Annotated in this window: 40 protein-coding genes (1 of these 40 running past the window's edge); 1 reads left to right on the top strand and 39 read right to left on the bottom strand. The window is 35.3% G+C overall.

Translation table 11 applies throughout. The features are described 5' to 3' along the window. From ACESMA_RS07145 to ACESMA_RS06955, 39 genes are all read right to left on the bottom strand, one after another. Positions 1-4,706: the 5' portion of an amino acid adenylation domain-containing protein gene (locus ACESMA_RS07145; protein ID WP_372948097.1), read on the bottom strand. It extends 2,686 nt beyond the left edge of the window; 4,706 of the gene's 7,392 nt are visible here — the first part of the coding sequence; the start codon lies at positions 4,704-4,706; the stop codon falls past the left edge of the window. 228 nt (positions 4,707-4,934) lie between these two features. Continuing rightward, positions 4,935-5,807, bottom strand: coding sequence for a class I SAM-dependent methyltransferase (locus tag ACESMA_RS07140; RefSeq protein WP_372948096.1), 873 nt, complete (start codon positions 5,805-5,807; stop codon positions 4,935-4,937). A gap of 80 nt (positions 5,808-5,887) precedes the next feature. Continuing rightward, a complete protein-coding gene (locus tag ACESMA_RS07135; protein ID WP_372948095.1) occupies positions 5,888-6,745 on the bottom strand; it encodes a class I SAM-dependent methyltransferase in 858 nt (285 codons plus the stop codon). A gap of 190 nt (positions 6,746-6,935) precedes the next feature. Beyond that, positions 6,936-7,919 (bottom strand): NAD(+) synthase, encoded by a 984-nt coding sequence (nadE, locus tag ACESMA_RS07130; RefSeq protein ID WP_372948094.1) that lies wholly within the window; start codon positions 7,917-7,919, stop codon positions 6,936-6,938. 7 nt (positions 7,920-7,926) lie between these two features. Beyond that, positions 7,927-9,903: an asparagine synthase (glutamine-hydrolyzing) gene (gene asnB, locus ACESMA_RS07125; RefSeq protein ID WP_372948093.1), complete on the bottom strand. Its 1,977-nt coding sequence runs from the start codon at positions 9,901-9,903 to the stop codon at positions 7,927-7,929. Between the two features lie 11 nt (positions 9,904-9,914). Then, entirely contained in the window at positions 9,915-10,172 is a 258-nt protein-coding gene (locus ACESMA_RS07120) for an acyl carrier protein (protein WP_372948092.1), read from the bottom strand. Between the two features lie 75 nt (positions 10,173-10,247). Beyond that, positions 10,248-11,294, bottom strand: coding sequence for a 3-oxoacyl-ACP synthase III family protein (locus ACESMA_RS07115; protein ID WP_372948091.1), 1,047 nt, complete (start codon positions 11,292-11,294; stop codon positions 10,248-10,250). A 6-nt stretch (positions 11,295-11,300) separates the two neighbouring features. After that, complete coding sequence (locus ACESMA_RS07110) at positions 11,301-12,044, bottom strand: SDR family NAD(P)-dependent oxidoreductase (RefSeq protein WP_372948090.1); 744 nt, start codon at positions 12,042-12,044, stop codon at positions 11,301-11,303. Continuing rightward, complete coding sequence (locus ACESMA_RS07105; RefSeq protein WP_372948089.1) at positions 12,041-12,277, bottom strand: acyl carrier protein; 237 nt, start codon at positions 12,275-12,277, stop codon at positions 12,041-12,043. Before ACESMA_RS07105 ends, ACESMA_RS07110 begins: the two co-directional genes overlap by 4 nt. Before the next feature lie 2 nt (positions 12,278-12,279). Continuing rightward, the gene (gene fabD / locus ACESMA_RS07100; RefSeq protein ID WP_372948088.1) at positions 12,280-13,218 is read right to left on the bottom strand and encodes an ACP S-malonyltransferase; all 939 of its coding nucleotides are present in this window, start codon (positions 13,216-13,218) and stop codon (positions 12,280-12,282) included. A gap of 6 nt (positions 13,219-13,224) precedes the next feature. Beyond that, positions 13,225-13,854, bottom strand: a complete 630-nt coding sequence (locus ACESMA_RS07095; RefSeq protein WP_372948087.1) for a NeuD/PglB/VioB family sugar acetyltransferase — start codon at positions 13,852-13,854, stop codon at positions 13,225-13,227. A gap of 231 nt (positions 13,855-14,085) precedes the next feature. Beyond that, positions 14,086-15,114, bottom strand: coding sequence for a sugar-transfer associated ATP-grasp domain-containing protein (locus tag ACESMA_RS07090; protein WP_372948086.1), 1,029 nt, complete (start codon positions 15,112-15,114; stop codon positions 14,086-14,088). Between the two features lie 24 nt (positions 15,115-15,138). Next, on the bottom strand, positions 15,139-16,167 hold the full coding sequence (locus ACESMA_RS07085) for a GNAT family N-acetyltransferase (RefSeq protein WP_372948085.1): 1,029 nt from the start codon (positions 16,165-16,167) through the stop codon (positions 15,139-15,141). Between the two features lie 326 nt (positions 16,168-16,493). Further along, positions 16,494-17,141, bottom strand: a complete 648-nt coding sequence (locus ACESMA_RS07080) for an acetyltransferase (protein ID WP_372948084.1) — start codon at positions 17,139-17,141, stop codon at positions 16,494-16,496. After that, positions 17,128-17,766, bottom strand: a complete 639-nt coding sequence (locus tag ACESMA_RS07075; RefSeq protein WP_372948083.1) for a sugar transferase — start codon at positions 17,764-17,766, stop codon at positions 17,128-17,130. Before ACESMA_RS07075 ends, ACESMA_RS07080 begins: the two co-directional genes overlap by 14 nt. Before the next feature lie 17 nt (positions 17,767-17,783). Next, positions 17,784-19,796 (bottom strand): NAD-dependent epimerase/dehydratase family protein, encoded by a 2,013-nt coding sequence (locus tag ACESMA_RS07070; protein ID WP_372948082.1) that lies wholly within the window; start codon positions 19,794-19,796, stop codon positions 17,784-17,786. A 365-nt stretch (positions 19,797-20,161) separates the two neighbouring features. Further along, positions 20,162-21,388, bottom strand: a complete 1,227-nt coding sequence (locus tag ACESMA_RS07065; protein WP_372948081.1) for a glycosyltransferase family 4 protein — start codon at positions 21,386-21,388, stop codon at positions 20,162-20,164. A gap of 19 nt (positions 21,389-21,407) precedes the next feature. Next, positions 21,408-23,270, bottom strand: coding sequence for a heparinase II/III family protein (locus ACESMA_RS07060; protein ID WP_372948080.1), 1,863 nt, complete (start codon positions 23,268-23,270; stop codon positions 21,408-21,410). Positions 23,271-23,343: 73 nt separating this feature from the next. Then, on the bottom strand, positions 23,344-24,435 hold the full coding sequence (gene wecB / locus ACESMA_RS07055; protein ID WP_372948078.1) for a non-hydrolyzing UDP-N-acetylglucosamine 2-epimerase: 1,092 nt from the start codon (positions 24,433-24,435) through the stop codon (positions 23,344-23,346). A 138-nt stretch (positions 24,436-24,573) separates the two neighbouring features. Further along, positions 24,574-26,694 carry a bi-domain-containing oxidoreductase gene (locus tag ACESMA_RS07050; protein ID WP_372948077.1) on the bottom strand — a complete coding sequence of 707 codons (2,121 nt, stop codon included), beginning with the start codon at positions 26,692-26,694 and terminating at the stop codon, positions 24,574-24,576. Beyond that, positions 26,691-27,806 (bottom strand): glycosyltransferase, encoded by a 1,116-nt coding sequence (locus tag ACESMA_RS07045; RefSeq protein ID WP_372948076.1) that lies wholly within the window; start codon positions 27,804-27,806, stop codon positions 26,691-26,693. Before ACESMA_RS07045 ends, ACESMA_RS07050 begins: the two co-directional genes overlap by 4 nt. 6 nt (positions 27,807-27,812) lie before the next feature. Further along, positions 27,813-28,889 (bottom strand): glycosyltransferase, encoded by a 1,077-nt coding sequence (locus ACESMA_RS07040; RefSeq protein ID WP_372948075.1) that lies wholly within the window; start codon positions 28,887-28,889, stop codon positions 27,813-27,815. 801 nt (positions 28,890-29,690) lie between these two features. After that, the gene (locus ACESMA_RS07035; protein WP_372948074.1) at positions 29,691-30,590 is read right to left on the bottom strand and encodes a glycosyltransferase family 2 protein; all 900 of its coding nucleotides are present in this window, start codon (positions 30,588-30,590) and stop codon (positions 29,691-29,693) included. Continuing rightward, the gene (locus ACESMA_RS07030; protein ID WP_372948073.1) at positions 30,590-31,216 is read right to left on the bottom strand and encodes an acyltransferase; all 627 of its coding nucleotides are present in this window, start codon (positions 31,214-31,216) and stop codon (positions 30,590-30,592) included. The genes ACESMA_RS07035 and ACESMA_RS07030 overlap by 1 nt, the downstream gene beginning before the upstream one ends. 136 nt (positions 31,217-31,352) lie before the next feature. Next, positions 31,353-32,447, bottom strand: a complete 1,095-nt coding sequence (locus ACESMA_RS07025) for a hypothetical protein (protein ID WP_372948072.1) — start codon at positions 32,445-32,447, stop codon at positions 31,353-31,355. Then, complete coding sequence (locus ACESMA_RS07020; RefSeq protein ID WP_372948071.1) at positions 32,444-33,715, bottom strand: O-antigen ligase family protein; 1,272 nt, start codon at positions 33,713-33,715, stop codon at positions 32,444-32,446. The genes ACESMA_RS07025 and ACESMA_RS07020 overlap by 4 nt, the downstream gene beginning before the upstream one ends. Positions 33,716-33,770: 55 nt before the next feature. After that, the gene (locus ACESMA_RS07015; protein WP_372948070.1) at positions 33,771-34,979 is read right to left on the bottom strand and encodes an IS701 family transposase; all 1,209 of its coding nucleotides are present in this window, start codon (positions 34,977-34,979) and stop codon (positions 33,771-33,773) included. A 299-nt stretch (positions 34,980-35,278) separates the two neighbouring features. After that, a complete protein-coding gene (locus ACESMA_RS07010; protein WP_372948069.1) occupies positions 35,279-35,707 on the bottom strand; it encodes an acyltransferase in 429 nt (142 codons plus the stop codon). A 152-nt stretch (positions 35,708-35,859) separates the two neighbouring features. Beyond that, on the bottom strand, positions 35,860-37,413 hold the full coding sequence (locus ACESMA_RS07005) for an oligosaccharide flippase family protein (protein WP_372948068.1): 1,554 nt from the start codon (positions 37,411-37,413) through the stop codon (positions 35,860-35,862). A 362-nt stretch (positions 37,414-37,775) separates the two neighbouring features. Continuing rightward, on the bottom strand, positions 37,776-41,294 hold the full coding sequence (locus tag ACESMA_RS07000) for a right-handed parallel beta-helix repeat-containing protein (RefSeq protein ID WP_372948067.1): 3,519 nt from the start codon (positions 41,292-41,294) through the stop codon (positions 37,776-37,778). 319 nt (positions 41,295-41,613) lie between these two features. After that, the gene (locus ACESMA_RS06995) at positions 41,614-46,248 is read right to left on the bottom strand and encodes a right-handed parallel beta-helix repeat-containing protein (protein WP_372948066.1); all 4,635 of its coding nucleotides are present in this window, start codon (positions 46,246-46,248) and stop codon (positions 41,614-41,616) included. Positions 46,249-46,655: 407 nt separating this feature from the next. Further along, positions 46,656-49,004 (bottom strand): GumC family protein, encoded by a 2,349-nt coding sequence (locus ACESMA_RS06990; protein WP_372948065.1) that lies wholly within the window; start codon positions 49,002-49,004, stop codon positions 46,656-46,658. A gap of 34 nt (positions 49,005-49,038) precedes the next feature. Then, a complete protein-coding gene (locus ACESMA_RS06985; RefSeq protein WP_372948064.1) occupies positions 49,039-49,887 on the bottom strand; it encodes a polysaccharide biosynthesis/export family protein in 849 nt (282 codons plus the stop codon). Between the two features lie 125 nt (positions 49,888-50,012). After that, a complete protein-coding gene (locus ACESMA_RS06980) occupies positions 50,013-50,375 on the bottom strand; it encodes a BT0820 family HAD-type phosphatase (protein ID WP_372948063.1) in 363 nt (120 codons plus the stop codon). 98 nt (positions 50,376-50,473) lie between these two features. Continuing rightward, complete coding sequence (locus tag ACESMA_RS06975; RefSeq protein ID WP_372948062.1) at positions 50,474-52,492, bottom strand: polysaccharide biosynthesis protein; 2,019 nt, start codon at positions 52,490-52,492, stop codon at positions 50,474-50,476. An 89-nt stretch (positions 52,493-52,581) separates the two neighbouring features. Further along, positions 52,582-54,048, bottom strand: coding sequence for a class I adenylate-forming enzyme family protein (locus ACESMA_RS06970; protein WP_372948061.1), 1,467 nt, complete (start codon positions 54,046-54,048; stop codon positions 52,582-52,584). A 97-nt stretch (positions 54,049-54,145) separates the two neighbouring features. After that, positions 54,146-54,679: a UpxY family transcription antiterminator gene (locus ACESMA_RS06965; protein WP_372948060.1), complete on the bottom strand. Its 534-nt coding sequence runs from the start codon at positions 54,677-54,679 to the stop codon at positions 54,146-54,148. Positions 54,680-54,743: 64 nt separating this feature from the next. After that, complete coding sequence (locus tag ACESMA_RS06960) at positions 54,744-55,016, bottom strand: transposase (RefSeq protein WP_372948059.1); 273 nt, start codon at positions 55,014-55,016, stop codon at positions 54,744-54,746. A 932-nt stretch (positions 55,017-55,948) separates the two neighbouring features. Further along, positions 55,949-56,830, bottom strand: coding sequence for an ATP-binding protein (locus tag ACESMA_RS06955; RefSeq protein WP_372948058.1), 882 nt, complete (start codon positions 56,828-56,830; stop codon positions 55,949-55,951). Positions 56,831-56,909: 79 nt separating this feature from the next. Between ACESMA_RS06955 and ACESMA_RS06950 the strand changes: the two genes are divergently transcribed. Beyond that, positions 56,910-57,614, top strand: a complete 705-nt coding sequence (locus tag ACESMA_RS06950; RefSeq protein ID WP_372948057.1) for a Crp/Fnr family transcriptional regulator — start codon at positions 56,910-56,912, stop codon at positions 57,612-57,614. Positions 57,615-57,671 lie beyond the last annotated feature (57 nt).

Raw genomic sequence — 57,671 nt, 5'->3', positions numbered from 1 at the left:
AATCTATTTGGAATTTCCTTCTCCTCTAAAATTTTAGCAAAGGTTTCAATTGGCTTATCTTCTCCAGAAACAACACATAACTGGTCAGAATTTACAGCAGCTACTGAAAGTGTTTCAGGAAGAATTTTTGATAGAATGTCATAAGATGTTCTAACTGATAACATACTGCCACCAGGAAGATTACTCACCAATTTACCTCGAACAGCAACCAGTAGTAGTGCATCTTTTAAAGTGAATACGCCAGCCAAAAGAGCAGCTACAAATTCACCAATACTATGTCCACAAAGATGAGTTGGTTTAATTCCCCAACTCATCCAAAGTTCAGACAAGGCATATTCTACAACAAACAAAGCTGGTTGTGTATATTGGGTATCTTTTAAACGGATTTCTGCTTCGGGAGAATTATTTTCAGGATAAATAATATTACGGATATCAAAATTAAAAGCTTCCGATAATATTTCAGCACATTGATTTACTGCTTCACGAAACACGTCTTCATGTTCATAAAGTGCTTTACCCATTTGTAAATATTGTGCACCCTGTCCGGGGAAAAGAAATGCCAAATTGTTAGGTACAACTTTCAAATCAGATGTTTTTACAGTTGTTGTATCATCTAACAATAGTTGATTAATGGCGTTTTCTGAATTATTCGCTAAGGTAAAACTACGTTTACTGAATGTATCTCTGGTAACACTAAGTGAATATGCTACATCTGCTAATTTTATCTCAGTTGAAGATTTAATATAATTGCCCAAAGCTATTTTATAACCTTCAAGGCTCTTGTCTGTTTTTGCTGACCAGGTTAGTAATTGTAATGGCTTATTTTCTCCTGAAGCTGGTTGATTGGCTTCAAACTCCTCTACTATAACATGTACATTGGTACCTCCAACACCAAAGGAGCTGACACCTGCACGTCTTTTTCCTTTCCATTTCCAATCGCTAAATGTGTTATTTACAAAGAAAGGACTGTTTTCAAAATCAATAGCTGGATTCGCTTTTTCGTAACCTAAAGATGCTGGTATTTTTTGATATTTTAAGGCTAACATGGTTTTTATGACTCCTGCAACTCCTGCAGCAGCTGTTAAGTGTCCCATATTACTTTTTATAGAACCTATAGCGCAATAACCATTTAAGGATTGTTTGCCAAAGGCCATTTGCAGTCCTTCTATCTCAATGGGATCTCCAATTGGGGTTGCTGTGCCATGGGTTTCAACATAGCTAATATCAGAAGGGGATATTTGCGCATCTCTGAGCGCTCTGGATATTACATCAGCCTGGCCTTCTGCACTTGGCGCTGTAAAACTTCCCTTACCACCACCATCATTATTTATTCCGACTCCTTTTATTACCCCATAAATGAAATCTCCATCTACTTTTGCGTTTTCCAACCTTTTTAAGAGAATAACTCCAGCACCATCGCTAAAAACTGTTCCTTTTCCATTGGCATCAAAAGAACGACAATGTCCATCTGAACTCAACATTGCTCCCTCTTGATACAGATGTCCGCTGTAGATAGGAGCAGTTACACTAGCCCCACCTGCTATTGCGATGTCGCATTGGTTATTTCTTATAGCTTCAACTGCTTCAGCAACGGCTAACAAAGATGTTGAACATGCCGAATGAACACTTACTGCTGGTCCTTTAAGATTCAAATGGTAAGCCGTACGGGAAGATATATAATCCTTTTCGTTAACTGAGTCCACCTGAAGGATTCCTACTTGATTTAACAGTTCTTTATTAGGCAATATATTGTTTTCAAAGTAAGAATTTCTGCCTTTTCCTGCATATACTCCTATACTTCCTTTATAATGTGAGGGAAGATGTCCGGATTGCTCGAGAACTTCCCAGGCGATTTCTAAAAATAATCGTTGTTGTGGATCCATTGATTCTGCCAATTTTGGATTGATGCCAAAAAAACGAGCATCAAATTCTTTAGCAGAAGGTACAATTCCTCTAGCGGCAACATATAAGGGATCATTTCGTAATTTTTCCGAAATACTTTTATCTAGTTCTTCTTGAGAAAAAAAAGAAATAGTTTCCTTACCTTCTTTAAGAATCTCCCATAATTCTTCAATGGATAATGCTCCTGGAAATCTTCCTGCCATTCCAATAATGGCTATATCTCTAGGTGATTTGTATCCTTCTGGTTTTGGATTATCTAAAGTTGCGTCAGTTGGTTTTTCTATCTTAAAATAATTGGATATTTCTGAAATAGTTGGATATTGATAAATTTTTGTTACTGGTACCTTCATGTTCAAGCTTTGACTCATGAAAGCGGCTACTTTTTGAGTTAAGAGTGAGGTTCCTCCCATTTCAAAAAAATTGTCATCAATTCCAATACTTGGTACATTGAGCTGTTCACTCCAAATGGATGCAATATTTTTTTCAAGTTTAGTTCGAGGTTTTTTCAACAAAGGAGCAGAATCTGGTCTTACATACTCAGGTCGAGGAAGAGCTTTCTTGTCAATTTTCCCATTTGATGTGATAGGAAAATCTTCAACCCACATAAAAATGGAGGGTATCATAAAATATGGAAGTAATTCTTCCAGTTGTTGTCGAATAAAATTGGCATCACCCTTGGTTTCTTTGGGTTGCAGATAGGCTACCAACTGAGTTTCTCCTTTCAGGTGATTACTTGCCAGCACTATAGCTCGTTTGATATCCGGGAGCAAATTTAATTTCGATTCAATTTCACCTAATTCTATTCTATGTCCTCTTATTTTAACCTGATCATCTTTCCTTCCAATATATTCAATGCTTCCATCTGGTAACCTTCTGGCAAGATCACCCGAACTGTACATCCGTTCTCCTTTAATAAAAGGATTGGAAACGAACTTCTGGCCAGTCAATTCTGGCCGATTGAGATAGCCTCTGGCTAACCCCTTACCAGAAATATATAATTCGCCCACTACACCTACCGGTTGAAGTTTTTTAAATTCATTTAGTATGTAAACAGATAGTGTAGGAATAGAATTCCCTATGTTACTTATATTATTATCTATATCATATTCATCAATTTCTTTATAAGTAACATGCACTGTGGTTTCTGTAATTCCATACATATTAATGAATTTGACATCAGGATATTGAATATACCACTTTTCTAAGTGTTTTGGGAAAAGCGCTTCTCCACCAAAAATAATATAACGTAAATTCAAACTTACTTCAGAATTATTTGTACTCTCCATTAGGTTATAAAATGCGGAAGGTGTTTGGTTTAAAACGGTAATGCCCTCTTTATCAACCATAGAAATGAATTCAAGGGGATCTTTAGCAATCAATTCTGAAACAATTATTAATTTGCCACCAAATAATAACGCACCATACATTTCCCAAACCGAAAAATCAAAACAAAAGGAATGAAACATACACCAGACATCATTTTCATTGAAGTCAAAAAGTGGAGCGCTGTTGAAAAATAAACGAACAACATTTCGATGCTCAATCATTACTCCTTTGGGGTTACCAGTAGTACCAGATGTATAAATTATATAACATAAACTATCTGGACTTATATTAATTTTTTCTGGTTTATTTAAAGAATAAGTTTTTATATTATTAATAAAGTCATTTAGTAAAGAACTATTAATTATTGTTTTGCATTGGCTATCATTTTGTATATATTCTTTTCTTTGTTCAGGATAATTAGGATCAATTGGAATATAAGCAGCCCCTGACTTTAGAACACCTAATAAACATATTATTATCCATTCACTTCGATCAAGCATTACAGCAACCAAATCAGTTGCATTTACTCCATGTACGTTTATTATATAGTTTGCGAATTGATTTGACAACTTATCTAACTCATTGTAAGTAATTTCTTTATTTTCAAAAACTACGGCTATATTATCAGGATTTTTATTTGCTTGCTCAAGGAATAAATCTACTAATGTTTTCTCTTTTGGATAATCTACTATCTCACTACTAAGAGTATTTAGCAAAAATTCCCGTTCTTCATCCTTTATATAGTCAATTTCCCCAATTCTTACATTTGGATTATTTATAAGTTCAGATAAAAGCTGCTTGTAATGAGAGATCAATTTCTCAATCATATCAAAACCATAAATATTAGTGTTGTAAGTTATTTCAAAAACGAGCTGTTTATCTACCTCTTCAAATGTAATTTTTATATCAACTTCTGAAAACAATTTGTCTTCATTATCCATCTTGTCGGATAAAACTTTGGGAGACAACATTATGTTGAACAAATCATTAGGGTTTTTGTTAGAACCCCTTGTGAGGTCATCTTTCAAATAAGTAAATGGGTAGTTACCGTGCTTGAAGTCAAGCAAAATGGACTCTTTAACTCTTTTATATAGTTTGCTAAAATTTTCAAAGGGGTCTATCTCTGAACGAAAAAAAAGAGTGTTTTCCCATAACTCCACCTGGCTATTCAAATCTGAATTGCTAACATGTGCTCCCAATAAAATATCTTTCTGAGAGGTATATCTATAAAATAGTACATTCCAGGATGTCAAAAGACAAATAAACAAATTACCCTCATGTTTAATAATGAAAGATTGCAGATCTTTTGTTTGCTTCTCTGATAGAGAGAAACGAATACTTTTGGCACTATAGGTTTTAACTATGTGAGGTGACTTTTTGTTTGGCAGATTTACTATCGATTGTAATCCTGACAACCTGTTAAGCCAATAATCTCTTTGGAGATTACTAATTGTATTATTTTTGTTTGACGCTATCATTCAAATAAATATTAACTGTTAATTTGTTATTATACCAGTAATTCGACTCAACTGCGATTCTTAGCTGTCAAAATAATTAGGCATATCTAAAAACACATCATGTTGTTGATAATTTTAGGCCTTTGAAATTTATTGAATCCAATTTAACAACGAAAAACCTTTATATCGCTATTGATAGACAAAACAACTAATTTTTTAACAGAAAACAATAATTGTAAAAGGTTTATTTTAGTTTTTAGCTCCAATAAATGTTTGAATATTAGTGCCTTCAGCCCAATGTTTTTGTGAAAAATGCCATACACTAAAGCCTGTATCTTTAAAAAGCTTCGGGTAATTATGTGAAAATGCCCATTCACGTCCATAAACTTGAGAATTGGGATTTGTTTCAAAATTGTGTTTAGTACTATTAGGCTCTATTGCAACAAAGATGGTTTTACCCAAGGCGTTAATTTGCCTCAAGAAATCTTGTAAGCGCAGCTCGGTAAAATATTCTAAAACACCTCCAGAAGTGACAAAAATAGTATTATCGTGCCCGTGTTCTTTTACCCATTCAAAACCATCTGAGGTCACAAACTCAAGTCGATTATTGTTACTAAATTTTTTATTATTTATTTCTATCTGAACAGGACTAAGATCTAAACCAACAAAATGATTAATTTTAGGAAATTCTGAACTGAGATAATTTAGTACAGCGCCATTTCCAGTTCCAATTTCTACCAGTGTGTTAAATTCTTCAGATTGGTTTGATAATTCTTTTTTAAGTAAATCGAATATAAAAGTACAATTTGGCAGAAAATCAGTTTTAAATAAATCTTCTGATTGTGATAACCACTCCGTGCCTTTATTGGCCCAATAAGATTGATGTAATTTCGCTATTGTATTGTAATCTTGTCTCTTTTCAAGCTTTTTAAAAATCGCCGCACGCATAAAACGTTCCGGTATACTCATATTATTATTAACGACTACAGTTAATCCATTTTTTGATAATTGGCGCGCCTTTTTTGGGAGAAGAAACACAAGCACATTTCCGAATGGTACTGAAAGTAAATCAAATATTCCTCTTAGAAGTTGATATAGAATAGCTTTTATTTTTCTTTTCATCGGTTGCTGTATATAGATATTCAAAAAAATATAGATTTAACTACGATAAATGTAATTTTCAAGTATTGTACAGGTGTTTTTTAGTTTTTCGCACCAATAAACGTTTTAATTTCATTCCTCCCCCAGGGTTGTTGTGAAAAATGCCATAAACTAAAGCCTGCATTTTTGAAAAGCTTTGGATAGTTATGAGAAAATGAGGGTTCATTCCCATAAAGTTCAGAATTAGGGTTTGTATCAAAATTGTGTCTACCACCATTAGGTTCTATAGCTATAAAGAAAATTTTACCTAATCGGTTTATTTCGTTCAAAAATTCTTGCAAACGTGTCTCCAGAAAATATTCTAAAACACCTCTAGATGTTACAAAAATAGTATTACTTTGGCCGTATTCTTTAACCCAATCAAAAGCATCTGAGGCCACAAAATCAAGCCTTTTGTTATGAATGAACTTTTTTTTATTTATTTCAATTTGGTCTAGACTAAGATCAATACCAATAAAACGATTAATGCCAGGGAATTCTGAACTGAGATAATTTAGTACATCGCCATTTCCAATTCCAATTTCTACCAGTGTGTTAAATTCTTCTGATTGATTTGATAATTCTTTTTTAAGTAAATCGAAAATAAAAGTATCGTTTGACAGAAAATCATTTTCAAAAGCAACTTCAGTTTCTAAAAATAATTCCGTAGCATTTTTACTGGTCCAAAATTTTTGATGCATTTCCGCTATTGTATTGTAATCTTGTATTTTTTCAAGTTTTCTTACAAGTGCAGCACGCATTAACCTTTCCGGTATATTCATATTATTTTTATTCTTATGTACTAGCGTAATTCTATTTCCTGATAGTTGGTGCGCCTTTTTGGGTTGAAAAAAGACAAGAATATTACCCAGTGTAATGACAAGTAGTTTAACAAAAACTGTTCTTATTTTATCTATCATAACAAAAATATTAAAAAATAATTAGGGTATCTTCTATAATAGCTTTGGATTATTATAGTAGATACGGCAAGTATAATTCACTCCATCAGTTAATTTTTTACATTGAAACTGTTATCGAAAGCTTAATGTTTTTAATTAAAATTCATTAAATTTTTTCAAGAAAGATCGTTAATGTCGATTTCAATTTTGGTTACACGTAACCGATAGGTTGCATTCTGAGGTACTCGGTCGTTTTTGATTTCCTTTTAAAATTCGCAAATATATCGGCAACAACATTTGGCGAATACCCCATAACTGAAGCAACTTCTTGTATCGGGTATTTGTTTTCCCATGCGTACCACATGAGATCAAGAGTTTCAAATGGCAATTGAAAAAAGAAATCTTCCTGAGTTTGCTCTGCCGGATACGTATCCGTTGTTGGTGTACGTTTAATAATTTCTTCTGGAACACCCAAATATCTTGCAAGTTCGTAAACCTGAGTTTTATACAAATGGCCAATGGGCATTACATCGGCTCCACCATCACCATATTTGACAAAGAATCCCTGTTGAACCTCATGCTTGTTTGGTGTTCCGATAACAGCATAATGATTTGCCTCGGCATAGTAATAAAGCATTGACATTCTGCTTCTTTGCTTAAAATTGGATGCTGCCACAATTTGTAAATATGCTCTGATGGGCAGCATCTTGCTTTCAACTGCTCCGTTTGCAAAATATACTGTTACATAAAAAATGGGGGGCAGTTTCATATTTGAAATATTTTGTTTGATTTCAATCTTGAATTTATCCTTTCCAGGATTAAAATCAGAAACCACGCTTTTTACGGCCTCGTCGCGTCTGCTATAACATCTAAAACCTGCCAATGCATCTGTCAGGTTCTCTTCAATTGTTTTAACATTGAATCTGCTGGCAAGTTCCAATGCAAGCATTTTACTATCCGGACTCGAATCGTTCTCGGGCATCATTATCCCAATAACTTTATCAGAACCTAAGGCCTGAACGGCTAATGCAAGTGTTACAGAAGAATCAATCCCTCCGCTTATTCCAACGACAGCTCCTCTTCTTTTTAAAACATGAATTACATCGTTCCTGAGTTTTTCAGCAATTTCTATTGTAGTTTGTTCTACACTATTTAATTTTATAATGTCTTTCGAAAATGCAAGTTTTGTTGTCATGGTAATTTTAATTGTAATTTGATTCAGATCTTACATTGCAATTAATTAAATCATTATTGTTCAGATGTTTAAAATCATTGATAAACTGTTTATACAGAAGTTGAGTTGAAATAACTGCGGTAAGTGCCATATTATCTATTTCAGAATATGACTTCCCCGAATTCATCTTAACCAGTAATTTAGAAACAGAATTGACACTAAAAATTCCTGCATTTAATAATGATTCCACAGAAAGAACTTCCTTAATATAATCAGGAGCATCAACTCCAAGAAAACTACTTAAAATAGGCGCCCTGTAAGCCTGTTTGGGTCTGTTTAATATTTCTTCAGGTAATCTTCCTATCATCATTTTCTTTAGCAATACCTTTTCATTCAGCCCCTTAAGTTTGTAATCAGGAGGTAAAGAAGCACAGAACTCAATAATTCTGTAATCCAGAAATGGATATCTGCCTTCCACCGAATTTGCCATTCCCATTCTGTCGCCTTGTGATGACAATAAATATCCCGATAAAAAAACAGAAATTTCAATAAATTGTGACTTTGCAAGTGGGTCTAACTTATCCAGCTTACCGTCAAAGTTTGAAAACAACTTAAGGTATGGATCGAAAGATTTAAGCTTTTCCTGTATTTCCTTGCTAAAATGCTTTGTAATATTCGATGAATTTTTCCACCTTAACAGATGAGAATAAACCGGGGAATCAGTTTCATCAAGTTTATAACCGAAAAACATTTTTAACGCATTATAATTTGCATTCTGTAATGAACTAATGTATGGATAAAGTTTTTTCAACAACAAAGGCCGAATCCTTGAGTTTTTATCTTTCGACCAAAAATGTCTGATTTTGTTTTCCTTAAAAATATCGTATCCGGCAAGTAATTCATCAGCACCTTCACCCGTAATTACTACTTTAATATTATTTTCCATTACTTTTTTGGAAAGACTGTACATTGGCGATGGAGACGTTCTTAAAAGCGGTATTTCGCTATGCCAAACTACCTGTGGAAAATTGTCTGCAATTTCTTTTGAGCTACATTCAAATCCTAAATGATTTGTATTGAAATATTTTGATGCTAAATTTTGGAAGTTCGATTCATCAAATTCATCTTCTTTAAATCCAACGGAAAATGTTTTCAAAACATTTGGTTCTATGTCTTTAATAAATGCTGTTGTAACACTTGAATCCAAACCTCCGCTTAAATACGCTGCAACAGGGACATCAGCGCGAAGTCGGATTCTAACTGAATCTTTAAACAGTTCACTAAAATCGGAAATAGCATCCTCAAAACTGCCTTTGTAATAATTATTTGGAGTCGCAAAATTAAGTTCCCAAAATTTTTGAACTTTTAATTCGCCATCCTTTATTTTCATAAAATGACCGGGCGGACATTCTCTAATTCCCTTAAAAACAGTGTTGGGTGTAATTGTTGTCCAAAAAGTAAAAGTTTCTGCCAGTCCTTCAAATGAAATTTCCCGGCCTACTTTTGGATGTTCAAAAATGGCTTTAATTTCAGAACCATAAACAAATAAATCTGGTGTATTATAATAGAAAAGAGGTCGAATTCCAACTCTGTCGCGCGCCAGAAACATTTCCTGCTTATTTTTATCCCAAATTGAAAACGCAAACTGACCGTTTAATTTTGGAAGACAACTCTCACCATATTCTTCATATAAATGTACTAAAACTTCAGTGTCACTATAAGTTCTGAAATGATGACCTTTTTCCTCCAGCTCCTTTCTTAATTCAATGTAGTTGAAGATTTCTCCATTAAACGCTATCCACAAAGTTAAATCTTCGTTTGGTAAAGGTTGCTGCCCTCCATGAATATCAATAATACTGAGTCGAACACTACCAAAACCAATATTTTCACCAATATATATTCCGCATTCATCCGGACCTCTGTGCCGAATGCGTGTAAGCATCCTGTTAATTAGTGATGCATCAGGACTTTCATTTTTATCAAAATATCCGGCAATACCACACATATCATGGTAAGTTATTGAGCATTTGTTTTTCTGGTTACAAATGCTGCAATGGCATTTATCGATTCAAAATTTTCCTCTAACAGCTCGTCATCTGCCACCTCGACTCCTAATTCTTCTTCTATATAACTAATTAGAGATAGAAAACCTAATGAATCAAAAATACTTTCTTTAAAAACCAGAGTATCTTCTTTTATTTTTTCTTTATCTGTAAAAGTGGTTTCTGAGATAAAATTTCTCAATTGCTCAGTTAATTTAGCGGAATTTTCCATATTTTGATGTTATTAAAAATTTACTTGAAAGAAAAGGTGATTGAATTCAATTCTTTATTTACTTTTCAAAGTCTTCTAATATTCACTAATTTGCGATACCCGAATATCATTAGTGCTAATATAAGCCGAACCAAAAGACCATCCTGCACCAACAGTGCTCAACAGCATCCTTTTTTCACCTTCAAGTTTATGTGCAAGTTCAGAAACAATGGTTAAAGGAACAGAAGCTGAACTTGTATTCCCATACTTTTCGATAGAGAACGGAACTTTATTCGGGTCAAATTTTAATCGTTTCATAATAAATTCCATCATCATTCTGTTTCCCTGATGGAAAATTAGGTAATCAACATCGATGGGAGTTATTTCTGCCTCTTTCATTAGCAGGGTTAATTGTTGTGGAAGATTCCTGACTGCAAAACTAAAGGTGTCCATTCCATCCATGACAATGTCCACGTCTCTGCGAACATTCCCATTTTCCCTTATTTTATCTACCAGATTATCTGCTTTCAAGGGAAAACGAAAACCTCCGTAAGGAATCTTTAAACTGTCTTCACCGGAACCATCTGCTCCCAAAACAAAAACGGACTTCTTAAAATCACCTTTTTCAACTATGCAAGCTGTACCTGCGTCACCATATAACGGAAAGTTGACATAATCCTTTTTGTTTACAATCTTTGATACCGTTTCTCCAACTAAAACTAAAACCTTGTTTATTCCGGATATCGAAGCATAGGCATAAGCAGTTGAAAGTGCGTAAACAAATCCAGAACAGGCTAATGACAAATCGAGGCAAGCGGTTGAGGTTGGCAATCCTAATTTATGTTGCAAAATAGAAGATGTTGGCGGTTGTATGTAATCAGGTGTTGTTGTAAGAAATAAAAGCATATCTATACTTTCCGGGTCAGTATTGTTATCAGTCATTAATTGTTTAGCAGCCTTATAACATAAATCTGATGAAGTAACATCATCCTCCGCAATTCTTTTTTCTTTTATTCCAATTGAACCAATTAATTTCTCTAACGCTTTATTTTCCATTAATAAATCATAGTTCGATGAAACTTTCTTTGGCACACAAGCAGAAATTGCTGTAATACCTACGTTGTTAAACTTTAAAACTGCCATAAATAATTATTTTAATGTAACACCGCCATCAATTGTTAATACTGATCCGGTAACCCACTTTGATGCATCAGATAACAAATATATACAGCCGTAAGCTATATCATTTGGCTCTCCATATCTTAAAGGATAATTTTTTTCATCCTCACGCAATTGTTCATCTGAAAAAGTTCCACTAAATAACATTTCAGTAGGAATAATACCTGGGTTAATGCAATTTGATCGGATTTTACGTGGTGCTAATTCCAGAGCTAATACCTTTGAAAAAGAATTTACAGCACCTTTAGATGTTGAATAAATCGAATTACCTATATAGGCTTTGCTGCTGGCGATAGATGATATAAAAACAATTGAGGATCCGCTATTCATTATTTTTGAACTGATTAATTTTTGCATCAGCAACATAGAAGAAATGATATTGGTCTGGAATATTTCATCAATATTATCTTTTGAAATGAATTTAATTGGTTTGGTCATTGTAATCCCGGCACATAAAACAATCCCATCCAATTTAGGAAGTTCCTTTACTAAATAGTTTAATTCTTCTTCCTTTATTAAATCTATGGATATTTGAACATGTTCCTGACCATTCAACTTCTGAAATGTTTTGTTTAACCTATCCTCATTCCTGCCGGTGATAATCAATTTTGCTCCAATTTTGGAACATTCTGTTGCAATTGCAGCACCTAAACCTGACGAAGCACCAGTTATAAGGATTGTCTTATTTTCTAAAGAAAATGGTGAAGCATTCATTGTAATTTATTTTGTATAAGAATATACAAATCTTCAATGGTCTTACTTTTCATCAAATCACTGCCAGTGACACGAATTTCAAATTCTTCATCAATCATAGCAATAATAGATAGAGCAACCAGGGAATCCCATTCATCAATATTTTTAAAGTCTGTGGATGTATCAATATTATTCAATTCTACATCTTCCAATTCTTCACAGAAACGTTTTAAAAATTCATCTAATGTTATCATATTTATTCGTTTATTTTATAACTGCTATTTATAATTTCCTGATAATCATTTGCCATCCATAAAGAGGTGACCTCTTTTTCAGGATACATTCTCAAAACAATTTTTTGAAGTGTATCATCAGTACCTGCTTCATAAAACTTTCGAACTCCATCTGAAACCATATTATGAACCATGGATGTCCATAATACCGGATGAGTAATATGACGTATCAAATTATTTCTGATTTCATTTATGTTCGTATGAGGCTTACCATCAACACACTGATATATAGGTATAACCGGTTCATTAAACTTTACTTTGCGAATTATTTCGCCAAGTTCTTTTTGCGCTTCTGCCATATATGGTGAATGAAAGGAGCCTGCAATTGGTAATGGAACTGCGCGTTTTGCTCCTTCAGCTTTAAATTGTTTGCATGCCAATCGCACTCCTTTTTTCGATCCTGTAATCACAATCTGGCCAGGGCCGTTATAGTTTGCAATATATACAGGTTCGCCAGTTTCATTGTGTATTTTTTCAATCCTTTTTTCTATGTAACGATCTGATAAACCAATAACAACGCCCATTGCTGATTTTTGATTTTCACAAACTTCCTGACCAATAAGAGCTCTTTTTGAAACGATATAAAGGGCATCCGCAAATGATAAAGTTTTATTTACAACCAATGCCGCAAATTCCCCCAAAGAATGCCCTGCTACAACATCCGGTGAAATATTATTTTGAGTTAATGCAATTATAACGCTGTACAAAAAAACGGACGGTTGGGTATTTTTAGTTTCCATGAGTTCCAGTTCTGATCCTGAAAACATTACATCTGTGATGCGTCTGCCCATTAATTCATTTGCATATTCAAAATAATCTCTTGCAACCGGATAGCTGTCATACAATTCTTTTCCCATTCCTTCTTTTTGAACTCCTTGCCCGGGAAAAATAAATGCTTTCATGTCAGGTTAGAGTTTTTTCGCTGGATTTCCGAATACAGTGGTATTTTCTTTTACCCTGCGAATTACAAAACTTAAAGCACCAACAACAGCTCCTTTCTCCACAATAACGCGATCATTAATTACAGCGCTGGAATGAATCGTTACTTCATCTTTTACCTCAATTCCACCAACACAAACAACATGGCAATCAACCCTTGAATATTTTCCAATCTTCACATCATGCCCGATGATAGCTGATTCCTGAATCAAAGCGTAATCCTGAATTTCACATTCAACACCAATAAAAGCGTTTTTAAGTATGATACAGCCTTTGCCCATTTTGACATTTTTACTAATTGATGCATCGGGATGTATCAAATTTATAAACTCCCCCCCTTTATCCAAAATAATATCTATACTCCTTTTCTTTTTAACAACATCACCCATGGAACAAACAAAAACATCATCATGCTCAGGAATGTAGTGATGTATTGTGTCAATAATAATGGGGTATCCTTTAAAACCATTCAAAGCATCTTTGTCATCATCGAGAAAACCTTTAATTTTAAATTCTGTGTTATACCCTTTGCACAATGTTGCGTGATGGGATATTTCACGACCCATTCCTCCTGCACCAATTATAATTAAGTTTTTCATTGTTTGGATATTTGATTTTTTATTTTTAATGTGAATCCTTCTGTATATTATTTTACAAATATATTAACTCTCCACGTATTTCCTACAACATTGGCAGAGTCATGTAAATCCTAATCGCTAAAGGTTAATTCCCCGTTGCTCTGCGGCGGGGTGGTTCATCCTTTCCGTTCCCTACTATAACTAAGAAGTAAAATGTTTGATTTAAATCAAAATCGGGGTAAATTTAGTTTGTCATATGTATTTTTCGAGGTCTTTTCGAATGCCTTTTTTTAACGCTTTCTCAATAAGTGTTTTATGCCAGTTGTGGTTGCCTTCAATCAGACTGATTCCTTTTTCGGTAATTGCAACATCCCAGCCAACCGTTCTAACCTCTGGAATTACCATGGCTGCTCTCTTTACAGTTTCAATCAATAAATCCCAATGAGGTAACTGATAACCGTCAAATTTAATGTTGGTTACAGGATGGAATTCAAAGTATTTTTTTTCGGACGGATTGAGGCGAAAACCGATTCCATTTAAACATCCGGTTTCTATATTCACATTAACCGCTATCCCACCTGCATGAACATTATCGAGGTCATTATTTACGCCCAAACGGATTGCCGCTCCAATAATATCTATAGTTCCTTTGCTGTTGAGAACTGTAACAATCCTTATTGTATTTAAACAACTTGGATTTAGTTTCATTATATCTTCATGCTGTATCACATATTCCTCAAGCAAATCAAATTTTTTCAAATAATTGAAGTATTTATTCAACGGCTGATTATTGATTCGAATTCCCTCTTTTGTTATTTCAATATTTATTTTTTTAACGCCAAATCCTCCTGCACTATTATTTTTTTTGATAATCAGTGTATTTGGATTTTTTTTCAGGATCCAGTTTTCCAGTTGTTGCAATGATACTGTTTTAATATTAAGAAAATCGTGATTGTTAAACGATCGAAACTTCTGGTTAAACAACAATTTATTGTAGAAATATTTAGTAAACTTTTTATTGTTTAACTTTTTTTGAAAACGGTACATAAATAAGGTATTGGCATATTCGTTTGGATTGAAAACCTCGTTTTTGTACACATCAAAATAAAAATAATCCATCGGATGCATGCTGTATTTCAGGAAACTCATGTAAGTCTGAAACAGAAAATAAAAGGCAGGCCGCTTGTATTTATGTTTGTAACATCGGCTAAATTCAAATAGTTTGTTTCGGTGTTTAATATATGTTAAAACAACATATCCAAAATAAAGTAACCTGTCCATTATCATTTTAGTTTATAATTTCAGTTAAAATCTATAAAGCGGAAAATAATCAGCGTTTGGAATTTTATCACCAAACTTACTGGCAATTAGTTCATTGTAAGCATGCAGGTTAATAATTTTTCGCCATACTTTAAACTCAAAAAAATCTTTTGAGAAACCCGCTTTAAATTTTAATAGCGAGTCATTTGCTCCACTATAACCACCGCCAAGATGACAATAATTGCATCCCATTTCATTCGCATAAATTCGGGCACTATCAATTAATAATTTCAACGGACTGAATTTTAGCATCTCATTTTTGGTTCCTCCAAGATGATATTGCATAATACCATTACAAATAGTAAAAATACCACCAGCGATAATTTCATCATCCGCTTCGGCAACAAACAATACTGAATTAAAGTCGGTTGCATTGATTAAATTACGAAAATAATCAAGTGAAAAGTAGTAACTGGGATTTGCATTTACACGTTGCATATTCTTATAATAAATAGCAATAAAACTTTCCAAATCTTCAAAGGCTGATGTTTTTCTTATTAAAATACCATTTTTTAAAGCTCTGTTGATGTGCAATTTGGTGGTTTTATTGTACTCAGACCTTTGTAAGTCAATAGATTGATTCAGATTTATTGCAACGGTCTTGTTTATGGGAATTACCTCACCATAATCTTTAAAAATGATTTCCTGAAACGGAAACATCGGGTGTAGTCTTGAAAAAGAAGAAACTATTTTCCTTTCCATAAAAAACGAATTCAACCTTTTGTTAAACTGTTTGATCGCTTCAGAGGGTAAATCATTAAATTTAATATTACTTACCGGCCCGCAATACCCGTAAACAGAAGTGCAATCCTTCAAATCACTGCCAGGTATTGAACGAATGACCAATGGAATAGCTATAAAATTATCATCAAAATAATAAACAAACAATACAGCTTCGTTTTCTTTATCAAGTAAATGATACGATTGTGTATGATAAAAATCATACTGTAAAGCGTTAAAAACGATATCATTCCACCTGGAATCGTTAACATTAATAACTAAAAACTTACTCATTTAATGTGTTTTTCTGATATTCTTTTCAATCTGCATTCGTTCCATTTATGTTTCCTCGGTTAAAGCTTACAATAAGGAGAAAAAAAACTTCCCAAAGCATGACTAAGATGATGTTCAACAAAATGTACTTTGGGCACTTGCTTTTTGCTGTCCCAACGAACCCATACCAATTCCAAAAACTTTTTTGTTATGGAACCATGCACCAATTTGTGATTTATAAATGGTTTGATGATTTATTAATGCTTTAAGCTGTGAAAAAACTTTTAACTGATATAATCATCAAATAACTTTTTAATTTTTAACTTCTAATGACTGATTCAATATGTTTATTTGACAACTTTTATCACTCGCCCCGGGTTTCCGACAACAGTTTCTCCTTCATTTACATTTTTTATTATAACTGCACCAGCTCCTATAAGGCTATTATCTCCTATTTTTTTTACCCCTGTCATAATTGTTGATGCTATTCCAAAAAAAACGTTGCGCCCAATTTCAATAGATGCACCAACATTATTCCCCAGACTGAAAAAGCATGCTTTACCAATTGTATTATGATGAGCAATGTTAACACCCATAGAAATCATCGTATAATCTCCAATTGTTGTTAACGGCATTATATTTGTACCAGGTAAGATATATACAGCTTCACCTATTTTAACTGATTCATGTATTATGGTATCTTTACTTATAAATGAAGGGATTAAATATCCTTTCATTTTATACTTTTTTAACAATCGATACCTCATTTCATTATCGCCTAAAGGAACAAAAATGGAAATAGATAAATCATTTGCCATAAAACTATCCAGTTCATTCAAATGACCTAATACTTTTATTCCATTTATTACATTTCCTTTTAACTTTTTATCATCATCAAAGTAACCTAATATTTTGTATTCTGCAGATAAATACTCAGAATAAACCTGCGCATAGGTTCCAGCGCTAACAATTATTGCTTTTTTAGTTTTTACCATTGAATTTTTCCATTATTAAATTATCTTTCATGTAAATATCGGATCTTTTAATCACTTTGTATAATGTTAAGAATAATACTTTTAAATCTAAAAGGAATGACAAATTATCTACATACCAAACATCATACGTAAATTTTTGTTCCCACGAAATGGCATTCCTTCCGTTTACCTGAGCCCAACCTGTAATACCGGGACGAACTTCATGCCGGCGTGCCTGTTGTTTGTTGTACAATGGCAAATATTCAATCAACAACGGGCGCGGTCCAATCAACGACATATCTCCCTTCAGTACATTAATCAGTTGGGGTATCTCATCAAGGGAAGTTTGTCGTATAAAGCGTCCGGTTTTGGTTAAACGTTGAGACTCCGGAAGCAGGTTCCCGTTTTTGTCTTTCTCATCCGTCATTGTTTTAAACTTCACCACACGGAATATTTTTTCATTTTTTCCCGGCCGCTTTTGGGTGAAAAATACGCCTGCCCCCTGATTGGCAACAGATAAAATGAGGATGAGGAGGATAAACAGCGGGCTGATGACGATGATCCCGGTAAAGGCAATCAGAAAGTCGAAGAACCGTTTGAAAAATTGTTTGTACATGTTTCGAAGAGTAGTAAATTGTTTTGTCATTTATTGCACGGATTAATCTATTCATTTTGAAAATACCTGATTAATGATTCAATCGTATCTTCAACGGTATATTTAGGTTTCCATTTCATGTCACTAAAGAAAAGAGAACTGTCCATACCAAATTTCATATCCACCTGTTTATTTTCAACCTGAATTTCAGATTTTAGCCCACCATTACAGGCAAAGGCAATATTAATCGTTTTCACTGCAATATCATATAATGTTGATGTTTGCCCGGAACTTAAATTATATACAGGTTTCCAGTCTTCCGGGTTTGTTTTAAGCATCGTAATAATGGCGTCCACCGCATCGCGAATATCAAAGCGTTCCAGAATTTGCCTGCCACCTATAAGCTGAATTTGTTTCCTTTCTATTGCCTGACGTGCAAATTTCGAATAAAGATCAACCTCAATAAGTCCCTTAGCTCCTCCTGCAAGAGTTCCCAACCTGATAGAGCTGTATTTAAGTGTATTTTGTAATTTGCCAAATGATTCAAGCATCAGTTCAGTTGCATATTTTGCCTGTGCATAAACCATTTGAGGGGCAACGGGTGTTTTTTCTTCCGACCAGGGAGGATCGTTTTTTAATCCATAAACACTCTGACTGGAAATATTAATGATGGCTGGGATTTGGCTTTTAACTGCCATGGTAAAAAGTTCATTTGTAAATTTTAAACTTTCAGCTATTTGCTGGTGGGTTCCATGAGGCCGTTTAAAACCAAGATGTAATAAAATATCTACATTGCCGAGGTTTACTCTTCCATTTTGCAAATCACCACTATCAATAATTTTTTCAACCTTCTCTTTGAATAACCCTTCCGTTTTGCTTTTTACCCTACCGAACACCCAAATATCAAACTCATTTTGTTGGATTAATTGATCGATTAAGTTTTGCCCCAGATAACCACTGGCTCCGGTGATAAGTACTGTTTTTCTATTTAGCGAACCGACATTATTTAATTTTTTATAAAGTTTTTGGATTTCAATATTTCTATCAAGTGATATCACTTTGTCTGCCACTTGCCTGGTACCAAAACGATTGGAATTAAAAGTTAATTGGTTTTTTCCACTGTTGATACCCAGCCATTCTTTTACACACGATTCCACCTCATTGAATCCCATTAATGCACGCAGCCCGGTAATCCCTGTAAATCGCGGATTCATTTCAAAAATTTTAAATCCATTATCGGTTAACCTCCCCTGAATATTGAGCGGACCTTTTAATCCCATTTTCAAAAAGGCAGGTGTAAGTTTATCGACAATACTCCAAATATATTTATTTTCGTATGAAACAATTTCAATTGGAATTCCATCTTTTAATTTATTATAAGTGGACATTCGGCCTAATAATTTTCCCAAATTGGAGTATACCAGCTGTATAGAGACCTCAGACACCTGAGGGTTTATTTTTTCCCCAATCTGCGACAAATAAAAATCATAATTTGGATCATCTTTCCCAGGTATTGCGAGTTCCTGTAAAATAGAATTTTCCGGTATTTTATACAAGTCATCTTCTGAATTTATAATTTCAATACCTTGAGATCCGGAACCACCACGCGGTTTGGCAATAATTGGGAATTTTAATTTTTCTGTCCTTACAGCCTCCTCAATAGTTTGTTTATTATAATTTTTAACAAAAACATTTGCAATACTGCCAAATTCAGTATTCATACGCTCTTTATCGCGGCAAGCAGCTATAAATTCAGTTCCTGAAATAATCGTTTTAATTCCTGCTTTTTGAAAATTTTTTGTGTTTTTGGAGAATAATTGTAATTCGTCATCGAGGGCTGGGATAACCAAATCAATTTTATTCCTTTTACATATATCTATTATACTAGCAATATAATTATCGTCATGGATTTTTTTTGTACGTATTTGGTAGTCACAGTCATACGATCCATACGCAAAAGGATTATCGCCTATTCCAAATGTTTTAAAAGGTAATCTTGATAATTTTAATGAATTTATTATGGATTGACCAATGCCGCTGCCAATACATGTAATACCAATATTATATGTCCCATACTCCATATTTATGATTTATTAAATGAGCTACTTCCTTATTAAAAGCTCCCATTTTCCTGACTTATACTTTCACTTTTAAACACTTTCAACAAGATTGAAAACGTATTTTTTCATTTTTCTCCAGCTTTTTTGGGTAAAAAATACGCCTGCCCCTGATTGGCAACAGATAAAAAGAAGGTGAGGAGGATAAACAACGGGCTGATGACGATGATCCCGGTAAAGGCAATCAGAAAGTCAAAAAAACGTTTAAAAATTTTTTTATACATGATTTGGATGATGGTATTTTTTTTAATTGTGTTATTTTCACCTTAAAACTAAAATTTGTTGTTAAAGTGAGCTGATTTTTCAATCATCCATTTTATAACATTTTTTTACTTGGATGTTTTGACATCATAAACACTTTCAATAAAATCAACAAATTTGTTTGCCAGGTCATTTCTTGTAAATGAATTTTCAGCCAGTTTTCGGGCATTTAATCCAAATTTTTTTCTTTGTTCCGGATTATCGGCAAGGAAGATTAATCCTTCTGCAAATGATTTTGCATCATCCGGTTCAGTTACAACCCCACAGTGATTTTCCCGGATCAAATCAGCCAGCCAACCCGGGTAATTATTTAATACAGGCAGGCCTGAAGACAGATAATCAAAGAATTTATTTGGGGAAGTACCATAGTAGAATGCAGGCACATTGGCAAGTATCATCAATCCAATATCAGCACTTGAAACTATTTTGTTTAATTCTGTTTTGGGCACAGAATCGAAAAAACGACAGTTAGCAAGCCCTTCTTTTTCAGCTCTTTCCATTAAAGCAGGTTTCATCTTTCCATCACCAATAAAAACAAAGACAATATCTGTCCGTTTTCTGTTTTTTAGTTCCGATGCAGCATCTAAAACTGCATCCAACCCATTTGCCACGCCGTGTGCGCCAGTGAAAACAGCTACTGTGTCATTGGGTTTTATTCCCGGTAGTTTTAAATCTCTCCTTTTTCCTGGTTGAAAAATATCCAAATCGCACCCATTTGGCACGAGTGTAATTCGTTTATTTTTTGAACTCCTTTTGGCAATACCTTCGCAAATACCCGGTGACAGGCCAATACAGGCATCCGCTTTCCGGTAGCTTAACCATTCGAGCAGGCTCATACCCCATAATAAAAAAGGATTTTTCATTCCCAATGCTTTGGGCAGTTCCGGCCATAAGTCTCTTACTTCAAAGATAAATTTTCTTTTTCTGAACCATTTAGAAAATATGCCTGGAATACCTGCTGTCAAAGGCGTCGATGTGGCAAAAAGCAAATCATAATCTTCTTTTAAAGCAATTTGTATTCCCCTATATGCAAACTTTAGAAAAATCATTGTTCTTTTTGCAATTCCATCTTTATTGGAATAGGGCGCCTCAATTTGAATGACATCAATCCCATCAAAAAAACCTCTCGACACACCGGAAATATTGGTTGGCTTGAAATTAATTTTTTCTTTTCCGCCGCTTACCATAATAACCTCATGGCCTCGTTCCAATAATTTCCGGGCCATTTCATAAGAACGGGTTCCACCTGCCTGAGTAGGAAGAGTAAAATTTTGATGGAAGTAAAGTATTTTCATATGATTATTTATCCGTTAATTAATCTTTTAGATTTATACAAGTAGTATAAATTCCTGGTTTATTAATTGCAATTTCAATCCTTTTCAAGCTGTGCTTTTCCTGGTAATGATCCGAAACAAAAGTATCTTTTAGTTGAGCAGTAGTATCAACCGGTAATTCTATATCAAAAAAAGGAGTTAGTATTTTTCCATCCATCAATTTCCATTCACTTGTGTTCAGAGTATATCCTGCCAAAACTTTATTAAAACTTCCGGAAAGGGTATCCACGATTATCCATTTATTATCCGTAATTTCAACTGAGCGTTTATGCCGGTTACCAAAAGAATCTTTATAACTTCCTGTCCATTTCGAAGCATTTGTTTTTTCAAGCGTTTCCAAAACAGCAGTTTCCGGTTTTAACCAGTTCCCCGCAAGGAAGCGACTGATCGCAGGCATCTGTTCCCGGTCGTCGAAACTCAATGTATTGTGAGAATGAACTGAACCTAGATTGAAATCACATTCTTTTTCCGGGTTGTAGGAATAGGAGCCGGAATCGCAAATAATATTTTTACCATTGTGCCATATGTCCACGTGCATGACGTCATTGTGTGAAGGACGAAACCGGAACCAGGGCCAGCGGATTAATGTCCAGGTATTATCTCCATGTAGGATTGCAAAACCATTTGCTGAAAAATTGTTTTTAATCGGAGCCTCCTTTACCTCAATAAACTTCATGTTGAACCAGTATAATACTTCGTTGTGTTTGCCAAAATTAAACCAGAAGGTATCGTAAAAAAGGATGGCAGCCAATTGTAATGTTGGCCTGAAATTGCGGTAATGGCAAGAGTGGGTATTAAGAAACATTGCGCCATCATTGGATCCCAAATTGGGGGCATTGCCCGAAATGGTATCCGTGAGTTTGTACAACCAGTTTACGGCATCTTTTGTTTTCCTATAAAAACGGGGCGAAAATATTTTGCCCTCCAGGATTTTTCTCCAGAATTCTACATAACAGAGTGTATCCAGCAATATCCGGTGATAAGTAACAGAGTGCTGGGAAAAGCTGCCGCTATCAGAAATCAGTTTATTGGCCCGGTTTTCCAGCCAATAGCGACCTTTTAGGGCAAATTTTTCTGCTTTAGGGTATTTATCCGGGTTTACTTTTTGCAGCCACAAACCACCCATAAAAAGAGCTGCTGCCTCACTGGTTCCATGATTATTGTCCTGCGCAATAGCATACAGAATGTTTTTACTAATGCGCTGCATAGAAGAATAAACAAACTCTATTAATGATTCCGATGGATGAACATATTGATTTAATATATAAGCAGCATTGAACAAATTAAATACCCGGATGCTAGCTTCCTGTCCACATTTCCAGTTTGGACCAGTATTAAATGGATTCTTTACTACCCAATCAGACAGCCATAAATTAAGGGTGTTAAGATATTTTTTATCACCTGTTACAGCATATGCCCGCGAAAGTGTAACAACCCATTCAAAACGACTGGCTTCCCATACGCTTTTTATATCACCCACCATCGGGTTAAAATCCCCGAGTTTTGTCCAATGTTTGCTAACATTTGGGTATTCTTTACCGTTAAAAGGATTTATAAACCAGTTTGGTGGATTTCCAATTACTTTCCAATGAAAGGCGTAATACCTTATTTCTCCTTGAATTATTTTATTTGCATCTTCCAATAGTTGTGCTTTCCATTCTTCGGGATAATCAGATTTCAATGTTGTTTCAGAAAAAAATGCCGATTTGGATTTGAATTTTTTCTGCTTAAACCAAAGCTTGCGCAACCCGGTTTTTAAAGTAAGCCGATACCAGGCAACATAGGCAACGTTAGAGATGCCGAGTTTAAGAATGGTGGATACGTAAAGAAAGAGTTTTTTCATTATGATATTGCCGTTTGTAAAAGTTAGGAATAACCATACTTTAACCGCTGTATCTTTTTTATGTACGTTTTGGTTAATTAAAAATATCTAATAAAATGTCCACAATTCGCTCCGCGGTATGTCCATCCCATAATTCGGGAATACTGCCTTCTTTCCATTTTCCGGCAAAAAGCTTCTCCATTGCAGGTTTAATTGCGTCAGGATCTGTTCCAATAAGTTCATTTGTACCTATAGTTATTGTTTCCGGTCGCTCGGTATTATCGCGCAGCGTTATACAGGGAATTCCCATAACTGTTGTTTCTTCGGTAATTCCCCCTGAATCAGTAATAACCGCTTTACTGTTTTCCACCAGATAATTAAATTCCAAATATCCCAGAGGCTCAATCATGTGTAATCGTGGATGTGCAATGCCCAAGCCATTCAATATTTTGGACGTGCGGGGATGCACCGGAAATACCAAAGGTAAACCATTTGAATGAAGTATTATTTCATCGAGCAATTCCTTCAGTTTCGATTCTTCGTCCACATTGGCGGGACGGTGTAGCGTCATTACCATGTAATTGCCCTTTCCCAGTTTTAAATTATTCCAAACCGGAGGCTTTTGAAACCTTGGGCGTTGTTTAATTAAAGTGTCAATCATGGTATTGCCTACCCTGAAAATACAATCCTTAGAAATACCTGATTTCAATAGATTTTCGTCGGCAGTATTGGTAGTTGTAAAAAAATAATTAGTAATGCTGTCAGTCACCATTCGGTTTATCTCTTCTGGCATGGACCAGTCCCCTGAGCGAATTCCTCCTTCCACATGCGCCACTTTTACATGCAGCTTTTGTGCGGTTATGGCACAGGCCATTGTTGAGGTTACGTCGCCAACTACGAGGCATAAATCTGATTTTTCCTCAAGGAGTAATTTTTCATATCCAATCATAATAGCTGCGGTTTGTTCGGCTTGTGTACCGCCTCCTGCACCAAGGTTTACATCGGGTTCGGGAATTCCCAGTTGCTCAAAAAAATTACCGCTCATATTTCTGTCATAGTGCTGACCGGTATGTATTAATCTAAAACTAATACTTTTACCCTTGTTTTGTGCTTTTTTAATAGCCTCAATTATAGGCGCTATCTTCATAAAGTTGGGCCGTGCGCCGGCGATGAGGTCGATTTTCATATTGTATTTATGTTTTTATTGTTTTACTTTATAATACTGGTTGGAGCGGGTGCGGACAGATTGGTTCGTTCGGGGCGGTCATTGCTATCCCGATAAGCAAAGCGATATCGGGAGAAGCAATCTGTACCAAATTCGCGCCTAAACTTCCACCCATCCCCCTTCCTTTAAACTCTGTATGGCCGCAAAACTGGCTTTGGTGGTGTTCACTATTTCATCGAACGGAATGAGAGCCGGGCCGCCATTATTTATCTGTTCTGATAGTAAACTAAACTGCGCCTTATGGCCTTTGTCCATTTTTGATTTCATTTTAGAGAAACCTTTAAATCCGTACCCTTTCAGCTTGCGCCAGTTTTCGAGCACAAGTGTTCGTTCCTGCGAGTACACTTCCACCCGCTCCTTATCGTACGACTTGCTGCCATTAGCGAAATAATTGATAACGCCGTTGGAGCCGTTTTCATATTTCAACAGAATTGTGGCATTGTCCGTGTTTTCTTCGGGTTGTGTTCCCAGCGCATTCATACAAACGGATACTACCTTACTGCCTGTCAGGAATGTAATCAGATCTATAAAATGACAGGCTTCGCCAATAATGCGGCCACCACCCACTTTCAAGTCATGTACCCAAATATTGGGAGGAATCAACCCGGCGTTCATCGTGGCAATCACATGAATAGGCGCACCGCTTTCGCCAATGAGGGATTTTATTTTTACCGAATAAGGGGAGAACCGACGGTTAAAACCAACAGAAATTGTATTGTCACTGTTTTTAAAGACTGATTTAATTTCCTCCAGCTCCTCTGAATTTAAAGCCAGGGGTTTTTCCACAAAAACATTTTTCCCGGCTTTCAGCGCATCAATGGTCATTAAAGCATGCAAATTGTGGCGGGTTGTAATAACAACAGTATTAATGCCTTCATTTTTCAAAACCTCTTCAAAATCAGTGGAACTGTTCGCAATGCCGTACTTTTTTGCAAGGGAAGTACCTGAAACGCCACCCGAACTGACAATGTGGGTTATGTTGGCCGGGATGGCCTTAAATGCCGGAAGCATCGTCATTTTAGTAAAGTTACCAGCACCAACAATGGCTATTCCATTGGTTTTTCCTGAATTTTTATTTTCCGAAACTTTTATGGTATTGCTATAAGATGTTTTTTCTGCAGTATATTTTAAAATTGAAGCAATAACGCCAGAGTTGCGCATATTGCCATAAATCTTTAAATAGTCTTCCAAATCGACGACTTCGGTAATCAATGGTTTTACATTTATTTGCCCGGAAGAAATAGCATTCAGAATGGCTTCAAAATTTCGTTTTTCGGTCCAGCGTACAAACCCGATGGGATAATCCTGTCCCTTTTCCTCGTAGTTATCGTCGTAGCGGCCTGGCCCATAGGAGCAGGAAACCTGGAAAGAGAGTTCCTTTTCGTAAAAATCGGCACGGCTGATATCCAGGCCAATGACGCCAACCAACACAATACGCCCGCGTTTGCGACTCATTTGTGCTGCCTGTGCTATTACATCATTATTTTGAGTTGAGGCAGTAATAACTACTCCATCCGCACCTATGTTATTGGTATAGTGTAATACGGTTTTTACAGGATCATCGCCTTTAGCAGGATTAATAGTTTGAATGCCCCACTCTTGTGCGATTTTAAGCTTTGTTGCATCAACATCTATTCCGATTACACGGCAACCGTTGGCCAAAAGCATTTGTGCAGTTAACAAGCCAATAAGTCCCAGACCAGTAACCACGATGGTTTCCCCAAAAGTTGGATTGCACAAACGCATTCCCTGCAGGCCAATGGAACCAATAACGGTAAAAGCAGCTTCTTCATCATTTACATTTGCGGGGACTTTGGCCACCAGGTTTTTTGGTACACATACAAATTCGGCATGTTTCCCGTTGGAAGCCACACGATCTCCTTTTTTAAACTCACTAACCCCTTCACCAACCGCCAATACCTCTCCCACATTGCAATAACCCAGCGGCAGTGGTTCGCCGAGTTTATTAAATACGGCCTCCAATGTTGGCACTATACCGTCGGTTTTCATTTTATCGAGTACCTGTTTTACTTTATCCGGTTGCTGCCTGGCCTTGGCTAGCAGGCTTGCTTTACCAAACTCCACCAGCATACGCTCGGTACCCAAAGACACCAGGCTGCGGGTAGTTTTAATTAAAACAGTACCCGGTTGTACCACCGGAGCCGGAACCTCTTCCAATAGGGTTTCACCGGTTTTAAAGGATTGGATAATTTGTTTCATGTTTTTAATTCTTCCATTATTTTTAAGTATTTCAATGCTCTAACAGTTGAGTTATCGAACTTTTTTAGTTGCTGTTTCCCGTTTTCAACAAGCTTTGTCTGTTTATCTTCACTTTTTGCCAATTTTACTATTTTTTCTCCAATATCACTGGGAGAAAGCGGATTAAAGTAAATAGCTGAATTACCGCACAAGCCATGGGCAAATGATAAATCAGAGGTCAAAATTGGAGTCTCCATTCTCATAGCTTCTGCATAGGACGCTGAAAAACATTCCAGCAAAGTTGGTAAAAACATAAAATCAGATTGTTTATACACAAAAGGACATTGAGTAATATTTATTTTACCCAAAAAAACAATATTTTCTTTTTGTGAATCATCATAAGCTATATCGCCACCATTTATAGTTAAAATAAATCGAAAACGAAACTTAGGATGATTTTCTTTTAAATAGGAAATTACTTGTGGAATGATAGAAAGATTTTTATGAGGGTAATTTGCAGAAACAGTCAATATTGTTAAACCATTAAATTCAGGCAATTTTATTGAATTATCCCAATAATCCGGCATATCAAACATCTGATTGTAATAATTAGTTACAGTATGAATTTTTTTATTTAGAAAAATTTTCTGCAATTGCTTTGTTACATCTTCGGATTCTGTGATTAATACATCACTGCATTTATTGAAATTATTCAGATGTAATACCTGTTTAATTTTTAACTTAATCCTATCTTTTGTTGATAGCAAATCAAAAAAAGGAGAATTTTTATATAAATATTGAGCCTTGGCAAAGCCGGTAACATGAATCCTTTTGGGACGCCAATAGGTTGGTCCAAAAACTGAAAAAACCTTATCGGGTTGAATTTTTTCCTCCAGAGAATTTAAAAATGAATCTCTGCCAGCAATAGCTTTTAAAAGAGTTGGATTGATGGAGTAGTTATAAAAAGTAAAATTCTCAGGATAATCTTGCGGGTTAATTTGTTCTCTTAAAGCTAATGATAAGACGATATGAAAAATGTGTTCAGTATTTGATTTTATTTCGTTTAAAAAGGAATGAGCTACTTGAAGGCCACCTCCTTTCTTGAGATTTGATGTATTTACTAAAATTTTCATCACCGGCTATTCCTTAAGAGTTAATATCGCTTTTTCAATCATATTTTTCATTGATAAATTATTTTTAGCGAAATTTTTTGTTGATTTTCTCATTTTTTCATATTCTTTAATATCAATTTCTGATATTTTTTGAGCTAACTCTTTAATATTCTTTCCTAAAATAGCATTCAAACCTTCTGTTAAGTAATTGTATTCAACACCTTGATGAGTATGATCACTTCTTTTTAAAGTGCAAACAGGTAAACCGTGAGCGAGAGCTTCAACGATTGATAAACCATTCCATGCTGGTTGTAAGTATAAATCAGCTATGGAAAACAGTTCTGATTTAACCGAGAAATCATAGATTGCTCCAAAGTCGTATATATTTTTAATGCCATTAAAATCTGGTTTTAATGGTCCATCGCCAATTACAATAAGTCCATAAATATTTGTATCGAGAATCTGCATAAGTTCCACTAATAATTCAGCCTTTCTATTTGGATTGGAAAATCTAACACATATTATCAGATTGATTCCGGTTTTTATTTTATATTTTTCTTTAAACGATTTTTTTACAGTCGAATCTGGAAAAGGTTTGGAAATAATTTTATCTATATCCGATATTGTATTATTTAATGCAGTTCCTCGCAAATTTGGAATTTGATTTTGCCATATTTTAAGTTCGTTTTCAGTATAGAACCAGGAGTAATTGGCCATTTTGTACATTAATTTCCTTAACCAAGGTTGTTTTAAGCTTTCTTTCGAATATTTTTCATTTGAAATACCATGACCCCACAGTATTATTTTTTTTTTGAAAGCGAAATTTAAAATCAAAATAATCCAGGTTGAAAGATGTTTTACACTTCCCATTAAAACTATAGTGTTAATCTTTTTTGATAGCAGAGGAAAAAAATTATATATATGAATAGGACCAATACTAAAATTCTTTAAATGTTTTGTATTTAATCTGGATTTTTTATATCCACGACTTTCAACTTTTGTATTGTTCACCAAGGTAAAAATTTCAACAGGTAATTCTGAAACTAAACCCTTAAAGAATTCATCTCGATAGTGTGGAATAAATGGCTGGATTATTGCAATCATAAATGTATAATTATAAAGTATATTCATTTTGCCGGGCTAAGCTAAAGCAAAACCAAACATTAAAAATGGTAAAAAGCTAACTCTACCTTGCCCGAAAGGAAAGGAGGGTTTAACCAGACTAATTACATAATGAATGGATAATTATGGATATACCAAATTTGAAATATTAAATTCATTTAATTGTATATTGTTTTTTATTTTAGGCCCAATTAATCGAATATTTACTTTAGAATTTCTTCGAGTCAGGTTTATGAGGCGTTCATTTTTTTCGTTTTTGATACCTGCCTACCCAAATCAGATTTAATTCATCATTATCAAAGTTGAATGGTAATATTTGAATGTCATTTTCAGTAAACGAAGTGTTATTAAAAGATATAATGGGTTTAGAAATTTCGGTTGATAGTTTCTCTTTCACCAAATCGGAATATATCAATACGCCTTCGGCAAGCGAAAGAATTCTTCTGCGTGCAATGCGCGTAATAAAACTATTTTCATTCTTCCTATAAATTAAACCAGCCCCTGGCACCGCTAAATGAAACTACGGTTAAATCTACCCATTTACCGAGTTCTTTGAAAAATACGTCGAGGTAGTTAGGGGCGTTATTGAGTATATATGCTTATTTAAATCAGTTAAAATATATGCAGCTTGTAAAATAAAAATTGCAATGCAATTCATTTTCAAGAAGCTTACAAATAGACATCCGTTATGAAGGTGCATATTTGAAAATTAAGCAGGTAGAATTCATTACATTAAAAAATCTAAAAATTTATTGAATATTTCCTTGATCAAATAATAGGTAGTTATAAATATCTTTTTTTGGATAACCATAAATACATTTTAGGGAAAAACAACTTGGATATATATCCAAAATAAACCAGTGGATATCGATGGATAACATTTCTTTTCATAAATAAGAGATAATTTTTTGCTGAACCTTTGGGGGAATTTAAATATTTTTTTCTTTTTGAATAATTAAGTTTGGCAAATTCCTGGTAGCTGAATGAATGATCCTTATCACATATTCCGCATGTATCAGAAGCTATTAAAACTGGAATACCTTTTTTTCTTGCCTGGATTGTGTAATCAAAATCAGCCATTCCATGTGTATATTTATCACAGAAAATACCAATTCGTTCAATTACACTTTTGGATATCAGAAGTATATTAGCATTTGCCATATCGACTAATTGAGGTTCTCCGTTAGGTGATAATCTTTTTTTTGTAGCAAAAAACTGATTTACCCAAACATCTCCTCCATAAGTTATTTTTTGAGGATTATTTCCTGCACTTGTACAACCTGAATAAATTCCATCTTTTTCATAGGTTTTAATACTATATGCATGGGCTTCAAATAACTTCTCAAACACATCCTCAACAACAATGGTGTCGTCATTTAAAAGCAAGTAAAAATCATAATTGCCTTTTAATGCTTTTCTCCATGCCAGTCGCATACCTCCTGCCCAATATAGATTCCCATCTCCTTGAAGAATATGTATTTCTCTGTCGGTAAATTGTATTCTAACACTATCAGCAGTGCCATCTGTACAACCATCATCTGTCAGATATACCTTTAAACTGATGTCAATAGATTTTGTATTCTTATGCGTATAATGATCATAGGCAATAAATAGATATTTTAGGCAAGAAAGCGTTTTTTCTTTTCGGTTGTGACATGTAATTAATACAGCTATATCCTTCATTATTTTATTGTTTTGATTAACATCGCCGGATTTCCACCAATAATTGATCCAGCCGGAAAACTTTTAGTAACAACACTTCCCGCTCCAACAATAACATTATCACCTAATGTTACACCTTTTAATATGATTGATCGCCCTCCAATAAATACATCATTACCAATGTTTACCGGTTTAGATTTTGCCATTGTGCTATCCTCTTGTGAACTGCGTATTATAGGATCAAGTGAATGAAAATCTGTATCGGCAATTATCACATCAGCACCTATCACACATCTATTACCGATGACAATATTTTTTGCGGAACAAATAGTTGTGCCACTCATTCGAACATTATCTCCAACTTTTATTCTTGCATACTGGGTAAGAGCACGAATTATCGTTTTATGACTTACGCCAAGTGCCGTTTGTTCTGTTCTTGAGATCACCCTACAATTATTTCCAATTTCAATTGTAGCCCCTTTTACAATCGTTATTATAGGAAATCCTGACCAATTATTATCTTTCCCAATAGTAATATTCCTCTTCCTCCAAACAGATGGCTGAATAAAATTCAAATAAAGATCGGCTATATAAAAATGCCATCTATTTATGCGAAATGTAGCTTTTATAATGGAAGTAAATTTCATTTTTTTTGTTATTGTTAAGCATTATCTAATCAGAATAACCCCGGTGCCGAAAAAATGGTTTGATGATTCATAAAGGCAGCTTTACAAAAGGCGAAATAAAAGAACAGGAAGAAATCATAATTGACTTTTAACTAAGTTATTTATCAAAGCTATTATAAACAGATTTTATTAATTCATAATTATCTGGAGAACTGATATTAGTTGCTTTAGACTCATTTGTATTCAATGTTTCTACTATTTTTAAATAAAGGTCATTTATATCTTCAGATTTAAACAAAATTGTACCTTCCGGTCTGGAAACTACATCGCTCGCAATTAAATGCGTATTTTGTGATAATGCCTCTCTAACAACCAATGAATCACCATCGGTCAAAGTGGGTCGAAGTACTATATTACTTCTCTTCCATAGATTCATTGGATTATTAACAGGCTGAAACATTAGTAAAACATTGTCAGTAAGTTGAAGATTAAATATTAATTTTTGATATTTATTTATTTGATCATCAATAATATCTCCCGGAATTGAAATAACTAAACCAACTTTAGGGAAAGTTTCCCTTACTTTAGCTAAAGATTTTATTGCCAGGTCGATTCCATATAAATCTTTTCCTTCAAATAATCTGGTTGAATGAGCATAAATAGAAATAGTATGAGATTTTGATTTTAGAAAGATCTCAATCTCATGGTTTAATGGTTCGTTAGTTGAAATTGCAGGAATAAATGCTGGAATGACAGATATATTTTTAACATTAGGCTCTAACTTAATTAATTGTTCCTGTATATTAACGTTTACAGCGATCCAATAAATACATTTGTTCTTTATAATATTTTTGAATAGAAGCACTAAGGATTTAGGAAGATTATCAATTTCGGCCAGCATCATCTGATCATGAATGGTATAAACAATGTTTTTTTTAAATAATAGCATCAAAAATAATGTTGGCGATTCCCATATTGGATGTCCATGAAAATGAAAACATTTTGAATGATCTGTTATCCCATGTCTAAAAACCCATAAAAGACTTTTAAAAACACCATACCTAAGCTTAATATAAGACACGTCAATCAATTTTATATTTTCATCATGATATCCATTTAAAGAATTTGTACTATAAACGTAGTGAAGTATTTCTTCAGCATTTAGTTTGCGTGCCAAACGTGAAAGATGTGTTGAAATACCTCCGATTGCCGGAAGATAAGTTCCTTTAATTGAAATTTTTAAGTTCGTCATGTATTTGGTCGCTTACTTATTGTTAGTATTAATAGCCAGAATGGCAGATACATTAGCGGTACAAGTGTTAAAGAAACTACACCCAAAAGCATGATTAATGCAATTGCCATGCTATCTGCTAATTTCTCTTTTACTAGTTTATAAAAAATAAACAAAAATGAGATTAACCCTATAATGCCATAATCATAAAGAATTGCCAGGAAATTATTATGTGGTGAAAATATTTTTCTACCAATTGATTTACCAGTAAGTTCATTTGAATAATCGGTACCTCCTCCAAAAAATATGGTAAAAGGATCGGAATTGGAAAAACTAGATAAAGACTTTTCCCAAATAAATATTCTTCCTGAACCACTTGAAATTGAATCATCATTAAATCGGTCGATTAAACCACCAAAGATGTTTGATAAACTAATTATATAAATGAAAATAGCACCCAATACTAAATAAATAGCTAATTTATGAATGGATTTGTTTTTAGTGAAGATAATGTAAATCAAGGGCAATATTATAGCAATAAAAGCACCTCTCGAAGCCAATAGTCCTAGAGTAATTATGCCCAATACAAAGGTTGATATCACAAATATTCTGTAAAAATACTTTTTGAATTCATTATTGATAATATAATAAAATGATATAACTATTCCAATAGCTATTACACTTCCCAGGTAATTTGGGTCAGTCCAATACACTCGATTAAAGTTAGATCCGTAAATCTCTACAGCAAATTCATTCAAAAAAACAAGTGCATAAACTGATAAACTGAATGTTACAATTACGAAACCTATTTCAATTAATTTTACATGAGCTTTCGTCTTAATAAAATGACCCATTATATATATCAGGCATAAATAGACAATAAAATCATATTTCAAATTGAAATTAACTGCATTTGAAAATAAAATAATTGGCAACAGAATTAAGAATCTAATTTTTTCATTATCAATCTCTTTTAAATTTTTTGGATGGAAAATAAAAATTGCTAAACCCAAAATGAAATAAAATAATGGCGCAGAAGGTAAATAGCCAAAAGGAGCAACAGAAAAAAGTCGAATTGATACAAAAATAGTTACAATAGCTGGAGCTAAATGAGGATATTTGAACAAAGGTAGTGCAAATAATATTGTAAATAAAATCCTTAGAATTATGTTGGGTTCAACTAAATTTTTATTGGTCCACAATAAAGCGATTATAAGTAGCGCCAGATAATTTAGCCCAATTAATATTGGGAAAGATCTATTGTTTTGAATTTCTAATGATGAATTCATCAAATTAAATATTTTAGTCCATGTTTATTTAAGATATTAATTCTACTTTACCAAATTAAGTTTTCTTATAATATCTGTCAATATCCGCTTGTCTTTTTTGATGCCTGATTCGGATATGTTCCATGCAGAGATCGACTTCTTTTTGGGTTGCAAATGTTACTGCAATAACTAATAACCTTGCATCCCGGACACTTAGCAGTGGTATTTCTTCTTGTTGTTCAAGCTTCAGGTTCAAGATATACAGGCTTGCCATTAATACCAAAGCCATGTGATGTTGCCAGGCCAACCAACCAGTTACTTGATAATCTGACATGCCTAATTCATTTTTACAGTCATCAAAACATCTCTCTACCCAATACCTGCTACATTGAAAATAAGCCCATTCTTTATTGGTATATTCTTCTTTGTTTGCATTGCTCAATGAAAATTTTGTTTTCTCTGATATGGTAACCAGCAAGGTCCTTTCACGGGCTTTTTCTTCTTTCCCGTTCCAGTGCCAAACCTTTACTGTATGAACTTTTGCCACCTTCCAACCCTTGGCTGTCTTTCGTACATTCTCTGTTGTAAAATCCTTGTCTGTAAGCGTTTTTATATAGTCCTGTAATTGGACCGGCTGAATGTCCGGCTGTATATTCGTGGGCATCCTGCCTTTATTGCCTTTGCGTTCAGGAATTGAAAACGTGGGTTTCGACAGAAAAACTGTTTCGTCCTTATGCACATCCAACACATAAAACCTATCCAAATCATCTAATGCCCTTGTCAGTTCTGCATTATGCCCATACAGCCCATCGCCCCCGACAAAATCAAATTCTGCTCCAGCCTCGATAATTTGTTTTATTAACTTCAACGCCAGCTTAGGTTTGGTTTGAAATTTTTGTTCCGGACCTGGTATGCCTGCTGCTTCACATCGTTTCTTGTCCTTTGTCCATCCTTCAGGCAGAAAAAGTTCTGTGCCAACTAAAGTGCAAAATTTACCATTTGCCAATGAAACATGGACGGCAACCTGGCAATTATCCACCTTGCCTGCTACTCCTGCATATTGACGGGCAACCCCTACTGATTTGGGTCCCTTTTTTAAATGCGAAGTTTCATCAAGGACAAGGCCTGTCGGAAGGCCACTTTGCTTCTTTTGTGCCCTCAATAGTTTGTCGGTTTCCCTCAACGTCGCATTGTTTACCGCAGGTGCGCTCCAATTGCTGACAGACAAAAAATGTATGTACCGCTTATAATCCGAATCTTCTACTTTTTCTACCATTCGTTCCATATTGCCATGGCCTTTTTCGCACTATAACAGCCCCGCTAAATACTCTGCCGCCGTATGCGTACTACTCATTCTGTACACCCTAAACAACCCTTCATATGCGCTGTCTATCAGCTTGTTGACACTTGTCAGGCTTGATGAGCCGAATTGGGTTTTAAAAAACAAATTTTTTTTCTCTGCTCTTTTTGGCTTCATTGTCAAAATGATCAGAGATGATTAATAATGATTTAAATATACTAATAATCAGGCATATATAATAATTATTAAACGTATTTTATTTTAGTAAAGTAGAATTAATAAAACTATTTAACTGATTTGAATTTAAGGAGTATTGATTCATGCAATTTTATTTCATCCTCATTAAACCGATAAGAGATAATTTTAGCTGGGTTCCCGTCAACAATTGAATATGGAGGTACATCTTTCACTACAACACTGCCTGCTCCAAAAACAGCACCTCTGCCAATTGTCACTCCCTTCAATATTGTTACATTACATCCAATCCAGGTATCCTGAGATATGTACACATCTTTGTCGTTATCAATAAGTTTTTCCTGAACATTAATTATATATTCACCAATTTGTCTGATATTATAATCTCCGGGCATTATTGTAACATTTGGACCAAAAACAACATTATTTTCAATATCAATCTTTGATTCGGAACACCAAAACCTGCTATTTGAATCAATACTGAAATTGGTGCCTATTATTATATTTTGAAAAGTCATTGATGCGGGATAATTGATTCTAATATTTGGTCCTTTATTAATGATCTTTTTTAAATATCTAATTTCTGCATAACTTATTTATATGCGCCGAAGATAATCGACGGTTAAACCAATTGTCTGTATTAAATAAATTTTGAATTTACTTTTGAATTTCATATAATGCAATTATTAAATGATATTATTCTTGTAATGAATTGACTGACCTTAATATTTACAAATTTTCTTTCCTGATTATTTAATCCTATCGAATACACCATCATGATAGTTGAAAAGAAGGAAAGCGAACAAACGATCAGAAAGCGAATAAGTCCTTCTTCGGTTACAAATAGCAGAACAGCTAATGGAATAATACAGGATAAGGCTGTAACCATAAGAACTTTCAGAACAACTTGCCGCAAAAAATCGCTTGCGGAAAAATTCAGGAGTCTTATAATTATCGATAAACGCGCAAAAAAGGCTGTTACCGACAAACTAATAGTTATTAGAAGAGTCACTTGTGGTGGATAGCCTAATTTAAGGAAGATATACGATAGCGGAACATTACAAAGCAGTATTCCACCCACAACTGCCTGATATTTTTTTATTTTTCCCGTTGCGTGTACGGCAGTATTTAACGTACCAGAAATACAATTGATTAAAGCGTCGGCCAAAATCAATTGGCAAAACAATACTGTATATTCTGGTACCAATTTTAACCACCATTTTAAAATGGTTTCGGTTTGTAAAAGTATTGGGAGCGATAAGAAATATAAAAGGAAGAAGGAGTATTTAGAACCCCGAAAGATGAGTTGTTGCATGTATTGGTGGTCGTCGGCTGCATACGACTTCACAATCTGTGGATTCATTGACATTTGAAAATTATGAAAAAAACTGCTTACCGCTCCATTTACCTGATAGGCTATACCGCGAGCCGCATTTATAGCGGGACCAAAGAATATATTTAGCATGATATTAATACCTTGATTAAACGCAACAACCGCCAAATTGCCAAAAAGATTCCAACCGGCGTAATTGATCAAGGTTTTGTACAATGATTTTTCCCATAAGAACTGGTAGTTTGTTTCGGTAAAGTTGCGCTTGCAATAGATTTTGTATAGAAACCAAACCAATGCTGAAACGCTAAAAATCAAAACAGCATATAACTTTAATTTATCGAAACCTAACCAGACTAAAGCAAAAACAATAATCAATTTTAAAATTACCTCTACAATACTTACCCAGGCATAAACACTCATACGTTCGTGTGCAATAATGGTGGCATTATAGGGTACCCTCATTACCGTGATCATAAACGAAAAAATAGAGAATTGGTAAACCCAATTCGCGGCGCTCATCCGTTCGGCAGGTATATTCAGTTTGGTATTCAAAAACCATAGACCAATGGTTTCGGCCAAAATAAAACTGGCAACTGCAATAATCGCATGAATGTTAACACTCATACTAAAAACCTTTTTCAGTTGTTCAAAGTTCTTTTTTCCCAATTCAAACGAAAGAAATCGTTGTGTTGCCAACGCCATGGAATGGTTCAGAAATGAGAACATCGTAACCACACCGCCAACTACATTGTAAATACCAAAATCTTCAACACCCAGGGTATTTAACACAATTCGCGAAGTATATAACGAAACGCCCATGGTAAGGAACATCCGGAAATACAACAGAATGGTGTTTTTGGCGATACGTTTATTGTTTTCGGAATTGGACATTTATCCAGGTTTTCTTCATTTTTGTTTACTTATCAGAATTCATCAAAAAAAAGTAAGTAAGGATCGCGCTATGGGTTGAGGGTTAGGAGTTTTCCGTCAATTCGAGGATTAGCTGGCTGCGAAGAAGAAATCTATTGAACTTTGAGATTGTCAAGTCCAACTTCAGTTCCCGACCTTTATCGGGTCAAGTTACCTATACGGCCTGCGGCCAGACAATGACGATTATACCTTCCCTTATTTTAATGTTTAAACAGTAATTGCAAGTACAAGAATGTAATGATCCTTGGTTTTACTGGAATTCATTAATCGTTTATAGACTTTTAGTTTAAGGTTTCGGAGGAAAATTATACTGATAAATCTTATCAATTAATGATTAACTTTTTGACAGTGTAGTTTTCACCGGAAGTAACCTTAAGTAAATAGAGTCCGGTAGATAAAGACTGAATATCCAACACTTCCTGTGTAGATTGCACCTGGCGAATCATCAGTTGTTTCCCTGTTATATCCGTCAGAATGATTTGGGTTCCCGTTTCAGGCAACTGAGAAAATTTTATCATCACTTTCTCACTGGCCGGATTTGGATATATATCCATTGCAATTGAATTAAAAGCAATAAATCCGATAGTTTCCCGATCGATAAAACGGACAAAAACACTTCCATGTTTTTGGTATTTCAAATTTCCTTCAATAAGTTCAAACTTAGGCCGAGATTCTACACTTTTATTCATATGCCAGATTCTAAGTTCGATGGGTTTTCCTTCTGTAAAACCATTGATAATCTCATTATCTGAAACCGATGTTTGAATACTAACAGCATTATTGGTTATATTTGATGCGTTTATTTTAACTGTACCAACGCATATTTCACCATCAAAAGCAGCAATTTCATCGCCAATTTTTAAATCTGATTCATCCAGATTTTTAATATTAATATTCATGTGGCCCGAACCATTTCCTTCAAACACGGTCTTAAAATTTTCCGTTTTTGTTTCGTTCGCCAAAATCAGTCCTGATTTTGAATAATTTGCAGGGATGGTAAGTACACCATTTTGGTTTACCTGAACAAGATATCCCTTTCCTGCTTTAAAGTTTCCAATCCCATTGATCCATCCCATCAGATTACCCCAGTTTTCAATGGAACTTCCCTGTTCGTCCTGCACTTTTTGTAGGATTCCCGCATTAATTAAAGGCTGAATGACTTCCATCGCATCCATCACTCCATTATATGGAAATGAAATAATATTCCATCCTTTTTTAAGTTCAATATTTAAAGGTAACTTTACCGGATGCCCTTTAATTTCCAATACACATGAAGAGTGTACCCTTATTTTATAGCCTTCGGTTACCTGTATTTCTCCTATATCATTGATCCATCCATTTTCACTTTGCCGGTAAGTTTTTCCATTCTCATCCTGAATTTCAATTAAAAGATTATTTATTTGAAGATTTTCAAGCACATCCTCCAACGCTAAACCTGATGGAATTAAAGAGGAAGAAAAAATATTCCAGTCTTTTTCCAAAACAATGGATTGGATTTGATGCGGATGTACAAATAATGACGTCGTAACGATACTGTCGCATCCGGTAACTGCTGTTAGTGTTCTTTCGTACTGGCCGCTTTCTGACCAACCATTGTAGTTTTCTCCTTCCAAAAGATATATGTCTTCGGAAACATAATAAACCAAGTTAACCGTCAGGTTCGTGGTGACTATGCTGTCGGCACCTGATGCGGAGGTCAATGTACGTTCATGTTCGCCGGATGTTGTCCATTCCTCATAGGAGTTTCCTTCACAGATTTCAATGTCTTCTATAGTATATTTATTCAATGCTACCGTGAGATTCGTAGTAACAATGCTGTCGCATCCTGTTATAGCCGTGAGTGTCCGTTTGTACTGTCCGGTTTCCGTCCACCCGTTGTAGTTTTCCCCTTCCAAAATAGAAATGTCTTCGGAAACATGAACAACCGGGTTAACGGTCAGGTTCGTTGTTACAACACTGTCGGCTCCTGATGCAGCAGTCAATGTGCGTTCGTACTGACCAGATTCAGTCCAGTTTTGGTAACTTTCACCATCACAAATAGAGATTTCTTCAGTAGTGGATTTTGTTATATCTTCATCGCTTTTTTTTTGCGATTCATACGCTCCAATGTGTGGCGTTTCTACTATCGGATTTCCTAAAATATCTTCCTTTAAACCTACATCAACCCCATTATTAATTGCCGGACTGCCCGTTTGCAGGGTAAAATCTTTATCAGCAGCATCGGTAAACAATGGGTCGCCGGTTTGTGCGCTCGGTTCAAAGTCTGTTATGGTTGCCATTGAATAATTGATGCCTTCATAATACAAAACATTACCACTAGTTGTATACCACAAGTTATTTGAAGTTGTTAAAAATCCACCAACTGTTGACATATGCCTTACATTTGCTGTTGCCGTATTACCTGTGAATATGTTATTTTTAAGAACAAGTGGAAATAGTGCAGAAGTCCATATTGCTCCCTGCGTATTATTATAAAAGGTATTGTTAAAAATATCCACTGAACTTACAGATGAAGTACTACTATTATGGTATAAAGAAATCCCAGAATGATCTGCCTCAGCAATCATGTTGTAAGCAATAAGTAGATTGGTGCAGGAGTTATGCCCATGAATGGATGCACCAATACCGTCACCATCTACTACACCGTAAATATAATTGCGAAATATTCTTAAATTATCTGATGATCCCCATCGAAGCGTTGTATCTGCATATAACTGAATAGCATCGTTAAATATTTGATTTGTAATCGTATTTTGATAGATGTCTGTATTATCACACGATGTAATACCAATTGCATAATCTTCGGAAGCATCTACGGGGTCACCATTACCATCAAAAGTATTATTATAAACCACAGCAGAATCTAACATTTGAATATACAAACCGGCGGCATTATTATAATTAAATTGATTTCCGTGTATATCCACATTCGTAATATGGGTTGCTTTACTGGCTGTTCCAATTAAAAACCCATGATCACCAGAATAATTACATTGATTATTGGTAAATGTAATATTTGATATTCCTGTTATTGAGCTATGAATCCTTATGTTTCCCCCCTCTTTATCACTCTCCCCGTTCCTCAAAAAAATATTATTATCAATAGTTAAATATGGACTGTTTAAAAAATAAGCACCGTAACGACCACTTTTCTGAATTGTACATTCCCTGATTGCTATATTGCTGCCACTTGACGACCGTACAGCCCCGCTATTCGATATACTTTCGTTAGAATGTTGAATGGTTAAATTTGATAATGTGATGTTTTCATAGGAACCCAAATCAACAATTTGTTTTCTTTGTCCAAGCTCTACATTTCCGCTGGGGTCATTTGCACTATAAATTGAAACAACATCAGTTTCGCTGTCATAGTACCAATCGCCTTCAGAGGTACAAGCCCCTAAACTTGTTTGTGGAATCCCAACAGTACCATTTAAATACATTAAATTAGGAGTTGTTGTTATCCCTGCTTTTTTCCAAATATTGGCCGCATAATTTGTCATTCCACTAATTATATCCGCACCATCTATTACAGGCTTTGCCCCACTATCATACGCTCCAAAAACAATCGGGTTGTCGGAAGCGCCTGAAGACGGAACTTTTAACCCTTCCCTCCAAACTCCGCCTCTTTCAAATAAAATAGAGTCGCCGGGTGCAAATTTGGTATTATTCACTTGGTTAATGGTTCTCCAGGCCGTTTCCGGCGCTGTTCCTGCATTGGAATCGTTTCCGGAATTACTGACGTAATAATTTTTGGCATTAATGGAGAACGTAAAAAACAAAAGCAGAACAGGCAGACAAACAATAGTCCAGGGGTTTTTCGCTACAAAATATTTTTTCATTTGTGTACCCATATTCACACAAAAGATAAGGTACAAATATATGAAAATGTTTACTTAAAAGACTACTTTTTTTTTCAGCGATTCAACTTATGTCATGTTCATTTTAAAATATCGGTTTGGTTTAAGGAAGAAATCTACCGGTATATTGAAATTTCCTAACGGTTTCTGTCCACCTAATTCATTAAGACGGGCGGTCAGTGGGCTTATCTTCGTGCCTCAGATTGCCAATTACAGATTTGTTTTTTATGCGCTTAGCGGTTTTGAACCGCTTAGCGCATTCACTCGTGGTACACGGCTGTTTTAAATAATTCGTTCAATATCAATTGATCATTAACTTTCTGACCGTATAATTCTCACCGGATATGGTTTTTATCAAATAGATTCCTGCAGGTTGTGACCGGATGTTCAATACTTCCTGCGTTGATTGAACTTCACGAACCATGAGTTGTCTTCCGGCCATATCGGTCAGTTCAATTCTGGTTCCCCTTTCAGGCATTGGGGAAAAACGCAGGGTAACGTTATCACTTGCCGGATTCGGAAACATGTCAATCTTCATCGATTCAAAATCATTCATTCCGGTTGTGGTTTGAGCGGTCATCTCTACAAATACACTGGCACGTTTTTGATAAACCAGATCTCCTTCAACTACCGCTGATTGCGTTTGAGAAACAGCGCTTTTATTGATGTGCCAAACCCTGATTTCTATGGGGTTTCCTTCCGTAAAACCATATTTCCCATCCGGTTCTGCAGCAGAAACAGGAATACTTACCGCATCATTCATTAAATCCGATTCGGTTAACTTTACCGCACCCACACAAAATCCGCCATCAAAAGCAGCTATTTCATCGCCGGTCCGAAAATGGGTTGCATTTAATTCAACCATGTTAATGTTCATATGATCCATCCCATTTCCTTCGTAACATACCTTAAAATTATCCGGTTCCGGTCTTTCTCTGACAAAAATTCCTGATTTTTCTGTCCATTCATGTATAGTTAATATGGCATCATACTTTGCGTCAATAACATATCCTTCACCTGCCTGAAAGTTTCCAATTCCATTTACCCAGCCCAAATTACGCCACTTCTCAATGGAATTTCCTTTCTCATCCTGTACTTTTTTTATCGCATTGGCATCTATTAATGGTTGGATAACCTGCATGGCATCCACCGAACCATTTATGGGGAATGATATCAAATTCTCTCCGCGTTTGAGTTCAATGGTGACGGGCAGGCTAACAGGAATACCCGTGATTTCGATGACACACGACGAATTAACCTGAATTTTATACCCTTCTGTTTTTTGTATATTACCTATATTATTGATCCAAACATCATCGGTTGATTTTAAACTCATCTTTTCATAAGTATTTGGCACTTCGTCTTCAACGATGACCAGCTCTCCTCCATCCGCAAGAGATTTCATTACCGAATCCATCGATGCGTGTGTTGGATTTAACCAGGTAGAAAAAACATTCCATCCCTTTTCCAATTCAATGGTTTGGGTTTGTAGTTCTTCATCTGGTTCAGGAGTTGGCTCCACTGTTAGATGGGTCGTTACAATACTGTCACAGCCATTTACTGAAGTTAATACCCTTTGATATTCTCCTGTATCGGTCCAGCTCAGGTAGTTTTCTCCTTCGTAAATCGTAATATCCTCGCTTGTATATTTTACCGGATGAACGGTAAGCCATGTGGTTACCACACTGTCTGCTCCTGAAGCAGCGTTCAGCGTTCGTTCATATTCTCCTGAAATGGTCCATCCTTCGTAAGACTCACCCTCACAGATTTCAATCGCTTCAGTTGTGTGAATGGTTTGCAAAACGGTGAGATTGGTGGTAACAATACTGTCACAACCTGTAACTGATAATAAATTGCGTTGAAAGGTTCCTTCTTCAGTCCAGCCATTGTAACTATCACCTGAATAAATGGTAATGTCTTCAGTTACGTAATAATCCGGATGAACTGTAAGCATTAATATAACTGTTGAATCACAACCGTGAATGGTCTGGAAAACCCCGGTGTATTCGCCGGGTTCAGATAGCGCTTGAGAACCAAAAGGGTATATTTCGCCTTCGCAAATGGCATCTTCTGAAGTTACCGAATAAACCGGATTTATAGTTAAATAGGTTACTACAATACTGTCTCCTCCTGAAACGGACTGCAAGGTGCTTTCGTATTGGCCGGAGGTTGTCCAGCCATGGTATGAACTTCCTTCGCAAATTGAAACATATTCCTCCGTAAATGCAGTTGCAAGTACACTTAAGTTGGTAACAACTGTGCTATCGCAGCCTTGTGTAGAAACAAGGTTCCGTTCATAAACTCCTGATTCTGTCCAGCCCATATAGTTTTCACCTTCAACGATGGTTATGTCTTCAGTGGCATATTCTGCCGGATGAACTGTAAGCAGTGTTGTTACTACACTGTCTGCTCCTGAAGAAGCTGTCAGTGTAAGTTCATATTCTCCTGATATGGTCCAGCCTTCATAAGATTCGCCTTCACAAATTTCGATTTCTTCGGACGTATGAATCGTTTGCAAAACGTTAAGATTCGTTGTGACAATACTGTCACAGCCGGTTGAAGCAACCAAAGTCCTTTCGTACTGTCCGGATTCTGTCCAGCCTTCGTAGGATTCTCCTTCGTAAATAGTAATATCTTCAGTATTATATTCTGCCGGATTGACAGTTACAGTAGTTGTTATAATACTGTCGCAGCCATTAACGGTTGTAAGGTTGCTTGCATGAACGACCTGGGAGGTAATGTTGCTCTGTGTAGTTCCGTCAGGGAAAGTATAACTGCTGCCTGAGCAAACCTCGTCTTTTTCGGTGATATCATAAACCGGGTTGACGGTAACAGTTGTTGTAATGATGCTGTCGCAGCCATTAACCGTTGTAAGGTTGCTTGCATGAACGACCTGAGAGGTCATGTTGCTCTGTGTAGTTCCGTCAGGGAAAGTATAACTGCTGCCTGAGCAAACCTCGTCTGTTTCTGTGATGTCATAAACCGGGTTAACCGTCAGGTTGGTTGTTACAATGCTGTCAGCACCTGATGCAGTTGTTAAAGTGTCCTCATACTGACCTGTTGTTGTCCAGGTTTTATATGATTCTCCTTCGCAAATTGAAATATCTTCAGTGGTATATTTTGTGATAGCTTCATCGCTTTTTTCTTGTGATTCATACGCCCCAATATCCGGGTTACCAGCAATAGAATTACCTAAAATATCATGTTTCAACCCTACATCAATACCGGCGTTAATTGCCTGGCTGCCGGTTTGTAAAGTAAAATCTCCATTGGCAGCATCGGTGAATAACGGGTTAACAGCTATGGCACTTGGTTCAAATGTAGTAATCGTTGCCATTGAATAATTGGTGCCTTCATAATACAAAACATTACCACTCGTTGTATACCACAAGTTATTTGAAGTTGTTAAAAATCCACCAACTGTTGACATATGCCTTACATCTGGTGTTATCGTATTGCCTGTGAATATGTTATTTTTAAGAACAAGTGGAAATAGTGCAGAAGTCCATATTGCTCCCTGCGTATTATTATAAAAGGTATTATTAAAAATATCCACTGAACTTACAGATGAAGTACTACTATTATGGTATAAAGAAATCCCAGAATGATCTGCCTCAGCAATCATGTTGTAAGCAATCAGTAGATTGGTGCAGGAGTTATGCCCATGAATGGATGCACCAATACCGTCACCATCTACTACACCGTAAATATAATTGCGAAATATTCTTAAATTATCTGATGATCCCCATCGAAGCGTTGTATCTGCATATAACTGAATAGCATCGTTAAATATTTGATTTGTAATCGTATTTTGATAGATGTCTGTATTATCACACGATGTAATACCAATTGCATAATCTTCGGAAGCATCTACGGGGTCACCATTACCATCAAAAGTATTATTATAAACCACAGCAGAATCTAACATTTGAATATACAAACCGGCGGCATTATTATAATTAAATTGATTTCCGTGTATATCCACATTCGTAATATGGGTTGCTTTACTGGCTGTTCCAATTAAAAACCCATGATCACCAGAATAATTACATTGATTATTGGTAAATGTAATATTTGATATTCCTGTTATTGAGCTATGAATCCTTATGTTTCCCCCCTCTTTATCACTCTCCCCGTTCCTCAAAAAAATATTATTATCAATAGTTAAATATGGACTGTTTAAAAAATAAGCACCGTAACGACCACTTTTCTGAATTGTACATTCCCTGATTGCTATATTGCTGCCACTTGACGACCGTACAGCCCCGCTATTCGATATACTTTCGTTAGAATGTTGAATGGTTAAATTTGATAATGTGATGTTTTCATAGGAACCCAAATCAACAATTTGTTTTCTTTGTCCAAGCTCTACATTTCCGCTGGGGTCGCCATTTTCTGTATAAACGTACAAATTATTCGTTCCGCTATCCCAATACCAATCTCCTTCTGAGGCACACGCTCCAAGACTTGTTTTTGGGTAACCAATAACTCCATCTAAATACATGAGGTTCGGTTGAATAGTTACCGCAGTTTTTTGCCAAATGTTAGAGCCTGCTAAAGTCATTCCACTTATAATATCTGCGCCATCCATTACAGGATTTGCCCCACTACCATACGCTCCAAAAACAATCGGGTTGCCAGAAGCGCCTGATGACGGTACTTTTAACTCTTCCCTCCAAACTCCGCCTCTTTCAAATAAAATCTGGTCGCCGGGTGCAAATTTAGTATTATTCACTTGGTTAAGGGTTTTCCACGCCGTTTCCGGCGATGTTCCGGCTTTGGTATCGTCTCCGGAATTACTGACGTAATAATTTGTGGCATTTACTGCCCAGTTAATAAATAGAAAAACAACAGCTAAAGAAAGCGTTCTATTTCTGTAAAAAAATTTTTTTCGTGTACCCGTCTTTTTGTAAAGAGCTGTGTACTCCTTCTTCATACATTTGTCTAACATGGTTTTGTCGAATTAAAAGCGTCCAAAAATTCAATTCAAAATTCTGTTGACAAATGTAGAGGTGTGCTGTTTTTCTAAATCATTCTATATGCTTATTATTGTTTTACTATTTACTGATTTTGGTATAGGTGAAATACTTATGATATGGGTGAAATACTTATTGTTTAAAGTTTATTGAGCCGGGAGCTGTAAGTTTTTACCCCCAACCCCCAGGGGGGAGTTTGATCCTGCTTCATTGTTGATTTGCGGTTCAAAATATATGAGGAGATTTTAAATTGTTACACTATAAATGTGCGTTGGTTCACCCCTTGGGGGCCGCATGAAGTTCGGTACTGCATGTATTTCAAACATTGCACGTGCATGCTATGTTAATAAATTGGGAAAAATTCTGCTTACTTTTGATAATACCCATATCCCATTTGCTCACTCACCAGTTTGTTGTCGTTTATAAGCAGATTTACATTTTTAATGTTTTTATTTTTTAATTCTTTAAGTACTAATCTCAATAATTTCTTTTTGGTGACATTGTATCGTGTAACTATCAGGCTAAGGTTGGAGTATTCAATAATTGTAAGTGCATCCGAGACTTGTGCCAGCGGAGGAGTATCAATTATTATGTAATCGTAGTTTTCTCTTAAAAATTTAAAAAGATCGGCCACAATCTCTTTCTCCATTAAATCTAAAGGATCAGGAGGAACCGGTCCTGAATGGATTATGTCGAGGTTTTTAAAATCAGTTTTTTGAATAATTTCGTTTAGTGTTAATTCTTCATTTAAAAAAAGACTTAGCCCCACCGTTTTATTTTTGTTCTTTATAACCGATTTAGAATTTCGAAGGTCAAAATCCAGCAATACTGTTTTTTTCCCCATTTGCGCATAAGAAGAAGCGATATTGAGCGCACTAAAAGATTTACCTTCGCCCGATATGCAGGAAGTTACCAAAATCGTTTTGTGTAAGCTGCCATTCAATGCAAAATTAAGATTGGTCCGTAACGTACGAAACGTTTCTGCTGTTTTACTTTCCGGGGAAGAAATAAAAACATTTTTTTCTTTTTGGTTATTGTAATGAAATATTTTGCCAATCACGGCAGCATTGGTAATATTCTCAATATCTTCCTGTGTTGTAATGGTTGTTTTAAATAAATTCAATAATAACAAAATGCCGGTGGGTATTCCAATACCCAAAAATAGAGCAAGAATGTAATTACGCATCTTATTAGGGAAAACCGGTACTGATGAACTCAAATGGGCAGGTTCCATAATCATATTGTCAGGCAAATTAGAGGCTTTGGTTATTTTAGCTTCGGCCTGTTTTTGGAGCAAATAGTTGTAAATGGAATTATTCAAATCATAGTTTCGCTGTATTCCACCCATCTGCATTTGTGTTTTCGGTAAATTACTTATCTCATTTTCTATTTGTGCAATCCGGTTTTGCATTTCGTTAATCGAAATCTCATTGCTCCGGGCTGCTGCTGCAATATTTTCGGCAATGGTTTTTTTAAGATTATTTATTTGTATATTAAGCCGGTTTACAATGGGGTTACGCTCCTGATTATTATTAATCATGTTGGCCTTTTGAGCTTGAGCTGTAGAAAGTTCCCGAATCAAATTGTTGAGCAACGGATCCTGGACTCCCATGGCTGATGGCGGAATAATCTGTACTTCATCTGAACTGTTGGCATTATACTCTTTGATGTATTCGTAATAACGTTTCTGTGTCATGAGTTCAGCCAATTGATTTTGTAAATCCAATCGCTGTTGTGACAATCTGGTGGATTGTTCATCCACATTCATCATTTTGTTTTGAGACATAAATTGCTGAAGGTTATTTTCTGTAAGATTTAAGGACGCAGATATCTCATCCAATTGCCCCTCAATATATTCGAGGGTCATATTGGCCAGGTGATTCTTTTTCTCCAGGTTGGATTCAGAATAAACCTGGATTAATTCATTGATTATATCTATACCAAGTTGAACAGAATTAACTTCCATACTTATTTCAACTATAGTTGCCAGTTCGTTAGGAATGTTATATTCCAATCTTCCTTTCATTTGGCTCACTATCTGTTTATTGGTGGAGAGCCTGAAGGCGTAAAATATATTGTTTTGTAATAATAAACTATCATTATCATTTATGGTTATCAGAAATTTGAAATCTTCTGTTTCAACTATTTGTCCCAGATTGCCTTTAATATCTAGATCCAAACCCTCTTTTGCTCTGATTATTTGACCGGTAGTATAATTATAAACCATGCCATCTTGCTTCTCAACCTTTAATGAATAACTTCCATCGGAATTCAAATGAATATCAAAAACAGGACCGACCAATTGCTGATGTTCTTTAAAAATGAATACTTTGAAAGGTACTTTTTTATAAGCATTGTGATACTGATAATTTTTATATTCATAATAGGATACTTCCAGATTTAATTTCTCAACTGCCTGTTCAATGATTGGATTGGATTTAAGAATTTCCAATTCATTTTGCAGGTTTTGATTCCTGACGAGCAGATCGCTGTTTATATAACTGGTTTCATCTCTTGATATGTTTCTTTCCGATTGATCTTTCAATAACAGAGTTGCAGATACTTTATAGGTTGGTAAAGCATAATTATTATAAGCATAAGCCATAGCTAATGCTATAATAATGCATAGCAAAATAATCCAGCTATTTCTAAATAACAGGCTAACTATTTTTTGAATATCCTTATTGTTTTGTTCCTGCAATGTAGAATGATTCATAATGAATATTGTAAATGATGAATGTTTTTAAATATTATTGACCAAAAACGGTGTAAAACAGGATGCCGGTTGATAATGTTGATAACAAAATTTGAAATGGAAACTGGCGCATACCCCAGAATTTTTTGCGCATGGGTTTCACATATATCACATCGTTTGGCCGAATATAATAGTGTTCTAAAGCCATCAATTCGGATGATGTCAAATCAATATTGATTCGTATGTTATTTCCGTTTTCGTTACGAGCCAGGATTACATCATTACGGTCTCCATACTCAGTAATATCTCCGGCAAGGCCAAGAGCATCAAATACGGTAAGTTTTTCCTGCGAATAGGAAAAATGACCAGGGTTTCGAACTTCTCCCAACACTGAAACAAAGCGGTTTACTAATTTTACGGTAACTGTTGGTTGGCTTAAAATATTCTCCAATGAATCCTGCAGCATGGCACTCACCTCAGGAACGGATTTATTCTCAACTAAAATATTTCCCAGAATTGGAAGTTGTATATAACCTGCTTTGTCAACCGGATATGACATAAGAGATGCACTATAAGGCTGTAAATAACCACTCTGGTTACCAGTTTGTACGCCGACTTGCTGAAAGACATTTGTGGATGGGTCGTCCAAACTTTTAATCTGTATGTAAAGTTCGTCTTTGGGTTTTAATTTATAATCCGGTACTTTGGCCTCAGAAAAGATTTTGATATCTCCCTGCTGATTGGATTTATCACGCAGATATTCTACATTTCGTTGCGTAACACAGGATGAAAAAAGTAACACAATACTTAAAATTATTAAAGGAAACAGTTTAACCTTTTTGTAAAACTTTCGGCGTTTCTTTATTCCCAAAGCTTTGGGGTGTTTTTCTTTAAAACTATTCATTTTTATACTATTAAAATTGTTTGATTTCTAAGCTATAAGATGCTCCGAACGAATCCCTCCGGGAGAACTCGCATGTATTTTAATTATTCTCTTGGGCGTAAATATTTTACATGCTCGTTTCATTTTTATTTATGAGTTTTCATTTTATCGTTTTTTTCTTTTATGAGTTCGTATATTTTTCCCCATTCGGGAATACCCAGAAGGTTGCGATCATCGATATATACATCAGCATAAATTTTTCTACTGTAGGAATTATCATATTCTTCGTCCTCAGAATTACTATTCACGGCATGAAACGTAAGTCCCTTTTTTTTACAAAATTGAATGGCATCTTCCAATTCTTTGCCTGAACGATAAGTCCAAAGGATTATTTGGTGTCCTTTCTCCTGCAAAAGTTTTAATGTTTTTATTGCAAAAGGTATTTCTTTCCCAATTGATGGGTATTTATGTTTTACAATAGTCCCGTCAAAATCGACTGCAATAATCATTATTATATTTTTTATTTTAGCAAAATTATTGGTAATTATTTTTCCGACCATTTAAACCTGCAGATTCAGTGATCGTGCAAAATCTTTTTTCCTGTAGTTCATCCATTTTTTTTCATCAATTCAATTGATTTTTTATACGCTACCAATTTATCAGGATTCAGCGTTAAATAGGGAGCTTTCCGGTTAATAAGAGTTTTAAGCTCTATGGGGACCGGTAGTTTTTTGTCCCCGTTTTTATAATGCGAGTTCATCGAAACATATTCCGGAACAATCTGCATCATCTGTTCTACCAATTCTTCACGGCTCATTTCTTCCAGGTTCACAAGCAAATCAGTAATTTCATTTACAATTTGCAGGTTAAATTTTATTATTTTTCCAATCAGTATTTTTTCATTGTGGGTAGGTTGTAATTCTTCTTTTTGTCCAATAAGTTCTTCATAGAGTTTTTCTCCGGGTCTCAACCCTATTGTTTCTATTTTTATATCCTTTCCCGGAATCAAACCTGAAAGTGAAATCATTTTTTTTGCCAGGTCATATATTTTCACCGGTTCTCCCATATCAAAAACAAAAATTTCACCGCCTTTGCCCATGAAACCTGCTTCGAGCACTAACTGACAGGCCTCCGGTATCGTCATAAAATAACGGGTAATATCCTTATGGGTAATGGTTACAGGGCCTCCGTTTTCAATTTGCTTTTTAAATAGCGGAACCACCGAGCCATTAGAGCCCAATACATTTCCGAATCTTGTTATAATGAACTGTGTAGATATTTTCTCTGATTGCACCAGTGACTGAATGTACATTTCGCTGATTCGTTTGGTAGCACCCATTACATTGGTTGGATTGACCGCTTTATCAGTTGAAATAAAAACAAATTTTTCCACTCCAAATTCGATGGCCAAATCAGCCAGGATTTTAGTGCCGCCAACATTTACCCGTACCGCTTCCGAAGGAAACTCTTCCATTAAAGGCACATGTTTATATGCTGCTGCATTGTAAACAATGGTTGGAGTATATTCTGCGAATACCTTTCTAAGTTTTATGGGATTGGTTACATCGCCAACAATAACCACAAAATCGGTATAATTTTTTTCACGAATAATTTCCTGTTGCAGGTTATACAAATCCGATTCTGCCTTGTCGTAAAGCACAACTCTTTTAACCTTAAAATCAATGAGTTGCCGAATGATTTCGGAACCAATTGAACCTGCGGCACCAGTTACAAGCACTACTGAATTTTTCAAACCGTTTTCGATTGTTTCTTTGTCAAGCTTAATTGTGTTTCTTCCCAAAAGGTCTTCAATGCTTATGGGGCGAATGGCCTTTACCTGAAGTTCGCCGTTGATCCAGTCTTTTAATGGAGGTACTTCTTTTATTCTAAGTTGATGCTTTAAACACTCGTCGGTAATTTCTGCTTTGCGCTTTTTGGATATTTTTGAATTATCAATTGCGAGAATAATTTCAGACACCTTATTTTCAGGAATAATTTTATTGAATGCTTTTTCTGGCGCATAAATAGGAATTCCCGATGTATATTTGTTATGCAAAGAAACATTGTCATCAATAAACCCTACAACCTTTATGTTTAATGAGCTGTCTGTCTTCAGGGTATTAAGGGTAATTTGCCCTTTCCAGCCTGCGCCGTAAATCATTATTTTTTGAGAATCTTTAGAACTGTTAAACCATAGCTGAGCTATCATTTTAACTGCCAGTCGCGACAGTATTAAAATTGTTGTAACCAAAAGAAAGTGAATGATAATCACAGAATAGGGTATCATCAGAATTGAAGAGATGCCTGTTTGTCTTGCCGCAAATGAAACAAGGGTTATAAAAAGGCCTGCGCACAATGTGGCGGAAATGATATGCATTACATCCTCTGATGTGCTGTGGCGCAAAATACCGGCATACGTTTTTGATATCCAGAAACACAGGCTAAAAGCGGGCAAAATAATCAACAGGTGGAACGTAGAAAAAAAGGTTTCAACATCCCCCAGGTCGAAGTTGAACCTTAACACATACGCTATAAACCAGGATAAGGATATTATTCCCAAATCAAAAAACAATACCATCCACCTGGGCATATAGTTTTTTGAAAAATAATGTATAATACGTTTCATTTTTTGTTTGTGTTTAATGAAGAAAAGTAATTTTGAGTATTACACTTTAAATGACGGTGGTTCGCACGGTCAAAAAAAATAGTATAGAATTAGTTATTGAAAACCTTAACTTTTTTTCCAGCGGAATTGATATTAAGTTTCTCTGTAAACTCGATATATTTTGGAACTTTATACATGGCAAGTTTGCCGGCACAGTAAGATTTCAAATGTTCTTCGGTGATGCTGTTTTTTGAACCTTTTTCAATAACAACAATTGCTTTTACGGCATCACCGGTAATATTATCCTGAATGGTTTCAATAGTACAGTCCACAACCTGTGGAAAGGAAACTATTACTTCTTCAATCTCCTTCGGACTAACTCTTTTCCCACCAATTTTTATGAATTCTTTATTTCGGGCAGTTAAATAAATGTATCCATCGCTATCAATTGTTCCTATGTCGCCGGTGTATAGCCATCCGTCTCTAATTGTGGCTTTTGTCATTTCAGGTTCTTTATAGTACCCAAGCATTATATTATCCCCTTTGGCAATAATTTCTCCTGTTTCACCTGGATGTACTTCTATTCCTCTCGGGTTTACAACTTTTAACTGAACGTCAGGAATTCCTTTACCAATTGATCCCAACTTACTTTTAAGTTCTTTCGGTTCAAGGTAAGAAAGTCGTGCAGTTGCTTCGGTCTGTCCATACATTACATAGAATTTAATTTCAGGAAAGGAATGGACAAATTCTTCAATAAAAACTGTATGCAATTTTCCGCCAGCTTGGGTAACATACCGAAGCGATTGAAACTCTGTGGTCTTAAAACTTTCCGATTTTCTTAAAAGAATTTGAAAATGACTTGGAACGCCTGCAAAACCTGTACAATTATATTTATTGATATCACTTAAAACTGAACCTATCAGAACGAAGTTATTGTTTAAAACCATGGAGCCTCCAACTCTTAAATGAGTGTGAAGCAGCGAAAGTCCGTAACAATAGAAGAATGGTAATACCGTTTCAATTGTATCATTTTCAGTCAGGTGGAGGTATTTTAGAATTGAATCTGTATTGGCAATAATATTTTTATGGCTTAAAACCACTCCTTTTGGTAACCCCGTTGAGCCGGATGTAAAAATTATTTGTGCAGGAAACTCTGCGTTAAATGCCTCTGGAAAATTGAAAAGGGTTTGATTTGCTGTTAACAGCAACAAGTTTTTTTCTGTTATTTTTTTTATTGAATTAGTTTCTATTCTATTTAAAACCCTGTTTTCAGCAAAGCATAGATCTGCTTCTGTTTTTTTGACAATGAAATCAAAATTTTGTTGCTCAATTGTGGGGTCAAGCGGAACACAAACATTACCAGACATCATTATTCCCAAATAACAAACAAGGAAAAAGTTATTGTTGTGGCTGATTAAAATAATATTTTGCCCCATACCAACAGTTTCTGAAAGGAAAGTTGCAAGTTTGGAACTTTGATTGTAAAGCTCATTGAAAGAGATAGTTTCCTTATTTCCCAGAATGAAGTCCTTTTGCCATTCAGAAGTTTTTTCAAATAAATATTGGGTAACATTCATCGGAACAGAGTTTTTTATAATCAATTAATTAAACCAGGAAATGTTTGACTGAAAACTTTAACTTCATCAATGATGGATTGGGGACATTCTCAAATATTCAGTTGTTTTCTGTTTTTCCCCTTTTTACAATCTTAATCTCATCTTTTTGGATATTCGCGTAAAGGTTACAACCCAGTGTTTCAATTCGGATTACAATGCGGTAATTTCCTTGTATTTTAACAATTTCTCCCTGCATCCCTTTAAACGGACCAACCAGGACTTCCACATTTTTACCCTTTTCAATGTTTTCCCGTGATAGAAAAATCTCCCTTTCTTCTTGTGCTATTAGAATTTTTATATTCTCAATTTGTTCCTCAGGTATGGTTTGTGGTTGCCCTCCAAACGAAACATATTTTACTGTACCTGGTATTTCAAGTACTTTAAAAAACTCAACGTGACTGACCTTAACAAAAAGGTAACATCGAAAAAATGGTTCCTCAATCCATTTTTTTCTGTCGCTCCATTGCCTTAACGATTTTTTAAGCGGCAAATAACACTCAATCTCCTGCTCTTCAAGAAATGTCAGAATTTTTTTTTCGGCATTTGGTTTCGTATATATTGCATACCACGCGTAAATGGGTTTTTTCAACATCGCTTCAAAATTTTTGTGGCAATTTACTAAAACCGATTTACTTATTGATCGCCAACCTGAGAATTTATTGAGACTCTTTCTTTTTTAACTGCGATTTCAGCATTAAATTTTCCATACTAAGGTCGGCAAACATTCGTTTTAGCCGGTCATGGTCTTCCCTGAGTTTATTCAAGGATTGAATGTCGGCCAAAGAAGGTCTGCTGTATTTCGCTTTCCAGTTATAAAAAGTAGCCTGACTAATCCCATAGTTTTTAATAATTTCATGAATTGGAGTGCCTTCCTTGTACTCTTGCAGAATTCTTTGAATCTCAGATTCTTTAAATCTTTTTTTTGACATACTTCATTTTTTGATTGAGTAAAACCAATTTAGTTGAATAATTAACTGGAGTAAATTTTCCAGTACCGGAGACGCACAAATATGTGTAAGAGCAAAAAAATGTGAAATTTTTTTCTTTTTCAATTGCTTAAAAATTCATAGGGATTTATAAAACTGGAAAAACATCTTATATCTGTAATTTAAATAGAATCAAAAATTCATTTTATTGAAAATGGAAAAAACAACTTGTATTCTATTGAAAAACTGTACTCTCGGAGGTTCAGAAATTCATGAAATTTTTGTGATTTAAACAGAGGTTCCCTACTGTCACCCACAATTTGGGTACATTAAAAATAAAATTGGTTGAAAATTGGAATTTCACAATTAAATTTCCATTTTAATTACAGATGAAAAGTTACAAAAAATAAACAAGAACACTACTTGGTATTTTTGATGAAAAACCTGGTTAATACATGTCAAATATGAATCCAATCTTTGTAATGATACTGATTTCAAGAGTTAACTTGTTTTAAAACAGCACTATATTATTAAGAAAAAAGAGTATTTTGTATTTTTTAATAATTCAAATAAATTTTCTCATGTGGACTTCTTGTCCTTATTTGGGACGACCATTTCTTTTTGACAAGTAATTTTAATATTAGAATTACTTGAATACTCTATTTTCAATTATTCTTGTTCTAAAAATGAAAATTACAATCAGCACTGAAATAGTACCGAATTATTTAATTATTTTAATAGTTTGGTTTATAAGTAATTATGTGAAATTAATATATTTTTCGGATATTATAAATTTATTCCGGAGGCAAATTTCATAAAAATAAAATTGGAAATTACAAGTATATTCTTATAAAAATTGGAAATTACAAATTAAATTTTTGTATCGTAATCTATGTCAGACGTTTGAAAATGGATGTACAATAGTCCGGGTTGAATTAAATGACCCACTCTTCTGAAAGCACTTCGCCCCGGGTGCTGATAACGGCTACTTTTACCGGTACGTTTCTTTCTGCGTTCGAAAGGGCGGTTTGCACCATGCCGATTAAACCGCCGCAACACGGAACTTCCATAATTACCACGGTTATTGTGTTCACCCTGGCTTCATTAATAAGGCGGATGAACTTCTGAATATAAATGTCTTTTCCCTGGTCGAGTTTCGGGCAGGCAATCACCATCTTTTTTCCTGATATAAATTTCCGGTGAAAATCGCCATGGGCAAAAGCGGCACAGTCGGCAGCAATTAAAAGGTCGGCCCCGTGAAAATAAGATGCTGCCGGATTGATAAGGTGCAACTGAACCGGCCAATGAGTTAATTCGGAAGTCATTTCTTTTTCCGGCGATGCCATTTTAAATCCGGCAGCACTGAATGATGCCGGCGTCGAACCGGGGCATCCGCCTGAGACTTGTTGATTTCCATGTTGTTTTTTGGGTTCGTTATGCAGCAATTCGTGAACTTCTGCTATTGGGAACGGCATATTTTCGCGGTTAGCTTTTATATAATCGAGTGCTTCTTTTAAATAAGCGGTTTCATTATGGTCCTGTAAATGTTTCAGGTGAGCAAATACGGTGTTTTTACCACTTTTTATCATTTGGGAAATCACGGCTGTTTCATCGTATTTTTCAGCTTCGCGCTTTTCAATGGTGATGGCTCCCTGCGGGCAGTGGCCAATGCAGGCTCCCAGTCCGTCGCACATGAGTTCGCTTACCAAACGTGCTTTCCCATCAATAATCTGAAGTGCCCCTTCGTGGCAATTTGGAACACAAACCCCACATCCATCACATAATTCTTCGTCTATTTTAACTATTTCCCGTATCATTGTTTCTATTATTTTTCGGAAACAAAAGTAGGGGAACCCTGTTTCCTGAATTGTATCATTTGTTACAAAATTTGCAAAAATGATGAATTACAAACTTTTGGCTCAATGTCCGGTTTTTAAAGAAATTCCGGAAGAAGAATCTAAAAAATTACTGAATGAGATTCATTACCAGATAAAAAATTTCCAAAAAGGGGAGATGTTGGCCCTTCAGGGTGAACCGGTCAACAGTCTGTTTATCATTCTATCTGGAAGTGTAAAAGGTGAAATGATTGATTATTCAGGAAAAACCATAAAAATTGAGGATATTGAAGCACCACGTCCTCTTGCCACAGCATTTTTGTTTGGTAAAGAAAACCAGTTTCCGGTTACGGTAGCAGCCAACAACGAAGTCAAAATTCTGGCTATCCCGGTACACGAGTTTTTAAAACTGCTGCAAAGAAACACCCAGGTGCTTGTAAACTACCTGAACAACATTTCCTCGCGGAGCCAGTTCCTTTCACAGAAACTTCATTTTTTAAATTTTAAAACGATTCGTGAAAAGGTGGCTCATTATTTCCTTCAGCAAACTGGTGAAAATCTGCATTCGTTTGAATTAAAATCTACTCAACAACAACTTGCTGAATTGTTTGGAGTTACCCGTCCTTCGCTGGCGCGTGTGTTGAGCGAAATGCAAAGAGAAAAACTTTTTATGCAGGAAAAGAAAACAGTTACCCTGCTGAACAAACAAAAGTTAAATGAAATTTTAAGGGTGCAGTTCTCATATTACGCAGTTAATTTTGTATAATACCTTTCAGAAAATTCATTCCAAAATCCTTTCCACCTGTTGGATTTTACGACTGTT

This window comes from Mariniphaga sp. (genome assembly GCF_041687215.1).
Taxonomy (GTDB): domain Bacteria; phylum Bacteroidota; class Bacteroidia; order Bacteroidales; family Prolixibacteraceae; genus Mariniphaga.
This window is presented reverse-complemented; position numbering and strand designations above follow the sequence as displayed.

Coding starts and splice junctions, on each gene's coding strand:
- ACESMA_RS07140 (WP_372948096.1), bottom strand. CDS start 5,807: ATGAAAAGAAAAATAAAAGCTATTCTATATCAACTTCTAAGAGGAATA.
- ACESMA_RS07135 (WP_372948095.1), bottom strand. CDS start 6,745: ATGATAGATAAAATAAGAACAGTTTTTGTTAAACTACTTGTCATTACA.
- nadE (WP_372948094.1), bottom strand. CDS start 7,919: ATGACAACAAAACTTGCATTTTCGAAAGACATTATAAAATTAAATAGT.
- asnB (WP_372948093.1), bottom strand. CDS start 9,903: ATGTGTGGTATTGCCGGATATTTTGATAAAAATGAAAGTCCTGATGCA.
- ACESMA_RS07120 (WP_372948092.1), bottom strand. CDS start 10,172: ATGGAAAATTCCGCTAAATTAACTGAGCAATTGAGAAATTTTATCTCA.
- ACESMA_RS07115 (WP_372948091.1), bottom strand. CDS start 11,294: ATGGCAGTTTTAAAGTTTAACAACGTAGGTATTACAGCAATTTCTGCT.
- ACESMA_RS07110 (WP_372948090.1), bottom strand. CDS start 12,044: ATGAATGCTTCACCATTTTCTTTAGAAAATAAGACAATCCTTATAACT.
- ACESMA_RS07105 (WP_372948089.1), bottom strand. CDS start 12,277: ATGATAACATTAGATGAATTTTTAAAACGTTTCTGTGAAGAATTGGAA.
- fabD (WP_372948088.1), bottom strand. CDS start 13,218: ATGAAAGCATTTATTTTTCCCGGGCAAGGAGTTCAAAAAGAAGGAATG.
- ACESMA_RS07095 (WP_372948087.1), bottom strand. CDS start 13,854: ATGAAAAACTTAATTATAATTGGTGCAGGAGGAATGGGTCGTGAAATA.
- ACESMA_RS07090 (WP_372948086.1), bottom strand. CDS start 15,114: ATGGACAGGTTACTTTATTTTGGATATGTTGTTTTAACATATATTAAA.
- ACESMA_RS07085 (WP_372948085.1), bottom strand. CDS start 16,167: ATGAGTAAGTTTTTAGTTATTAATGTTAACGATTCCAGGTGGAATGAT.
- ACESMA_RS07080 (WP_372948084.1), bottom strand. CDS start 17,141: ATGGTAAAAACTAAAAAAGCAATAATTGTTAGCGCTGGAACCTATGCG.
- ACESMA_RS07075 (WP_372948083.1), bottom strand. CDS start 17,766: ATGACAAAACAATTTACTACTCTTCGAAACATGTACAAACAATTTTTC.
- ACESMA_RS07070 (WP_372948082.1), bottom strand. CDS start 19,796: ATGGAGTATGGGACATATAATATTGGTATTACATGTATTGGCAGCGGC.
- ACESMA_RS07065 (WP_372948081.1), bottom strand. CDS start 21,388: ATGAAAATACTTTACTTCCATCAAAATTTTACTCTTCCTACTCAGGCA.
- ACESMA_RS07060 (WP_372948080.1), bottom strand. CDS start 23,270: ATGAAAAAACTCTTTCTTTACGTATCCACCATTCTTAAACTCGGCATC.
- wecB (WP_372948078.1), bottom strand. CDS start 24,435: ATGAAAATCGACCTCATCGCCGGCGCACGGCCCAACTTTATGAAGATA.
- ACESMA_RS07050 (WP_372948077.1), bottom strand. CDS start 26,694: ATGAAACAAATTATCCAATCCTTTAAAACCGGTGAAACCCTATTGGAA.
- ACESMA_RS07045 (WP_372948076.1), bottom strand. CDS start 27,806: ATGAAAATTTTAGTAAATACATCAAATCTCAAGAAAGGAGGTGGCCTT.
- ACESMA_RS07040 (WP_372948075.1), bottom strand. CDS start 28,889: ATGATTGCAATAATCCAGCCATTTATTCCACACTATCGAGATGAATTC.
- ACESMA_RS07035 (WP_372948074.1), bottom strand. CDS start 30,590: ATGAAGGATATAGCTGTATTAATTACATGTCACAACCGAAAAGAAAAA.
- ACESMA_RS07030 (WP_372948073.1), bottom strand. CDS start 31,216: ATGAAATTTACTTCCATTATAAAAGCTACATTTCGCATAAATAGATGG.
- ACESMA_RS07025 (WP_372948072.1), bottom strand. CDS start 32,447: ATGACGAACTTAAAAATTTCAATTAAAGGAACTTATCTTCCGGCAATC.
- ACESMA_RS07020 (WP_372948071.1), bottom strand. CDS start 33,715: ATGAATTCATCATTAGAAATTCAAAACAATAGATCTTTCCCAATATTA.
- ACESMA_RS07015 (WP_372948070.1), bottom strand. CDS start 34,979: ATGGAACGAATGGTAGAAAAAGTAGAAGATTCGGATTATAAGCGGTAC.
- ACESMA_RS07010 (WP_372948069.1), bottom strand. CDS start 35,707: ATGACTTTTCAAAATATAATAATAGGCACCAATTTCAGTATTGATTCA.
- ACESMA_RS07005 (WP_372948068.1), bottom strand. CDS start 37,413: ATGTCCAATTCCGAAAACAATAAACGTATCGCCAAAAACACCATTCTG.
- ACESMA_RS07000 (WP_372948067.1), bottom strand. CDS start 41,294: ATGAAAAAATATTTTGTAGCGAAAAACCCCTGGACTATTGTTTGTCTG.
- ACESMA_RS06995 (WP_372948066.1), bottom strand. CDS start 46,248: ATGAAGAAGGAGTACACAGCTCTTTACAAAAAGACGGGTACACGAAAA.
- ACESMA_RS06990 (WP_372948065.1), bottom strand. CDS start 49,004: ATGAATCATTCTACATTGCAGGAACAAAACAATAAGGATATTCAAAAA.
- ACESMA_RS06985 (WP_372948064.1), bottom strand. CDS start 49,887: ATGAATAGTTTTAAAGAAAAACACCCCAAAGCTTTGGGAATAAAGAAA.
- ACESMA_RS06980 (WP_372948063.1), bottom strand. CDS start 50,375: ATGATTATTGCAGTCGATTTTGACGGGACTATTGTAAAACATAAATAC.
- ACESMA_RS06975 (WP_372948062.1), bottom strand. CDS start 52,492: ATGAAACGTATTATACATTATTTTTCAAAAAACTATATGCCCAGGTGG.
- ACESMA_RS06970 (WP_372948061.1), bottom strand. CDS start 54,048: ATGAATGTTACCCAATATTTATTTGAAAAAACTTCTGAATGGCAAAAG.
- ACESMA_RS06965 (WP_372948060.1), bottom strand. CDS start 54,679: ATGTTGAAAAAACCCATTTACGCGTGGTATGCAATATATACGAAACCA.
- ACESMA_RS06960 (WP_372948059.1), bottom strand. CDS start 55,016: ATGTCAAAAAAAAGATTTAAAGAATCTGAGATTCAAAGAATTCTGCAA.
- ACESMA_RS06955 (WP_372948058.1), bottom strand. CDS start 56,830: ATGATACGGGAAATAGTTAAAATAGACGAAGAATTATGTGATGGATGT.
- ACESMA_RS06950 (WP_372948057.1), top strand. CDS start 56,910: ATGATGAATTACAAACTTTTGGCTCAATGTCCGGTTTTTAAAGAAATT.